Source organism: Pontibacter sp. 13R65, assembly GCF_047525655.1.
GTDB lineage: Bacteria > Bacteroidota > Bacteroidia > Cytophagales > Hymenobacteraceae > Pontibacter.
Window position 1 is genome coordinate 403701 of sequence record NZ_JBLIQL010000002.1, and the last position, 57671, is coordinate 461371.

The window sequence follows — 57671 nt, forward strand, 5'->3', positions numbered from 1 at the left end:
TAATTTTGCTGTGTCCAATAAAGGGTACTAACATTTTATGGCTAATGTCTTGCCATCGCTTTCGGTCATCAGCAGAAATATGTAGCTTTTCATACAGCTCCTCTAGCTGCTTTTTGTCCAGCACATTGCCTATACCTATAGCACAACGAATTACCCAGGCAGCCATAACATTGGTATAAGCATTGTTTCTTAACCCAGGTTCATTTGAGTTTGGGTATTCGGTATGGTACTCATCTGGGCCAACTACATGCAGAATTTCGTAGCGACCCAGGTCGTTGTTGAACGAGGCAATGGTAGCCCAGAACTGGGCCACATCAAAAATGATTTCCGCTCCATAAAAGCTTAAAAACTCAAGGTCGGAGGTGGCTTGGTAATACTGCCACACATTATAGGCAATGGCTGCGTTGATGTGCCGCTGCAGAAAGGTATTGTCGGGCAGCCAGTTACCTGAGTCAGGGTTCAGGTGAAGCACCTGGCTCTCTTCGCGGCCGTTGCTGCCACTCTGCCACGGAAACATAGCTCCCTTATACCCGGCTTTCCTGGCAGCATGGCGCGCTTCAGGCAAACGCCGATACCGGTACATGAGAAGTTCCCGGGTAAGCTCAGGGAGCCGCAGGTTCAGGTATGGAAATATAAAAAGCTCATCCCAGAAAATGTGGCCACGGTAAGCCTCACCATGCAACCCTCTTGCCGGCACCCCCACATCCAGATCTACTGTATTACCAGAGACAGTTTGCAGCAAGTGGAAAATATGTAGCCGCAGGATGCTCTGTGCATTGTGGTTGCTCGACACTTCCAGATCGCACCGCTCCCACATATGGCGCCAGGTCCGGCAATGATCATGCAGAAGTTGCGCAAAACTACCCTGCCTGCCTATGTTGGTGCAGGCATCCAGCTTTATCTCAGATACAGCAAAATCTCGGGAGGTATATAGCATTACCACTTTCTCTATTCGGAGCGGGTGTTGCTGTGTGCAGCTGACATGAAACAGCTGCTCTACGTAGGCCTGGCTTAAGACCCTAGTTTCGCGATTAAAATTAGTAGAAGGAGGCTCTATAAAAATTCTGGTGCGGGCGGCTTGCGCCATTCTTATTTTGGACTGGGTGGTTTGGGTTACCAGAAAAATGGTTTCTTCGTTGTGCTTACCAGCCTCTAGAGGTTCCAGATGCTGGCTTGCAAGCGCCCGGTATCGGGCTACTCCGCTATTTATTACAGTGCCATCCAGGGCCGACTTTATTTCTATTTCGCCAGACCAGTTCTGAGGCGTTACCTCCCACTCCAGGGCAGCAACATGAGGGTTAGCCATGCTCACAAAGCGCCTGCTGGTTATTACCGTTTCGCGGCGGCTGGAGTCGCGGATGTGCAACTGGCGTGTAAGTAACCCTTGTTGCATGTCGAGCTCCTGCCTGTAATAAAGCAGCTCCACCTCACTTAACTTAAACCACCTTTCCTCACCGCTGTGCCTGAATGTGAGCGGCAGCCAGTTAGGCCAGTTTACCAGGTCTTCGTTTTCTATGTCTCTACCACCCACTTCAGACACCAGCCGGTTAAATCCGCCTGCCAGGTAGGTGCCGGGGTAATTTACTTTATCGTCTGCGTTGCTTTCCTCGGCAGCACCCCTGGTGGCAAAATAGCCATTGCCAAGGGTGCAGAGTGCTTCGCGAAGAGGTTGTTCTTCAGGTTTCCAGGAATCATACGTAATTTTCCATTCGGCCATTCGTCACTTCTTAGAGGTTAGAAAGATCTGAGAGGAACTGCTTCACATCATCAACATCTTCTAACCCATATTCCGCAGCGGTTTTGTCATCGTGCTCCCCTACCAGCACACTTATGCCTATACCCTGTAAAGTAGCAAAGGCATCTTCGTCGGTTATATCGTCTCCAATATAAATAGGCACTGTGTTTTCCAGGTCAAGCCCCAGCTCCTTCATAAGCCACATTACAGCTTTGCCTTTGTGCCAGTCGATATTGGGTTTCAGCTCCAGCACTTTTTTGCCGAAGCCTTTCTTTAGCTCCTCATGCGAATTTACCACATTGTCTACTGCCTTCTGCACGATTTCCACCAGGGCATCTTCCACGTTACGGTAGTGCACAGCAATGGCATACCGCTTGCGTTCCACAAGGGCACCTTCCACATCTATCAGGCGCTCATTCAGCTCCTCCTCTGCTTTATCCAGCGCAATTAAGGCTTCATGGGCATCGCCTGGTTCAGCCTGCATGCCGTTGGGCCCGGTAATATCAAAGCCATGAGAGCCTGCAAAATAAAGTGAATCCAGCTGTACCAGGTTCTTTACATTCTGCCGATCGCGGCCACTTACTACAGCTACTTTGCATGTCTCGGCTAACTGCCGCAGCACAGCCCGCATATCGTCCGTTAATATTGCTTTGTCGGGGTCTTTTACAATCGGGCTGAGGCAGCCATCATAATCCAGGAATATGGCAGGCTTTTTTCCTTTCAGCTTTTCCCGCAGTTCCTCCATTCTTTCAAAGGCGGAAGGAAGCTCAGCGGCTTCCCTTTTTATAATATTCTTCTCTTCAGATGTATTCATAGGTAGGGTTTATTCTGGCTGGGGAAATTTACTTATTACGATGTCTGCACCGTTTTCTTCTAATAATTGCTTGTTGTTGCCTCTGTCTATGCCTACTACAAGCGCGAAATTACCTGCTTTACCTGCTGCCACACCTGCCCAGGCATCTTCAAAAATAGCGGCTTCCTCTGGTTTTACCCCAAGGCGTTTGGCAGCTTCTAAAAAGATGTCTGGCTCTGGTTTGCCTTTAAGCTTCAACTCAGCCGATACCAGCCCATCTACCCTTACTTCGAAAAGCCGCTCCAGCCCTGCCCGTCGAATAATGTCAAAGCAATTTTTACTTGCTGAGATAACAGCTGTTTTATAGCCATTGTTTTTATAGGCTTTCACCCAAGCCAGGGTATCTTCAAAAACAACTACTCCATTTTGTTTTAAGAGCTCCTGAAAATAGAGGTTTTTCAGGTTGCCAAGTCCAATAATAGTTTCTTTTCCGTCATCATCGTTCTGGCTGCCTTCCGGAATGCTGATTTCACGCGACTCCAGAAAATTCCGAACGCCATCGTAACGCGGCATGCCATCCACATAGGCACGATAATCTTCCACAACATCAAAAGGCTTATAAGTCTTGTTATCGCGCTCTCCTCTCTTTTTCAGAAAAGAATCGGTCATTTTTTTCCAGGCTTCGGCATGTACCACGGCTGTGTTGGTAATTACGCCATCCATGTCCAGAATAAGGGCTTTGATGTTTTTCTCCTTAACAAGAGTATTCAGATTGCTCATATGGTAGTCTTAATAATTTTACGATTAATCATTTATTCTGAAAAGATACGGTTTACGCTTGTACTGTACCCGCCAGCCGGTATTGGAAGGGAGCCTTAAGGCCCCGTATTTTATATAAATGCACACCAAGCGGGTATTGCCAAGTATTGTCTCACCGTATACGCAATGAAGGCTATATTAGCATTTTTATCTCAAAAAAGCTGCATTTAAAGCACATTAAGTTACAAGGCTGGTAGCCCATCCGGCACCAGATTTACACTCGATACTCGCTAAAGCCCTCCTCCTATTGAACGAGTACATTAAAACCATTTCTGCTGGTTTTTCAGGAGTTCGGATACCAAGCGATCTTTTGCAGTTGGTGCTGCACGATTCCCAAATTTCTTAAGCCTCTATCTTATATTATGGGACTCGTGCAGCACGTCTGCTCATTAAACATTAGAAACATCAGAAATCGAAGCACCGATACTGCCTGCTCATTTCCTGACCACCCATAGCAGTACTATGATTAGTTAGTACCATTTTATACTTTAGCAAACCTGTGCAGCACTCCTGTTACGCAGCTAGTGCCGAAATGATACTTTGCCCGAACCCATATTTTAAATATACTATATAACCACTAAGATTTCAATCCGTTTAGTTTATTTACATTTTACTTTTAACTTTATTTCGGAACCTAATCGATCTAAACACATACTCTTAATACAAAACCTGTATGATGAAAAATACAAACCCTACCACCACCAATGCCTGGAAAAAACTCCAGTTGCATTACGAAGCCTTAAAATCGAAACACCTTCGTGAGCTGTTCGAGGAAGATCCGCAGCGTTTCAGCAAGCTTTCTTTGTCGGTGGATGACACCTTGTACGACCTTTCCAAAAACCGTATTACCGAAGAAACCCTGGAGCTGCTAACGGAGCTGGCCGAAGAAATGGGCATGCAAGAGGCTATAGAAAGCATGTTTAAAGGTGAGAAAATAAATGCCACCGAAGGTCGTGCAGTGCTCCACACCGCATTACGCAACTTTACCGACGAAGAATTGCTGCTGGATGGCGAAAACATATTGACAGAGGTTCGGGATGTACAACAGCAAATGAAGGCCTTTTGCGAGAAACTACACAGCGGCCAGTGGCTCGGCTACACCGGCAAGCCCATTAACCACATTGTGAACATTGGAATTGGCGGCTCTGACCTGGGGCCTAAAATGGTATGCGAAGCGCTTAAATTTTATCAGCAACCGGGCATGTCTATAGACTTTGTGTCTAACGTAGATGGCACCGATGCTGCTGAAGTGCTGAAGAAACTCGATCCGGAGCAGACCCTCTTTATTATTGCCTCCAAAACATTTACGACCAAAGAAACTATTGCCAACGCGCATACTGCCCGCGATTGGTTTCTAAAAGAAGCCAAAGACAAAGAGCACATCAAGAAGCATTTTGTGGCCTTATCGACCAACACAGCTGCAGTTGAGGCGTTTGGCATTGCCCCCGAAAACACCTTCCGCTTCTGGGATTGGGTAGGTGGCCGCTTCTCGCTTTGGTCAGCTATTGGCCTCTCTATTGCCTGTGCCCTGGGCTACGACCGGTTCGAGGAACTGCTACGTGGTGCAGAGGCAATGGATAAGCACTTCCGCAAGGCTCCCCTGCGCCAGAACATACCGGTACTGATGGGCTTGCTGGGCCTTTGGTATACAAACTTCTTTGGAGCGCAGTCGCATGCGGTGCTCCCTTACGACCAGTACCTTCGCCTGTTACCGGAGTACCTGCAGCAAGGCCTCATGGAAAGCAACGGCAAGAGCGCCGACCGCAGTGGCCAATATGTAAATTACGAAACGCAGCCCGTGATTTGGGGAGCAGCCGGCACTAACAGCCAGCATTCTTTCTTCCAGCTCATACACCAGGGCACGGTTCTTATTCCGTCTGATTTTATTGCCCCAGCACAGAGTCTGAACCAGATTGGCAACCACCACACCATGCTGCTCTCTAACTTCTTTGCCCAAACAGAAGCCTTAATGAAAGGTAAAACTGAGGCAGAGGCGCGTGAGGAACTGCAGAAAAAAGGAGGTAAGTCGCCAGAAAAAATAGAGGAGCTGGTGCCGCATAAGGTATTTGAAGGCAACAAGCCTACTACCTCCATCATGTTCAAAAAACTTACTCCTTATACCCTAGGCAGCCTGATTGCCATGTACGAGCAAAAAGTATTTGTGCAGGGGGTGCTTTGGAATGTGTACAGCTTCGACCAATGGGGTGTGGAACTGGGCAAACAGTTGGCCGGTGCCATAGAAGAAGAACTCATGGGCAATTCTGAAGGCAAGCACGATAGCTCCACCAACGGGCTCATTGCGTTTTACAACCAGAACAAAGGTTAATTTAGCCATTTGACAAAGAGCCGGAAGCACATTATTTTTTTTATCCGGCTCTTTGTTAAAACCTTTCGCTGTGTCTGCGTACTGTAGAACCTAACACCTACCCTTGCAGATGACTTTTTCGCGTGTAGCACTTTATTTTATTTGTTTTCTTTTGCTGCCGGGCTGCGCCGACAATGACTTTTTTCAGAAAGATGCACTGGCGACAGCAGCAGATAAAACCGATATTGAACAACCTGCCGGAGACAGTGCCTGGGTTGTGGCGGGCCGCCACTACGACCGCAATTTTCTTTATAAAGCAATCTGGGGAGAACACAACCGCCATATCTGGACTACTCCCGTTAAAGTGCCTGTTTTTAACCTGCACCAGGTGGCTGGTGGCTTACAGGTTATAAAAAGAGGCGGTGGCTACCAAACCAGCAGTTTTCACCTGCAGGACAGCGCAGGGCGTTTTTACGCCTTCCGCTCTATAGACAAAGATCCGGTGCATGTACTCAGTAAGTTCTGGCAGTCTACCTTTGTCACGAATATTGTACGCGATCAGACCTCAGCCGCAAACCCCTATGGCATGCTCTTGGTGCCGCCGCTGGCAGAGGCAGTAGGTGTATGGCACACCAACCCCAAAGTATTCTATGTTTCGGCACAAGATACCAGCTTTGGCGACTTTTCACCGCAGGTGCAGGGCCGGCTCTTTATGCTGGAAGAAAAATTTAAAGGCCCAGCCGACATCTTACCAAACTTTACAGGCACCGTAGATTTTGTAGACTCCGATGAAGCGCTGCGCCTGCGCTTTACCTCCAACCGATATCATTTCGATCAGCGCGCCTTTGCCAAAGCCCGCCTCCTCGACCTGCTCTTAGGCGACTGGGACCGACACAAAGGCCAATGGGACTGGGCTGTAACCCGTCAGGGGAAAGACACCATATTCAAACCTATACCCAAAGATCGTGACCAGGTTCTGCTCAAAATGAACGATGGCCTCATTCCCTTTTTAGCCACCAGCAAAGTAGCGGTACGCAAGTTCTACACCTTCAGCGATAAATACCGCGATGTGAAAGCCCTCCTCCTGAACGCCAGCTTTTTGGACGAACGGCTCCTGCATGAATTGCCAAAGGAAGCATGGCTACAGATTGCCCGCCAGATGCAGCAAAACCTCACCGACCTGGTAATTGACCAGGCTGTCAGGCAAATGCCCGCACCAGTGCATGCCGCTATTGGACCTGAGCTTGCAGCGAGCCTGAAAAGCAGACGCGACCATTTGCATGAGGCAGCCGAAACAATGTATACCCTGCTGGCAAAGGAAGTTACCGTTACAGGAACCGATGAGCCGGAGCAGTTTGTAATTAACCGGCTGCAGGAAGGGCAAACGCAAGTACGTATTTTCCGGCCAACCTCAACCATGTCGCCGGAGCAATTGATTTACCAGCGCACCTTTAGCCCCAAAGAAACAAAGCTGATCAGGCTCTACGGACTGGCGGGCAACGATGAATTTGTGGTAGAAGGCTTTGCCAACAATGCCATTCCTCTGGAGATTTTTGGAGGATTGGGAGAAGACAAAATTACAGAAAGATCCAGTGTGAGGGGTTGGAAGAAGAGAACCAGTGTTTATGATACAGAACGCGGCAACAGCATAGTGCTTGGCACAGAAGGCAAAGACCGAACAACACGCGACGTACGGGTGCACGCCTACGACAGGGAAGGCAACTAAGGCAACTCAGCCTGAAGAAATAGAATACTGAAGGAGCGTGAGGTGTAGTAAAATTATTGAAATGAAAATGCCCTTCCAGAGGCTAATTAAGCAAATAAAGATCGAAATGCGCTAGGGCTAAGCTAAAGGGGCGGCTATTCAGATCTGAACAGCCGCCCTCTTAGCTTAGGAAATTAACGAACTAGCAACTTATTCATGACTCCTCATGCTGGAATTCTAAATATGGTTCCGGGAAAGGCTGCCACGCCTTTACTATCGAAAAGTCATACGTTTTAGAATCAGGCAAATGATCCATCATGATACGGTGGTCATCTACATACCAGCATGCCACTACAGTCGGACGCCCATGCTCCTCTATCGTAGCTAAAATCTTCTGCCGCATTGCAGGCAGATTTTCCGAACTTTTTATCCAATATCTATTCATTTTTATTAGGTTAGCTGTCTTACTACGTAATTAACGCAATCAATTCATTATTAAGCTTTTTACGCAAATTCATATACGTCTTTTACGCGCTTTGTCTAGAAAGTTACCCCTAATAATCAGAATATTTGCTAAAAAATGTGAGGCGAACGATCGTTGGGGCTAAGGCCTCATTTTCTTATGCTAAATTACTAAACGGCACAACTCTTATAAAGTCCAATCGGCACCTGTAGTCACCGCTTTCGCACAAATAAATTCTGCTAATAAAAAAGGCCTTCCGGAGCCAAAATAGTGCTGGAAGGCCTTAGGTGTTACTCAAAATTTATAATAGGTGCATGTTGGTGCGCAGCAGGATGAGATATCTGGATTACTTAACTTCTTCTTTTTTCTCTCGGGCTACGCGCTGCAGCATCTTAAGCACCAGTTCTTCGGTACCCGAAAGGTTATCGGTAGAGGGCTTGGTGGCGTCGTGATTCTTAAGGTACTTGAGCAGTTTGTCTTCTCGGAACAGGTTCACCACCTCCGGGTGTATGTAATACTTAGAACAAACTGTTGGAGTATTACCCAGGCTTTTGGCTACCATCTTCACCGATTCCTTTATGCTTTTCTCCTTGCCAAGTTCCGGGTTCTCTTCCAGCACCTGCTCCAGGCATTCTACCATGCGTACAGTGCCACCCCAGGTCCGGAAGTCTTTGGCAGAAAAGTCGTGCTCCGTCGCCTCCCGCAGGTAAGCATTCACATCGCCCGATTCTAGGGTTTGCCGCTGGCCGTCTTCGTCGAAGTACTGAAACAAGTCGTAGCCTGGAATATCCTTGCATTTTTTCACCAGCCTTGCCAGTCGCCTGTCCTTTAGGTCAATTTCGTGCTCTACTCCTTTTTTGCCCCTGAACGAAAACCTGATCTGGCTTCCGTCTATCTTCACATGCCGGTCGCGGAGCGTGGTAAGCCCATACGATTTGTTAGATTTGGCATACGCCCGGTTTCCGATCCGGATCAGGGCGCTATCGAGGAGCGAAAGTACGACGGCCGTTACACTTTGCTTCGTGAGGGTCTTGGAGCCAATGTCCTCCTCTATCTTTTGCCTGAGCTTAGGCAGCGACTTTCCGAAAAGTATCATACGGCCGAACTTGGTCACGCTCCTTACCTTTTGCCAATCGGGGTGGTACATGTACTGCTTGCGGCCCTTGTCGTCGCGGCCGGTTACCTGCAGGTGTCCTTTTGGGTTCGGACAAATCCAAACATCGGTCCAGGCGGGCGGAATAACCATTTTATTGATTCGCTCCAGCGTCTTTTCATCAGTTACAGGCTCACCTTTGGCATTTTCATAAATCCATGATTTACCTTTTTTGCGCCTTGTTAGGCCAGGTTTTTCATCAGTCGTGTATCGCAGGCCAGCCCACTCGGCAGATTTTGCCGGGTCGGCATATATTTCGTGCAATTCGTTCTTCTTCGCCATCTCCTGAGGCTTAATATGTTTACCTCCTGCACTACATACCCAGATTTAATACAAAAGTTGTAAGCAGGTGCCTATACCATAAAATTTAGCAAACATGCTTATCTTTGCCGAAGGCAAAAATCTATGTACTCTATGCACCCCCACCTCTCCTACTTATATGCGTTCTTTGGTCTTTTCCTGATTGGCTGTGGCATTATTTCGGTTCTGTTTCTTGGCTGGAAAGCCAAAACAGCCCTAGTATCAGGCGGCACCTTTGGCCTGCTCGCTCTTATAGCCGGCCACTTTCTGAATCAGGCGCAGAGTTGGGCCTTGTACCTGGGTGTAGCAGAAGCAGCTCTTCTGACAGGTATTTTTGCATGGAGAGCAAGTGCAGCCTTTTTAACTTTAACAAAGCTTCTCCAAAACAAAGACGCCGTTGCCATCAGGCAGAAAAGTATTGCCTTTATAATTATTGCCACCATGTTTCTAATGGCTTTGTTTGTACTTGCTTTATCAGCTATGTTTTTAAAAGGAGTACTTACTGAAATCGGGTAGCCTCAGTAGCAATAGCGGGTGCCCCTTGCAGACCCTTTCCCTAAAACACCAGAATTTACCTCCTGGAGGCCCTTTTCATTTAAATAATTTAGCCTTAGCAGTCCTGAAGAGGCATTAAATGCAGAAACTGATCTATCTTGTCTTTCGTAAAAGAATTTAGTTACTACACACGAAAAGCCCTTGAAATCCGTCAAGGGCTTTTTTATTTGTACCATTACGTGCCTTGCTTTCGTTTAAGCTTGGCCAGTTTGCCCCAGTTAACACAAAACTTGTTTGTGCGTAAAGGCAAATGAAGATAAATCTGGCTATTTTTACCCGCTGGCCTGCTGGAGCTGGTCAGGCAAAAGATACAAACCAACTTATTTTACCTAACTTTAAGCATACCTTAATGAACAAACCAACTTTTACTTTTTACAGCTTTTTTGCTTTTATAGCACTCGTACTATTCAGTAGTTGTTCCGATAACGAAGGCGTTATTTTCTCCATTAACGACGATATACAACTAGGCAAAGAGGTTTCTAACGAAGTAGACTCTACGTATCGTGCCAGTGGCCAGTTGCTGGAGCGCAACAGCGCCAATGCCACTGCATACACCCACCTCGACCACATTGTGAACCGGGTCCTCAACTCCGGGCAGGTAAAGTACCGCAACGAATTTGAATGGACTGTTAAAATTATCCGGGATGACGAGAATCTGAATGCCTTTGCTGCTCCCGGTGGCTATATTTATGTGTACACTGGCATTATTCGCTACCTCAACGACGAAGACCACCTGGCGGGTGTAATCGCCCACGAAATAGCACACGCCGATAAACGGCATAGCGTAAGGCAGTTGCAGCGTCAGTATGGTATTTCCTTACTGCTTTCGGTGGCCTTAGGAAACAACCCTGGCGCGCTTAAGCAGATTGCGGCACAGCTGGCTGGCTCCCTTACGGGTCTGCGCTTTAGCCGCGAGGCAGAAACCGAAGCCGACGACACCTCTGTGATTTACCTGGGCGGAACCAATTACTATGCCTGCGATGGCGCAGCCGGCTTTTTTGTGAAGCTGAACTCAGAGGCAGAGCAAGGCAACCCGCCAGAGTTCCTGAGCACACACCCTAACCCCGAAAACCGTGTGCAGAACATACAGGAGCGTGCCAGCCAAAACGGTTGCAGCACAGCCTCTGCCGCCGATACGGACCTAACAGCGCTTAAAAAAAGCCTGAAACTTTAACTGAACCCTGCGCCTGCTGCCCAACAGCAGGCGTTTTACTACCTATACTATGAAAAAGATGAAAGACATTGCCAAGAAAACGGTGTTAAAGGCCGAGGAAAAATTCGATGTACTCACGTTTGAACTGCGCCGCAAATTGAATCTTTTCGGTCCGGTTCAAATTGTGCCGTACCGCAGCTATGGTACCCCTAGCCGGTTGTATGTAAAAGGCCGGGTACTCGTAGACAAAGGCATTAAACAATCTGAAACAACAGACACTACCTGGCAGAACCTGCTGAACATGTACCGCCGCTTTCACAGCGACGAAATTCCGAATGCTCGCGTACAGCTACAGCTACAGGGGCAGCAATACGAGGTAACGACCGATGTGGAAGGTTATTTTGTGCTGAACCTGGAGCCAAAAACACCATTGCAGCTCGACGACATCTGGCACACCATCGATCTGAAGCTGGTAGATTCGCCGGTAAAGTTAGAAGGAGAAGTAACTGCCAAAGCCCATGTGCTGGTGCCTCCACCCGATGCCGAATATGGCATTATCAGCGACATAGACGATACCATTGTATACACAGGTGCTACCAGCCTACTGCAAACCGGTCGTAACGTGCTGCTTAACAATGCGCACCGGCGAATACCTTTTCATGGTGTATCGTCGTTTTACAAATCGTTGCAACTGGGGCGCAACGGTAAACTAAACAACCCATTCTTCTACGTATCCAGCAGCCCCTGGAACACCTATGATCTGCTGTACCAATTCCTGGAGCTAAACAAAATACCTACAGGCCCGCTCCTGCTCCGCGACTTCGGTATAGACGAAACCAAGTTCCTGAGCTCCGACCATATGAGCCACAAGTACAAAGAAATTGAGAACCTGCTCATTACTTACCCGGAACTGGAATTCATATTGATTGGCGACAGTGGCCAGAAAGATGCCGAAATCTACAGCGAAATAGTAAAGAACCACCCGGGCCGCATTTTAGCCATATACATTAGAGATGTAAACGTAGAGAAGCATACCAGAAAAGTAGTTTCTATTGCAGATGAGCTCAAGAAGGCCGGAAGCGTAGAAATGGTGATTGTAAAAGAAACCTTAGAAGCGGCGGAACACGCTGCTGCCAACGGTTTCATTTTTACAGAAGAACTCCCTGATATCAAAGAGAAGACAGAATTAGACGACTCTGGAGACGACGATTCTATTTTATAATTCAGTTATATAAAAGAGAAAACCTGCCTGCATAAACTCGTTGAGCTAAGCAGGCAGGTTTTTTATTATTCCCTTATCAGAAGATTAGATTCTTTCGCTATAAATAGTTTCACCTGGAATGGTCTGCCACAATTTTCCACCCCTCCGGAAAACGCTTGAAAATAACAGAGAAGTGGCCTTCCAAATCTCCTTCGGCCCGGGTCAGCATCCACTTTCCCACTACCAGCCTGGTGTCAGCTGATAGCTCCCTGTTTTCCAGAATATTAAAGGCCAGTTTTCCCATAGCGGCTTTGCTTGGGTAAGATTTTTCGTAATTCTCCAGTGTTTTCTGCCAGCCATAGGTAAGGCCCCGCTTCCCGATAAACACCAGCGAGTCTGATTTCCAGTAGCCTTGCATGTAGCAGTTTAAATCGCCCTGGCTCCAGCAGTTGGCTTGCTCATTTAGCACCTCCAGCACAGCCTGCTCCGGGTTTTGCAGCACAAGGCTCTTTGACTTATGCACCTGACAGCCTGCAAAACTCAACAGTGCCACTAAAAGATAGATCAATAAGAATTTACTTTGTTTCCTCATCTGGCAAAATGGATTTCACATAGTTAATGCCTCCAAGCCGGCCCATGGCACGGGCAATTCTGCTGCGCCGCTGCAATACAAAAGGTGTGGGGCGGCGGGCAGAGTAGCGAATAGGGTTAGGTAAAACGGCAGCAAGCATAGCAGCCTGCTGCCGGGTTACAGTGGCGGCTGGGCGCTTAAAATACTTCTGACAGGCCGCTTCCACGCCAAAAACACCGTCGCCCATTTCCGCAATGTTCAGGTAAACTTCCATAATGCGCTTCTTGCCCCACAGCACTTCTATCAGCACCGTGAAATAAGCTTCTACGCCTTTGCGGAGGTAACTTCTGCCGTGCCACAAAAACACGTTTTTGGCTACCTGCTGGCTAATGGTGCTACCGCCACGAATGTTTTTGCCGCTTTGGTTGCGCTTGAACGCTGCCTGTATGGCCTCGTAATCGAAACCGGAGTGCATCAGAAAACGCTGATCTTCGGAGGCTACCACGGCCAGTGGCAACTGCGGAGACATTTCGTCCAGCGTAACGAACTGATAGCTGATCCGAGGGTCTTCTTTTCCGGCCGTCCCGCCTTCGGCCCTGCGTTGCACCATGTGCAGTGTGACAGGAGGCGCTACCCAACGGTAGAGCAGCACCCAGGCCACACTAAGTAAAAACAGGCTCAGCACCAGCTTCAATACCAACCATTTCAGCTGATGTATTCCAAATCCTCTTTTTACGCCAGAACGCTTTTTCTTCATGTTGGTAGTTCGCATCAAAGGTCGCAAAGGTAAAGAATTGGTTCTATTTTCAGGTAATGTGTTCTAACCAAAAACTCAAACCAAACACAAGGCGCCATACCGCGTAATCAACAAAAAGCCTGTCCCTCGGTAGGTTAATCTATAGCAATTATTCAAATGAAAAAAGCCTTCCGGAGGCGTTTCGGTGCTGATTAACCATTGGGTTTACTAAATTTAATTAAACACTGGCAACCATTGCCTTGTTGTACTTATGCTTACACCTATACCAAAGAGAAAACACAATGATTAAATACCTCCCGCTTTTCCCCTTAGGCATTGTTGTTTTTCCGGGAGAGAAACTGAATCTGCACATTTTTGAGCCGCGGTACAAGCAACTGATCCTGGAGAGTGTGGCCAATAAGACTACATTTGGCATACCCTCCTACCTGCAAAACGGCATTGGCGAGTACGGTACCGAATTGAAAGTACTCCGCATCGAAAAGAAATACGATAACGGCGAAATGGACATTAAAACCCAGGCGCTTCGCGTGTTCCGGGTCATACGGCTGGACAAGCAGGCTCCCGGCAGGCTTTACCCCGGTGGTGAGGTGGAGATGCAGGAAACAGACCTGGAAGGTGATGTACTTTTTAGGGTGGAAATAGAAAAACTGCTCCGGCAGCTCTACGAGGCGCTGCACATTAACAGCCTGCTCCTCTCCCTGCCCCAGAACTTTAAATCGTTTGACATAGCCCACCACCTTGGGCTTTCGCTGGAGCAGGAATACCTGCTGCTACAGTGCCAGAGCGAGTCAACGCGCCAGGAAATGATTTTGCAGCACTTACAGGCTATTGTGCCCGTGGTGCACGAAACAGAACGGCTGAAGGAGCGGGTGAAAATGAACGGCCATTTTAAAAACCTGACACCGCCAGAACTGTAGTCACTGCCTCCAAACCCCAACGCTATGCTAACCTACTTTCTACTCATTCTTCCTACACTGGCTATGGTATATCTGGTTTTCAGCTATTGGCAGGAACGCCAGTATCGCAGAAAGCCATTTTTTAAATTAGCCGATATAGGCTGGCGGAAATCTACCCTCCCGCCTGCCGACGACTTGGTGCACTCTGTTGCCTTGATAGGAGATCCTGGTGCATTGGCTACGGATGGAACAGACCCGGTGATGCAGTTGGTAGAGCAGTGGAAGCAGGAAGCAGGCGCACAAGGCACAGCAGTGCTTCTTGGCGATATAGTGTATCCGGTAGGGCTTCCGCCGGAAGGCAGTGCAAATTACACCACTTCGCTCCTGCGCCTTAACACCCTGCTCGATACCTTTAAGAGCTACGAAGGCCGCAGTATTTTTCTGAGTGGCAACCACGACTGGAACAAAGGCCGGAAAGGTGGATACCAACAAATGCTGCGCCAGGAAGAGCACGTGGTAAACTACCTGCAAGACGAGCAGGCATACCTGCCGCGCAACGGCTGCCCCGGCCCCGTTACCATACAACTGGCCGAAGGACTCCTGCTACTGATTATAAACACGCAGTGGTGGGTGCAACGTGGTGAAAAACCCCTCGGCGGCGAATTTGGCTGTGGCTATAAACACATCGATGAGTTTTTTCATCAGCTGAAGACTGTTTTGCGCCAGAACCGGCACCAACGCATAATTGTAGCAGCACATCACCCACTGTTCAGCAATGCTTTACACGGTGGCAAGTTTACGCTCAAGCAACATATATTTCCGCTTACGGCCGCTCATAAACGGTTTTATATCCCGCTGCCTATTTTCGGATCGCTCTACCCTTTCTACCGCCAGTTGTTCGGTGCTTACGAAGACATGTCGCATGGCAAGTACAGGCGCATGCGCAAAAGGCTCCTCCGCATATTTCACCGGCACAGCAACCTCATTTATGCGGCCGGGCACGACCATAACCTGCAGCATTTTGAGGTGCGGCAAAACCATTACATTGTCAGCGGATCGGCTAGTAAAACGGCCTTTGTGAAGAAGGGAGGCAAAGCCACCTTTACGCTGGAAGAGTTGGGGATTGTGGTGCTAAACTATTACAAAAACGGTGAAATATGGATGGAGGTGCGGGCCGTTAATAATACCAATGCGCAGGAAAAAGGGCCAGTGGTTTTCCGGAAAGAACTCCGAAGTGTGCTGCAGCCAGAGCCTGTACAACAAACACGGTAGATTATTCCTCTTCCGGAACAGGTAAGATCATGAGCAGGCTTTCTTTGTTCATCTTTACATGAATCTTTGAATCGAGCTCCACCGGTTCTCCGTCTACATGCACCACCTCCCCGTGCGTATTGTAAATAGTGGCCTCTTTACAGCTAATCCTGCGACTAAACACGGAACTATCGATGCTATCGGTGTATAGTTTGTAAAGGATACCAACACCAGCCGCTTTCGGAAAGGGTTCTATTAGGCAAATCTCAAATCGTCCGTCATTCAGAATACCGTTTGGGTTGATGCTGGCGTTACTGCCAAAGGCATTGGCATTCGCGATGGTAACCATAAAAGCTGGCCCCTCAAAGTTCTCCACATCGGTTTCGATACGATAATGCTTTGGCTCATAAGAAAGGTACTCCTGCAAAGCAATCCAGGCATAAGAGCCAGGGCCACGCGTTTCGCCTTCGCAAAACCGTTTTACCACCAGGGCATTAAATCCCAGGTCGCTTAAGTGGATGGATGGGAAGCCGTTGATATCGAGCGTATCAATAGGGATAACCTGGTGGGTGTGAATCAGCTGCAGGGCAGTCTCCGTATCTTGCGGAATGCCTAAGTCTTTGGAGAGGCCGTTGCCGGAACCTAAAGGAATTATGCCTAACGGAATCTGCTTTTTTATGAGCAACGAGGCTACCAGATTAACGGTACCATCTCCTCCTACAGCAAAAACAGCATCTACTTTTCTCAAATTCATAAGTTCCTGCAGCTGTTCCTTGTCATTTTCACCCGTGGTTTTAAAGATTTCGAAATCAATCTCGTGTGTCTCGCAGAGGGCTGCAATATCTTCCTCCAGGTCCTCTTTATCAATATCTCCTGCAATAGGGTTGATTACAAATAAGTAGAACTTTCTTTCTTTTGATGATTCCATATTCAAAAGCCTTGCAGCTATTTTTCTGTTTTATGTAAGCTCCCAGCCAACGGTATGACTGAACATATTTCTACGATAGAGAAGCAAAGGAGAAGGTGAAAACTACTAAAAGATTTTATGCTATGGCCTAAGTATTTTTTCAGCTAAGTTACAGTTGGCGCGAGTATAATCATTGGTAAATATTTACTGCTAGACTCAACCTCGCATAGCGGCTTATGCTACCATAAGCCTGATTGGAAAAACTCATATTTAGCTCCGGAAGGCCTTTTTCATTGGCAGAATTTGCTTCGCGATTAATTGAAATACGTTGGGTAAGGGCTCGATCAAAATACTCTGTTTGTTAACATTGCTTTTCAACTTCAACAAGGCAGCAAATAAAAGTTGAGTGATTTAATTCATACTAATTCTGCTAATGAAAAGAGCCTTCCAGAGCTCCATTTATCATTCTCAGGTAAAGGGCTCTGGCAAGGTGGTTTATTGCTTTAGCCCCGGAGGAAGCCCGTTCGGGTACTCCTGCTGAATAGCTCTTTCGATTTCTGCAATGCGGTTACCCGGGTTCGGGTGGGTTTGTGTGAATTCAGGGCCTCGGGCACCTCCGCTCGCTTCCTCAAGTACCCGCATAACTTCCTTCATGGCATTGGGGTCGTAGCCAGCCTGACCTGTTAGTTTTACTGCCAGCCCGTCAGACTCCAGTTCGTCTTCGCGGCCGTAGCGCATGTTCATCAGTTTACCTACCATGGCAGCCGCTATAGCACCCGTTTGGCTGGCAGGGTTGTTGGGGTCGTAGGTGGCGATGGCCGCTGCACCTGTAAGTCCCTGCGTAAGTTTGGCTTTAGCCAACTGCTGTGCGGAGTGCCTTGCTACCACATGCCCTATCTCGTGGCCCAGCACCCCCGCCACCTGGGCCTCCGAAGAAAGCCTGCGGAGCAAACCTGCCGTAATAAAAACCTGCCCTCCCGGTAAGGCAAAGGCATTAATTGTTTGCTCATCAGCCAGCAAATGAAAATCAAATTTGTATGGAGACTCCCTTACCTTGGAGTTGTTTACCAGCTCCTGCCCAATTCGCTTTATTTCTGCAGCTGCCTCACTATCGGCATGCAAACCGCCGTATTGAGAGGCCATCTGTGGAGCAGCCTGCAAGCCGAGGGCTATCTCCTGCTCCACCGTCATGTCCACGTGCTGTGCTTCGCCGGTAAACTCGTTCTCCTGCCTGTTGCACCAGTACGTAACCAACGACGCGCCTGCAATCAGCAAGGCTATAATAAATTTGATTAATCCTCTCATGTGCTCAATGTTTTGCTAACGCTCATAAAATTGTTCAGGGAATGTGGTAACGCAGGTATGCTGTTCTTAAAAAATAAGGAATGGTAAATTAATCTCCCTCTTCTTGCCATGCCGGCTTGTGGCACTGAGAGAACGTGTGCTGAGCACCTCTTGTTGCAGTCATTTTACCCATACGCAGCAACAGAACGACCAGGATCAAAACTGGCCATCGACGCAGTAAAAAGGTAGATAGAATATATGCTGGAGAGAGGTTAAGATGCCAGACTTATTTACCTGAATTCCGTAATACAGCTATATTTTTAAATTGCATGAACCAAAAGAAAATAGAACATGAATATGAAAAGAGCATTCGGAGCCATTCTCACGTTGCTGGGAATTATCGGCATTATATGGGGCGCTTATGCCTTTGTAATGGGAGGAGACGGCGGAGCAATAGGTAAGTATACCGCGCTGGTACCTTTTCTGGTAGGTCTTATCTTTTTTTTCTCTGGTATTGGTCTGGTAAAAACCACCAAAGACCAGACTTAAATTACCTGAACTATTAAATAGGCAAAAGGCCTCTTCAATTTAATTTGAAGAGGCCTTTTGTGTAAGGTGCAAAGGCTATGGGTGCCTAAAGATTTTTAGTTGCTTGCGTGCAAATCAAGTAAGGGCATTTCGAGTGCGTACATTTCTACAGCAATGGTTGGATCCAGGTAAGAGGAAGCGTACTTGGCATCTGCTGCATGAATATACAGGCAGGTGTTGTCTTTAATCAGTTCTACCACCTCTTTGGTTATGGCTGTAGGTAAAGCGGGGCAGCCAAGGCTTCTGCCTAACCGGCCGTACTGTTTAATAAAAGCCTCGCTTACGTAATCGGCACCATGCATTACTATGGCGCGCTCCTTCGCGTTAGTATTGTAGTTTTTATCCATACCATTTAAGCGCAACGAGAGCCCGTGCTTGCCAAAGTAGGTCTGGTCAGTAATATAAAAACCCATGCTGCTCTGGTAAGAGTTAAACTCATTCGAGAACCTTACGGCTCTTTCTTCTCCTGAATTTCTGCCGTGTGCCACTAAGGTGTTAAACAGCACTTTTTTAGATTTGAGGTCTATTATCCAAAGTCGTTTGTTGCTACTGGATTTAGTAAAATCTATCACTGTTATGATCGATTTGGCTGGTGCCAGCATGTTGTGCTGCTTAAAGTTTTGGTATCCGATAATTGCTTTCCGAAATACCTCTAACGACAGCCCTGCTTTTTTCAGTTTGGCTTCCTCATAAACCTCTTGTACATAGTCATCGAAAAGCAATTGCTTTTCAGCAAAGCCCATGGTGGTTCCGTTACTGGCAAGTACAGCAGCATCGACCTCAATCTTTGGCATCAGGCTGGACGTATTGCTATTGGCAATAGGTGTGCTCACCGAGAATAAACACAATGCAATAGAAGTTAGGGCTGTTTTTAGCATAGGTATTGGGTCTGATGTTTACACAATCAAAAAAACAACAGGTTTAAAGGCCATTATTGTTCCCTTGAAATCTCAAATGTTCCATCATAGGAAAATAAAGCTACGCAAAGATCCTTACTTCTCCACACATATGACAATAAAATTATAGGAGTCGCGGTATCCTATATTTTGCCCCTAAAACGTGTTACATTCAGGCAGTTATTGTGTTCTATGTTACCTTTTATTTGAAGTTACTGATTCTTTTTCGGGCAAACAAGGAAACCGGGCATGGCAGCTATATATTAGTATGGCAGCCTTATTTTTTAACCCAGAACTTGTACAGCTCATCCTGTTGGTGCAACTTTAAGAAATTTTTAACGCATGCTTATTAAAAGGATTCTAATGCCACTTTGCTGTGGCATCTTACTCGCAGCTTGTTCGGAGCCTGATCGCATCGAAGGGTTTGACAGCGATAGCTGGAAATCTGATAAATACGGCTGCTCCAATGTCAGACAAGGTATGCAAACAGACTTTGAGCGTGTACGAAAGGAACTATACAAGAAAGAAGAAGCCCAGATTATAGATATACTAGGCAGGCCTGATGGGGAACAACTTATGGCCAGGGGACAAAGAATTTTTTACTACTATCTGGAGGAAGGAAGCCAATGTGATCAGAAAAACAATTTATCGGAGGCTAACCGTGCAGAAGTTAGATTTAATGCACTAAACCGGGTGAGCGAAGTGACCTACCTCAGACCGCTACCAAAATAAAAAAAGCCCGCTTCAGACGGGCTCTTTTTTACAATCTTTCAGCAAGCGCCTACTCCACTACATCAGTCATAAACTGTGTTTTTCTTCGGCCTTCCAGCTCAAAATAGGATTGCAGCTGATCTTCTGATAAAATAGTTGACAAGGCAGTGTCAGTCGTGTCATTTATCTTTTTCTGGATTTCCTCTGGCCGTTCTGCCAAATGTACTTCTTTCAGTTTTTCATATCTCTGCTTATTCAGCTGCTCCACCTGAGCATATTGTTCCTGTGTCAGGTTCAGTTCCTGTTTCATCTCAATAGAAGCCATCTCATAGCCTTCCAGATCTAAACTAAGAACTGCCATATCGAGTTTATCGTCAGTTTTTTTTAGCTGTTGCGAAAAGCCTGAATAAGAGATAAGTGCAAATACGCTTATTAGTATATATTTTTTCATGATTATCAAGTTGGGTACTTCTTTCTAAGTATGGCAGCCCTGCCACCATACTTAGAACGTAAAATCGTAACACAGGTTAGTGTCAAAATGAAATTAATATATATAAGATGTATAATCGACTGAGGCTCGGTTATATTTAAATATTTATATATTATAATATTAAATCCAAGTCTGCACTTCTTAGGTCTCCTGCTCAATGTTCTGCCCTTCTACTCCTTTTTTCCCCACTCCTATCTAAACTAGTTGGTAGCTAAATACGACTTATCTTAGCTATGGACCTTAATCACCTGAAGTAAACCATATTATATTTAGCAAAGAAAACAGAACGCTTTACCTTAATCTGAATGGCTTAGAAGGTTGTAAACCTGATATGGGTTATTTGTTATATAGTATTAGCCGAAGCGTACAAGGCTTGTCTCCCGGTACTTTGGACTATTGGCTCCGGCATAAAGTTAAAGCCCCGGCCACTGTTTGAACAACAGGAGCCGGGGCTTTAAATAGTAATAAGATTAAAGTACATATCAAGGCGAACCAGGTACCTTGTGGTCCTGACGTTTAAAGTACTGCATGGCAATAAAGGAAATCAGGAAACCTGAAATAAGACCTTCTACCATGAGCACCATAAATATAACGACGCCCGGTGTCACAGTCATGCGTTCTCCGAAATAACGTTCTGCCGAAAGAACTTCAAGCATTTTTGTATCAAAAAGCTTAATGTAAAGCAACATAAAAACGGCAAACAGTACAGTAGCTGTTATAGCAGTAATAGTGCCTACACCTAATCCTTTAAAATAGCGTATCATGCCATCTACACTCTGCTTATAATTTTTAATAGCCATTACTATGCCACCGGCAAGTATAAGGCCATTAAGAAAACGAAGTTCTATGATATGGGCTAGGCCCAGCAATTTCATTAAAAGGAAGTAAGCAACAAGGGCTAAGGCGGTAAATATGCCATATTTGAGGCCTGTTTTCTCCATAGTTTATTTTGATATAGGGTGTTGAAAGGGTTTAACTAGGTTTGATTAAATACGTTCCGGCATGGTATGGTCTGCTTTTTTGAACCATTGCATGGCAATAAATGCCAGCCAAAAGCCAGGCCATGAGCCATAGATAATAGTTAATACAAACAAGGCCAGAGTAGAAAGGCTTTCAGGAAAAAGAGAACTTGCCTGCAGGTTAGCCAGGTAGGCGGAGTCTATTGTACTTATAAAGACAACCAGAAATAGTCCCAGTACAGTAGACGACACTACACCGGTTGTGGCTCCTATAGCCAGACCTTGAAAATAATTGATGTCTCCTCCCCTGGCGTTTTTAAATTTTGCAATAGCCACGCAAATACCGATTATTAAAAATATACCACTCAGGAACGAAAGTTCCACTATGTGCAAGAGCCCGAAAATCCGCATTAGCAAGAAGTATACAATATGTGCTAAGCCAACTAAAATTCCATATTTAATCGAAACTTTCTGGTAGGAAATGTTATCAGATGCCATCATAACTTTGTTTATAAATTAATATTCAAACTTTTAAAAATGAACAGATTAGCCACAAATTTGGTTAGCTATACAGTCAGCATATACCCTACGCTTCTGCAAATGCCAGGTGTGGCTCTATATAATTAAAATTATATACTAGTTTCTGTAAGCAGGTGTTGTGCTTAAATTCATTTATTTTTCAGGCCCGTGCCTGAACAGCTTCATTAAAAAGGACTTACGAGTTTATTTGAGTGGCGTTACTCTTTTGGTTTAAACGGCCATTTCCTTAACTCAACCAATAATTTTTGTAGCTTTGCAACAGAGCCTTTTACTTAATTATCTATTCTCTATATGATCAGCACTAGCAATGTCAGCCTGTCTTACGGCAAGCGAACATTATTTGAAGATGTTACCATCAAGTTTCTTCCAGGCAACTGCTACGGCCTTATTGGCGCTAACGGTGCAGGAAAGTCTACTTTTCTTAAAATATTATCTGGCGAAATTGAGCCAAACACCGGCTCCGTAGAAATACCAGCTAACATGCGCCTGGCTGTACTGAAGCAGAACCACTTCGAGTTCGATGAGTATCCTGTTTTGCAAACGGTTATTATGGGCCACAAGCGCCTGTTCGACATTATGCAGGAAAAAGATGCCATTTATGCAAAACCCGATTTTTCTGATGCAGACGGTATACGTGCCGCTGAGCTGGAAGGCGAGTTTGCCGACCTCGAAGGCTGGAATGCCGAGTATGAGGCCGCTGAACTTTTAAGTGGCTTAGGCATAACCGAAGACCTGCACTACTCTCTCATGAAAGACCTGAGTGGTAGCGAAAAAGTGCGAGTACTCCTGTCGCAGGCTCTCTTTGGCAACCCTGGCATTCTGCTGCTCGACGAACCTACCAACCACTTAGATGCCGAATCGATCATGTGGCTGGAGAACTTCCTCGACAATTTTCAGAATACTGTGATTGTAGTATCCCACGACCGCCACTTCCTCGATGCAGTGTGTACGCACGTTGCCGACATTGACTATGGCAAAATTCAGTTATACGCCGGTAACTACTCCTTCTGGTACGAATCCAGCCAATTAGCTTCCAAGCAACGCTCCGATGCCAACAAAAAGGCCGAAGACAAACGAAAAGAGTTAGAGGAATTTATTCGCCGATTTAGCGCTAACGCCTCTAAATCAAAACAGGCTACGTCGCGCCAAAAGCTGCTCAACAAGCTGACCATTGAAGACATTAAGCCTTCTACCCGGAAGTACCCTTATATTGCCTTTAAGCCGGAGCGCGAAGCAGGTAACCAGTTGCTCAACGTAGAAAACCTGAGCAAAAGTATAGACGGTACTACCCTGTTCAGCAATGTAACATTTATGGTAGACAAAGGCGATAAAATTGCCGTGCTTGGCCGGAACGACTTGTCAGCTTCTACTTTCTTTGAGATTATTGCCGGTGAGGCCGCACCAGACTCTGGTGAGTACAAATGGGGCACGACCACGAATACCGCTTTCTTTCCAAAAGACAATACTTCCTTCTTTGAGACGGATTTAAACCTGGTAGACTGGCTGCGCCAATACTCTACAGAAAAAGACGAAAGCTTTATCCGTGGTTTCCTGGGTCGCATGCTTTTCTCAGGTGAGGAGTCACTGAAAAAGGCCAATGTACTTTCTGGTGGAGAAAAAGTGCGCTGCATGTTCTCTAAAATGATGCTCCAGGCTGGTAACGTACTTGTACTCGATGAGCCTACAAACCACCTGGACCTGGAATCTATTACAGCGCTGAACAATTCGCTCCGCGACTTCGATGGAACAGTGCTGTTTTCATCGCACGACTTGCAGTTTGTAGACACCATTGCCAACCGCATCATAGAATTAACTCCTGGCGGCATCATAGACAGACGCATGAGCTACGAGGCGTACCTTAACGACGAGTTTATTAAAGATCTGCGCAAAAAGATGTACAAATCGGCGCTAGTGTAGCGTTAGAGGAAAAACTGTTGTACCTATTTTAGATATATGTTCAAAAACCTGCCGGCTACTTGTATGGTAGCAGCCTTGCTGTGCATGTTTTCGGCCGCTCCGGCCCTTGCCCAGACTGAATCTGATACTTCTTATGTAAAACCAACGCTACCCAAAGGTCCTCCTCCTGGTCAGCAACCGATGCCGCGCCAGCCTATGCAACAGACAGAGGAGCGCCCTACTCTCATGGACAGGCTATACACCGGCGGCAGCTTTGGGCTGCAGTTCGGAACGGTAACGAATATTTCCGTTTCGCCGATATTGGGTTACATGGCTACTGAAAAGTTCTGGTTTGGCACCGGCTTCATATACCAGTACCAGCGCGTGCGGACATATGACCTTAGGACCGGCCATAGAGGAGCTGTAACTTTACAAAGCTACGGAACCAAGTTTTTTGCGCAGCAGGAGCTCCTGAACCTGGAGAATATCAACTTAGGCGGCAGAATACTGGCACACGGTGAGTACGAGGTGCTGCGAATGCAGTATGCCGAGACAAACCCAAATAGTGGCCAGGTATACCGGAATAACCGCATAGAGGCTACCCCTATGGTAGGTCTAGGCTACAGGCAAAGCATGGGTGGCCGCGCTACCGCCGATTTGTATGTGCTCTATAACCTGAGCAATAGCCTTTATACTCCCTACCGAAACCCCATCATCAGATTCGGACTAAATATTCCATTTAGAAGATAAGCGACTGATAACTTGTATAAAGTACAAACAAAAAAGGGCTGCCATATTGCTATGGCAGCCCTTTTTAACTTATATAAGCTTATCAGCCTCTTATCAGGCGCAGCAGCACCACAATAACAGCAATAACAAGCAAGATGTGAATCAATCCTCCAACAGCATCAGGAAATCCGAGGAATCCTATCAGCCAGAAAATCACGAGGACTACAGCTATTATATACAATAAATTTCCCATAGTTTTGTTAGTTTAATTTGACGAATTACGTTTCCTTCTCTTAACGTGAATTGCTTGTAGAAGTTAAACTCCCCGTATCAACCGCAATACAACAGCGATAACAGCAATAACAAGCAGAATATGAATAATACCACCTACGGCATCAGGGAAGCCAAGGAATCCAATTAACCAGAAAATAACTAAAACAACTGCTATTAAATACAATAAATTTCCCATAGTGTTAAGTTTTTAAATCTTTAGTTTGGTTTATGTACAACTAAATACTACTACTGTGCGCTGAAAGATTTCCTTCCGGAATCCTTGTCAACTTATTAGCCGCACCAGTTGTACTTTTTGGTTTTATGGTTTCTACGGATATATATTTCAAAAGATTTATATAGAACTATTTTTTTTGTAATTAAAGGCTAATTTTACTTCTCTAGAACCTGTTAAATGCTTTATTATTTTTATTTAAACACTGTAAATCAAATAAATAAAGCCCAATAATTTTTTTAAGTTAGCCAGCACAATTTTTAAATCTTTTCTTTAAGGCTACATTGCAAAGCAAGTACATGTTTTTCTTTTAGCACTCCCTCGTATTGCACTATATCCACAATAAACTTATATACTTAGTTATAAGGCTTAAAAATTTTAGTTTTGTAATAAGCAGCATAAATAAGTCTCCATCTCTAAACTACATGTATGAAAAAAGTCGCAGTTATTGGTTCCGGTACTATGGGTAATGGTATCGCGCATATTTTTGCCCAGCATGGCTTTGTTGTTTCGCTCATAGATATTTCAGAGGAAGCTTTGGGTAAAGGTCTCAGCGCCATTTCCCGCAACCTAGACCGAATGGTGACAAAAGGCACCTTATCCGAAATGCAAAAAGAAGAAACCTTGAAGAACATCACGACCCTGACCAGCATGGAAGAAGGTGTAAGAGAGGCTGACCTAGTGGTGGAGGCTGCCACCGAAAACGAAGCGCTTAAACTGAAAATCTTTTCGCAGCTTTCTGATCTTGCCAAACCATCGGCTATATTAGCAAGTAACACCTCCTCTATTTCCATTACCAAAATTGCTTCGGTTACCAATCGGCCAGACAAAGTAATAGGCATGCACTTTATGAACCCGGTGCCGGTCATGAAGCTGGTAGAGATCATCAGGGGCTACTCCACTTCCGATGCCGTTACCACAACTATCGAAGACCTCTCCCGCCTGCTAGGCAAAGTACCCACCTCTTGCCAGGATTACCCTGGCTTTGTTGCCAACCGCATTCTGATGCCCATGATTAATGAGGCCATCTACGCGCTCTACGAAGGCGTAGCAGGCGTAGAAGAGATAGACACTATCATGAAACTTGGTATGGCTCACCCAATGGGGCCGCTGCAGCTGGCAGACTTTATCGGGCTGGATGTTTGCCTTTCGATCCTGCGAGTGCTGCACGATGGTTTCGGCAACCCCAAATATGCCCCCTGCCCCCTGCTCGTGAACATGGTGCAGGCCGGGCACAAAGGTGCAAAATCAGGCCAAGGCTTCTATGCCTGGGGTCATGGCACCAAAGACCTGATAGTAGCTGATAGATTTAAAAAATAAAACAAGCCTTAAATTAAGTTACTCTAAGACTTAAAAGAGCTTAATAGCCTCCGGAAGGTCAAAATCATTAGAATAATTCACTAGCGAAGCTATTTACCTACAAAGTATCCATCTTCCGCACGGAAATTATCCTAATGAAAAATTCCTTCCAGAGGTTTTTTGGGCAAAAATTGCTGCGGACAGACACTTTCAATGAAACCGCCCAAAAACAAAACGCCGCTGCCCAATACAGGCAGCGGCGTTTTGTTTTAACTTCAAACTCTAAATAGCTCAATAGCTGCTACACATAATTAAGGTATTGCGGCAGTAAGCTACAGAGCGAATATGCTTGCCAGGTGCACCTATTGAGGCTCCACTGTCTGAGCGTTCAGCGAGTGGGGGTAGGGCCCCTCGATTTGGAGCATCTTGATTTTTTTGGTTCTTTTTGTATCAAGACAAAAAGAACCAAAAAGCCAGCTATGAAACAGCTTTACTCCAAAGTCACAGCAGGAGCAGTTGCTATGCGAACTTAGACTCCAATAGCACCACCAGTAGCCAAAGCTTTAGTATCTCGCTCACAAGATCCTTTCAGGATGACAAGGAAGTAATTAAAAAGTTATAAGGCCACTATAGCTCCCACTCAAGAAAGCTATAGAAATCCGACTACAACCTTAAACAGCTACCGCATGATCACGGAGCACATCATTCAGCGAAGTCTTCAGATCAGTGCTTTCTTTACGCTGACCGATAATCAGGGCGCAAGGCACCTGGAAATCGCCGGCCGGGAATTTTTTGGTATATGAACCCGGAATAACCACAGAGCGAGGAGGCACATACCCTCTGTACTCTTTCTGCTCCGTTCCAGTTACGTCGATAATGCGGGAGCTACCTGTTATCGTTACGCCAGCACCAATCACGGCTTCTTTGCCAATGCGGCAGCCTTCTACCAAAATACTACGAGAACCTACAAAAGCCCCGTCTTCTATTATAACAGGAGCAGCCTGCACAGGTTCCAGCACACCGCCTAATCCAACACCCCCACTCAGGTGCACATTTTTACCAACCTGCGCACAGCTACCTACCGTAGCCCAGGTGTCTACCATAGTTCCTTCGCCTACATAAGCGCCGATGTTTACATAAGAAGGCATCATCACCACACCTCTTGCCAGAAAAGCACCATAGCGTGCCACAGCATGAGGCACTACGCGCACACCAAGTCCGGCGTAATCCTGCTTCAGACCTATTTTATCATGAAACTCAAACGGACCAACCTCAATCGTGTTCATCGACTGTATCGGGAAGTAAAGGAGCACGGCTTTCTTCACCCACTCGTTTACCTGCCATTCATCACCGTTTGGCTCTGCTACCCTGATGCGCCCTTTGTCAAGCTCTTCGATAACAGCCCGGATAGCTTCCTTTGTTTCATTTTCCTTTAACAAAGACCGGTCTTCCCAAGCCTTTTCAATAATGTCTCTATGTTCCATTTTAATGTTGTTATTCTTACTGCGTAAAAGTATTAAATTTAGCCGATGTCTGAAAAGAGAATATTAATTGCTTCGCTGCTGAAGCCTGTAAACGACACGCGCTTATATGAAAAGATGGCGCTCTCACTTAGCCAACTGCCTGGCGCAATAGTTCACCTGGCCGGCTATAGAGCACCGCTTCCGGCAGATGCGCCAGTTAATATTACCTTTCATCCACTCTTTCGTTTCCGCAGATTAAGCCTTGGGAGGGTGGCGGCACAGCTAAGCTTCTACAAGCTTCTACTTCAAGTAAAGCCTCATGTACTTATATGCAGCACCCATGAATTACTGATGGTTAGCTGGACCTACTGCCAGCAACACCACTGCCAGCTGGTGTACGACATACAGGAGAACTATGCACTCAACCTAAAAGCGCAGCAGAATTATCCCCCCCTTCTCAAGCAGCTGATGGCCGGTGCGGTACGCGGCACAGAGCAGGTACTGGCACCCAATGTAGCGCACTTCCTGGTAGCAGAGCGGGCTTACTTGCGGGAGCTTCCCTTCCTGAAACACAAAGCAACTCTGATCGAAAATAAATACAAACCTTCTCCCACCTATGCCTTGCCAGCAACACCGCGACAGGTGCCTTCCCAGCATCCTCTCCGGCTGCTCTACTCCGGCACCATTGCCGACCTGTATGGCATTTTTGAAGCAGTGGCACTGGCAACGGCATTGCATGTAGTAGACGCAGGCACTACCCTGACGATAATAGGCTACTGTGCCCAGGCAGCCACACTTGCAAGGCTCAGGGAGCAGATCAGGAACAAACCCTTCATAACCCTGATGGGGGGAGACAGCCTGGTGCCGCACCAGCAGATTCTGGAGCAGGTACAGCGCAGCGATGTGGGTCTACTCCCTTACCTGCCCAACGCCAGCACTTTTTCCTGCATCCCAACCAAACTATATGAGTATATGGCGTATGCCTTGCCCGTAATCATACAAAAGAATCCTAACTGGGAACCCATAATAGCAGCAGCAGAAGCTGGCATTAGCATCGATTTCAGAATATTTAGTACCACCGACATTCAAAACAAGCTACAAGGGCAGCAATTTTATCGTAAAGGAATACCTCCTGGCATCTTCTGGCATTCCGAAGAGCAGAAGTTGCTGGCAGTCATTAAGAATCTATAAAAACTAATTGTCAGAAAATTATTTTTAGATTAGTCTAAATTAATTAAAAAATTTTGTATATTCGACACAATCAAAACTATGACTATGCGCAATTCTAAGATTTCAGGAGTAGGTCATTATGTACCGGAAAAGGTAGTTACGAACAAAGACCTGGAGAAACTGATGGATACTACCGATGAATGGATCAGGGAGCGGACTGGTATTCTGGAACGCCACTATTTTCAGGAGGGCGTGGACACTACAGCCAATATGGGTGCCAACGCTGCCAGAAAAGCCCTTAAAATGGCTGGAGTGGAAGCCTCGGATCTGGACATGATTGTGTTTGCCACCCTTAGTCCAGATTATGTTTTTCCGGGCTCTGGTGTACTGTTGCAGCGGGAACTGGGCATCAAAGAAATTCCGGCACTCGATGTTCGGAACCAGTGCTCTGGTTTTATTTATGCCTTGTCGGTGGCGGATCAGTTTATTAAAACGGGCATGTACAACAACGTATTGGTGGTAGGTTCTGAAATCCATTCCAGCGGGCTCGATTTCTCGACTCGTGGCCGCAATGTGTCGGTTATATTTGGCGATGGTGCCGGTGCTGCCGTGCTTACCCATGCCGAGAGCAACGACAAAGGCATTCTGTCAACGCACTTGCACGCCGATGGTGAGTTTGCGGAGGAGCTGGCCGTGCTGGACCCAGGCAGCAACAAAAAGGAGCGCCTGACCCACGAGATGCTCGACGAAGGAACCGTATTCCCGGTTATGAACGGCAACACCGTGTTTAAACATGCCGTTACCCGCTTTCCTGAGGTTATTGAAGAAGCTCTTCAGGCAAACAATTATCAACCATCTGATATTGATATGCTTATACCGCACCAGGCTAACCTACGCATCACGTCTTACATTCAGCAGAAGATGGGGCTGCCTGCAGAAAAGGTATTCAGCAACATCCATAAATACGGCAACACCACAGCCGCCTCCGTACCTATTGCCCTCAGCGAGGCAGTAGAACAAGGAAAAATAAAAGAGGGCGACCTCGTATGCCTGGCAGCCTTCGGCAGCGGCTTTACCTGGGCCTCCGCTTTAATCAGGTGGTAGATTTTAATGTGCTAATGTTTTAATGTGCTGATGTGCTAATTTTTAATATGTGGGTTGGACTTTGGTCAAGAAAAGCTTACCCATATATTCTTTACACCAAATATCAAGGTCATAAAAAACATTATTTAATTTTTACATCAGCACATTAAAACAATAAATCAACATACCTTACTTATTAGCACATCAGCACATTAAAACATTATCACATTACGAATGCATAGCTTTACAGAAGAAAATTATATTAAAGCCATTTACAAACTGTCGGAGAGCGGGTTAGCGGATGTAAACACAAATGCCATTGCGGATGTTCTGGATACCAAAGCAGCCTCTGTTACCGATATGCTCCGGAAGTTGAGCGCAAAAGGCGTAGTCAACTATATCAAGTACAAAGGTGTGTCGCTTACCGAATCCGGAAACCAGATTGCCCTGCAGATTATCCGCAAGCACCGGCTCTGGGAAGTGTTCCTGGTAGAGAAACTGAAATTTAACTGGGACGAGGTACACGAGGTGGCAGAGGAACTGGAGCACATTACCTCCGACCTGCTGGTGAAGCGCCTCGACGAATTTCTGGGCCACCCCAAGTTCGATCCGCACGGAGACCCTATTCCTTCTGAAACAGGCGAGATAAATCCAAAGGCGCAGAAGCTGCTGGCCGAGATGGACCTGAACGAAGCGGGCATTGTGGTAGGTGTGAATGCTTCGCAACCACTGTTCCTGCAATACCTCGACAAAATGGGCATTAGGCTCGGCGTTAAAATTAAAGTACTGGATCGGGTTCCTTACGACAATTCACTGGAAATCAATATAGATAACCAAAGAAACACCGTGGTATCTGGGGAGGTAACCAAAAACATATTTTTATCGGCCTGAGCTATTTTATGATGAAATTCTATCTCCTGCTGTGTATGCTGCTTTTTTGTGCTTCCTGGCTTCCAGGTTGCAAACAGGTAGATACCCGGGGCCAGATTCCTGCCGGAGAGCGGCTCAGGGTAGTAACCACCACAGGCATTTTAAAAGATGCTGTGCAGCATATTGTAGGCGACCACGCCGATGTGGAAGCTATTATGGGATCTGGTGTGGACCCGCACCTCTACAAGGCAACACAGGGTGACCTGGAGTCGGTGACCGAGGCGCACGTGATTATTTACAACGGGCTGCACCTGGAAGGAAAAATGGGCGAAGTGCTCGAAAGGCTGAGCCGGTTTAAAAGTGTAGTAGCTGCTGCCGATGGCCTCCAACCTGCCGACATGCGGTCTTCCTCCGACTTTCCGGGGAGCTATGACCCGCACATCTGGTTTGATGTGGCGCTCTGGCAAAAGGTGGTGCAGTACCTGAGCGAGCAGCTGCAGCAGAAGGACCCTGCTCATGCCGCGCAGTACCAGCAAAATACCGCTGCCTACCTGCAACAGCTCGCCAACCTGCACCAGTTTGCCCGTGCCACCATCAGTTCTATACCGGAGCAGCAGCGCATCCTTATTACGGCACACGATGCTTTTGGCTACTTTGGCGATGCCTATGGCATACAAGTTCGCGGCCTGCAAGGCATCTCCACCGTTTCGGAGTTTGGACTGCAGGATGTGTCGTCGCTGGTAAACTTTATAGCAGCTAATAAAATTAAAGCCGTGTTTGTAGAGTCTTCCGTTTCGCCAAAGGCCATAGAAGCAGTAATGGCAGGCGTGCGGCAAAAAGGGCACGAGGTAAAAATTGGCGGCACACTCTTCTCCGATGCCCTGGGTGCAGATGACACACCCGAAGGAACATACGAAGGCATGGTTCGCTACAACGTTACAACAATTACATCTGCTTTAAAATGAAATAAGTATAGTATGATACTTCAAGTAGAAAATCCGGTAGTAGAGGTGCACGACCTAACTGTAAGTTATGATCGGAAACCTGTTTTGTGGGGAGTAGACCTGACCTTGCCTGCCGGTGCCCTGGTGGGAGTTATCGGGCCGAATGGAGCTGGAAAGTCTACGCTTATTAAGGCCATTATGGGCTTGCTCCCAGCCAGCAGCGGTTACATCAGAATTTTTGACCAGCCGATAAAGGAGGTTCGCAAGCGCATCAGTTACGTGCCGCAACGCGAATCAGTAGATTGGGATTTTCCGGCCTCTGTGTTTGATGTAGTGCTGATGGGGCGCTATGGCAAACTTGGCTTTTTTAACAGGCCCCGCCGCGCCGACAAAGATGCAGCCATGGAAGCTTTGGAAAAAGTAGGCATGCAAGCCTTTACCAACCGCCAGATTTCGCAACTTTCGGGTGGGCAGCAGCAGCGTGTTTTCCTGGCCCGCGCGCTGGCCCAGAATGCCGACATCTATTTTATGGACGAGCCTTTTGCCGGCGTAGACATTGCCACTGAGACAGCCATTATTGAGCTGCTGCGCCACATGCGCGACGAAGGCAAAACGGTAGTGGTGGTGCACCACGACCTGCAGTCGGCTGCAGCATATTTTAACTGGGTTATTTTACTGAACATGCGCCTGGTGGCTTCCGGGCCCACCGAGCAGGTGCTGACCCAGGAGATGCTGGAAAAAACCTATGGCGGTAAACTAACGGTGCTGTCCAAAGTAGGCGACCTGCTGCGGAAACAGGAGTTCCCTTCCAGGGAAGCTTAGCTTCGCCAACTTCAAAATTCTAAAGTAAAAATTTTGATTAAAGACCCTTGAGCCTCTAAAGCCCAAAATCCTCAGGAAGGCTATTTTCATTAGAAAAATTGAGGTTCATATAGGGCTCGTGCCATTTCAGTAGTTTTTACTGACGCTGATAATAATAACAATTTAACCATCAGCAATTTAACAATTAAATACAAATGAGTGACTTTACAGAGTTCTTCTCGTTTACAGATGCCAATGTCCGGTACGTGACGATAGGGTCGGTGTTGCTGGCCAGCAGTTCGGCGGTGGTGGGTTGCTTTACTTTGCTCCGGAAGCGAGCGTTGGTGGGCGATGCGGTGGCGCATGCGGTGCTGCCCGGCGTATGCCTGGCCTTTATGCTATCCGGCACCAAAAACCCGCTCGTGCTCTTGCTGGGGGCTTTTATTACCGGTTGGCTGTCATTAATTGTGATCGACTTTATTACCTCCCGCTCCCGCATAAAAGAAGACACGGCTATTGGGCTGGTGCTTTCCGTGTTTTTTGGCATCGGCATTTTGCTTCTCACTTCTATTCAGCATTCCGGCAACGCTGCTCAGAGCGGCCTAGATAAGTTTCTGTTCGGGAATGCGGCAGCGCTCATCGGTGAAGACCTGATTGTGTTCAGCGTAGTGGCCCTGCTCCTGCTGGTCTGCACCATCGTATTTTACAAAGAACTGATGCTGCTTTGCTTCGATGAGGCTTATGCCCGCACCATCGGCTACCCCGTCAGGGCCCTGGAACTGCTGCTAACAACCCTAACGGTTTTTGCCGTGGTGGTGGGCATTCAGGCGGTGGGCGTGGTTCTAATGGCCGCCATGCTCATTACACCGGCCGCTGCCGCCCGCTTCTGGACAGAGAACCTGCGGCTCATGCTGGTGCTGGCTGCGCTTATGGGAGCCTTTTCGGGTTTAGCGGGTGCTTATATTTCATATACCGCACCCTCCATGCCCACAGGTCCCTGGATCGTGCTCATTATTTCCATGATCGCTATTTCTTCTTTTGCTTTTGCTCCGGGGAAAGGCTGGGTGTCGCGCATCTGGAAGCAACGCAGAAATAAGGCGCGGGTGCTCGAGGAGAACCTCCTCAAGCTCATGTACCAGCTTGGCGAGCCAAACCAGGACTACTACTCCTCCCGCAATGTGGCCGATATTATGGAGAGGCGACAAATTCCCAGAGCTGAAGTAAACAAAGGCCTTCGAAAGCTAAAAAGAGAAGGATATGTAGTAAAAAACAAAAACGCTTGGGTATTGACACGGCAAGGGCAAACGCGCGGCATGCGGGTGGTGCGGCTGCACAGGTTGTGGGAACTGTACCTCACACAGTTCCTGGAACTTGCCTCCGACCACGTGCACGAAGATGCTGAGACCATTGAACACATTATTACGCCGGAGTTGGAACAGAAGCTGATGCAGGAACTACAATACCCTGTGCTGGACCCGCACAACAACAAGATTCCTTAAGAACACGCTGGCCTAAATGGCTTATAAGACACTTAACATGAATCACAGAACACATTTTATACAAACTAATTCTTCTAATAAAAACCCCTTCCAGAGCTCTTCTTATGTTAAGTAAGCCTCGGGGTTAAAAGGGTATAACTATATATAACATACTCTCATTCACTAAATCACTCATAAAAAATTAAACCATGAACGCCTTCTGGATCATACTAACCGGCTCTTTGGTAGCCATGTGCTGTAGCCTCTTAGGGTGTTACCTGATACTGCGGCGCATGGCCATGGTAGGCGATGCTGTGTCGCATGCTGTACTGCCTGGCATTGTCATTGCCTTTTTGGTTACTGGCTCCCGCGATTCAGTACCCATGCTCATCGGGGCCGGACTTTTAGGTGTGCTCACCACTTTCCTGATCGAGTTTTTTCACAGGGTGGCGCGTGTGCAGACCGATGCCTCTATTGGCGTGACCTTTACCTGGCTTTTTGCGATCGGCATAATCCTGATTTCGGTGTTTGCCGGCCAGATTGACCTCGACCAGGATTGTGTGCTTTATGGCGAAATTGCCTATACCCCTATCGACCTTTGGATTAGCGAAGATGGCTGGATATTAGGCCCACGAGCTGTCTGGACGGTAGGCTCCGTAGCGTTGGTCATCCTTTTTTTTATCTACCTGGGGTATAAAGAACTATATCTCACCGCCTTTGATGCTGCGTATGCCGCCTCTATTGGCATCTCCACATCGCTGTGGTACTACCTACTTATGTCGGCTGTTTCGCTAACTACAGTAGCTTCGTTTGAGTCGGTTGGCGCTATCTTGGTAGTGGCTTTTTTGGTGGCCCCTCCTGCTACGGCTTACCTGCTCACCGACGATTTTAAAATGATGCTGGTGCTCTCGGTGCTGCTTGGTATCCTTGCCTCGGCGTTAGGATATTTTCTGGCGGTCTGGCTCGACGGATCTATTGCCGGGGCCATTGCCACCGTTACCGGGCTGGAGTTTTTGCTGGCCTTCTTGTTCTCACCTTCTCGCGGTATCTGGATGAACCGCAGCAAAATTGTACCGGCACCTATTAATTGATAGTTGTTTCTGCCTAGCAGCCAACAATCTATACACTAATTTTAAAGTTATTTTTCAAGAACCAAAATAGTTAATACAAATCAAATCATGGTGCGAGCGACCTCGCTTGTGGCTGCTATTCCACAGCCTCCGGCCGTTTAAGATAAGGCATTGGAATTTTTACCTCTTCCGCTTTTGTTAGATTGGCAAACGCACCTAAACACAGCATTTAATATTAAATTTCACCCCCTGATGAAAAACAGACCTTTTGCATTACTGACACTGCTCACGCTAGCAATCGGATTTACAGGACTCTCTGCTTTTGTAGTTGCACCGGCGGCTACCACTACCATTGCACCTGCTTCTCTGGCTGAAACCATTAAGTGGCTAACCATAGAAGAAGCAGTTGTACAGTTACAGAAAGAGCCTCGCAAAATAGTAATTGATGTATATACCGATTGGTGTGGCTGGTGCAAAAAGATGGACAAGGGCACCTTTGCCGATCCGGCTGTGGCGGCTTACATTAATAAAAATTACTATGCCGTAAAGCTAGATGCAGAAAGCAAAAAGCCCATCACCCTCAACGGCCACACTTACAAATATAACCCAGAGTACAAATCGCATGAGTTGGCGGTGGCCTTGTTGCAAGGCCAGATGAGCTACCCTACCACTGTGTACCTGAATGAGAAAATGGAAATGCTCTCGCCGGTACCTGGTTACCTCGATGCGGCTGCGTTTTCTAAAATTCTCCGTTTCTTCGGCGACAACCACTACAAAAAAACATCCTGGGCCGAGTATGAGAAAAAGAGAAAATAGGTGCTTAACCCTCCGCCCCTCTTGTTCCCTTAAGCGCCACACTTCTTCAGTGTTGATCTTCTGAAATAGAATGGTGGAGGAGATAATAGTACAAGACTGAATTTTTGTGAGGAAAAGCTGGAGGTAAGGTCAGCTATTATCTCTATGCTATTAGATTCAGCCACAATGAAGCGCATGTAAGCTGTCCACTCAACAAGAACTTGAGGTCAGGCTGAACCCAATGCCTTTATCTACTCAAAATACCTCCGGAAGGTCCTATTCATTACGATAATCCATAAGGTTCTGACTCACAACAGAGTAAACCATTCCTGCTAAATAAATTACCAAAGTGCGTATATTTGCACCTTCACTAGCAAAATAAACCTTGAGCCAATATTTCTCTTCTTCCGATACCATTGTAGCCGTTGCCACTGCTTCGGGTGTAGGCGCTATTGCTGTTATCCGATTGTCAGGGCCAGAAGCCATTGCTATTGTGCAGCGCGTGTTCCGGGGCAAAGACCTGCTGCTGCAGCCATCGCACACCATTCATTTCGGGACCATACGCGATGAAGAGAAGGTACTGGACGAGGTGCTGGTATCGCTGTTCAGGGCGCCTACTTCTTATACCAAAGAAGATGTGGTGGAAGTGAGTTGTCATGGTTCTGACTTTATTGTGCAGCAACTTATGCAGCTGTTTCTGAAACAGGGCGCAAGGCTGGCGCAGGCAGGAGAGTTTACCAAACGGGCTTTCCTGAACGGGCAGTTCGATCTGGCTCAGGCAGAGGCAGTAGCCGATCTTATCTCTTCCGACTCCGCCCTCTCGCATGAGGTGGCCATGAAGCAGATGCGGGGCGGCTTTTCTCAGGAGATCAAGCGCCTGCGGGCAGAGCTGGTGCACTTCGCCTCTATGATCGAACTGGAACTGGATTTTGGTGAGGAAGATGTAGAGTTTGCCGATCGGGAACAACTGCGCCTCCTCATTTCCAATATTCAGCGCATTATCCGTGAGCTGCTAAAGTCATTTGAATTGGGGAACGTGATTAAAAACGGGGTACCTACCGTAATTGTAGGCAAGCCCAACGCCGGAAAATCTACGTTGCTCAACAAACTGCTGAACGAGGAAAAAGCCATTGTATCGGATGTGCCCGGCACAACCCGCGACTTTATTGAAGACGAAATCAACATCGAAGGGATCAGCTTCCGGTTTATAGACACAGCCGGTCTCCGCGAAACTACCGACAAGGTAGAAGCCATCGGTGTAGAACGGACCCTGCAGAAACTCAGCCAATCGTCGCTGATCATTTACCTGTTCGACATTACCACCACCACGCCGGAAGAACTGCAGGCGGAACTGGAGCAACTCAATCCTAAAAAGCTTCCGATACTAGCCGTAGCTAATAAAATAGATGAGGCCTCCCCTGCCACGCTGGCTGCTTTTGCAGAGGTAGAAAACCTGGTGCAGATCTCAGCTGCAGAAGGTGCCAATATGGACGGACTAAAAGAGGCGCTGGTAGCAAAGGTGAACTTGGGCAAACTCAACACGCGCGAGCAAACTATCGTCACGAACCTCCGCCACGTCGACAGCCTGAATAAAACATACGAAGCCTTAGACGACACCCTCTCCGGCCTCGACCTCGGCATCAGCAACGACCTGGTAGCCGCAGAGATTCGGAGGGCTCTGCATCATCTGGGGCAGATTACTGGTGAAATTACCACAGATGATTTACTTGATAATATATTTACCAAGTTCTGCATCGGGAAGTAAGCTGGAAGATTATCTGGATGGGAACTTAGATCACCCATCGAACGGACAGATCGGGACCTTTCTGTAATGGAAAATTGAAAAGCCATCAATCCTCTACCTGCACCACTACCTTGCCAATAGTTTCACCTCGCTGAAAAAGGCGGATGGCCTGGTGCATGTCAGAAAAAGGAAATACATGGCCGACATGTTGTGGCTTTAGCTGCAGCTCCTGCAGGTCGCGGAGCAGTTGGTGCATGAGGTCAGTTTGCTCGTAGAGGTAAATTAGGTTAAAGCCCATCAGCGATTTGTTCAGCGTAGGCAGGCGCAAGGGATCAATTTTAGGCCGCTTTAGAAATTTCCAGAACAAGGAAGGGTAATTAGGACGGGAGCCGTGACTGGAGAAGCTGGCATTGCCGTACACCACCATTCTGCCCATCGGAGCCAAAGCATTCCACCCTATGTCTAAGATTTTACCGCCAATGCACTCCATCACCAGCTGTAACGGACGCTCCTGTAAGGCCTGTTGCAATTGCTGCTTAAAGTTTTTATCTCGCAGCAGCACCACATCATAGGCTTCTTCTGCTGTTAAATAAGCCACTTTATCTGGCCGTCCCACTGATCCAATTGTAAAGGCGTCATACTTTTTGCAGATGCGGTTTGCCAGAATACCCACACCACCGGCGGCGCTATGTATTAGCACCGTCATGCCTGGTTGCAGGTTGCCCAGTGTGGTAAGCGCATAAAAGGCAGTAAGCCCCTGCACCAGAAAAGCTGCCCCTTCCTCAAAATTCCAGTGCGGCGGGAGCGGCACCACGTAGCGGTAATGAATGTTAATATGAGAAGCATAGCCACCAAACTTCGTGGCTCCCATTACCTTGTCGCCAACTTTCCAATCCTGCACCTCCTCGCCTACCACTATCACCTCTCCCGAAAACTCGAGGCCCGGAACAAAAGAACCGGTGGGTGTGGCGCTGTAGAGCCCCTGCATGGCGAATACGTCGGCAAAGTTTAACCCGATAGCCCACACTTTTACACATACTTCCGTTGCTCCGGGTGCTTCAAGTTTTTCCTGCTGCAGCTTTAAGTTTTTAATAGAGCCTGCCTTGGGCATGCGGTAAGCCTGTCGTAGTAGCATCTGGTAACCATTGGTTTAAAACTACATACTTGTTACTCCTGCTTTTGTTTCCGCTGCATTCTTCCTTCATCCGTTGCCGCACGCCTCTCCCCCATTCCATCGGCTCGCGCACCGCTCCAGAGGTAGGTGCCTGTGGTGGTGCATGGCTGATTTGGTATTTATGTAAAATATTGGCAGTTATTTATTAGGTGAGGCGGGGAAACAGTAGCTGCGGGAAGGGTAAGTTGAAAGGATGCAGAGCTTGGGAAGTGATCTGGTTGCGAAGCCAGTCAGCTTTATTCAATTTTGCGGAATTTCCCTTTTCTTCTTTGGGAGATACATGTAAATATGCAAGAGCGGTTGGCACAGGTTGCGACTTATCCTTAACGCTCTTGCAGCCTATTGCACTTCACTATTCTACTTCACCCTCATAATTTGGAACAATTACCATCAACAAACCGCTCATCTGTACCTTTTCATTGCTAGTGCAACCACTACAGGAAGATAGTTCCGCCTTCATCCTAAACCACATCCGCAATTGGTTATCAACTAAGCGGGTACTTTGTCCTGGTGAATCAAACCGATAGGAAACATCCTCAAAAGCCTCGGTTTTTACAAGTTCAATCATGTTTGCTTGGTTGGCGCTATGGGTGTAGTAGCTTATGCCATCTATATCCATCGTTAACCGAAAACCATCAAATTGGTCACCAAGCTCCTTCTTTCCTACAGCATATACCTGCTTTAGCTCTTCTGCTGAAGAGAAGTTGTAATGAGGAAAATAAAAGGAGAAAGATCCTTTGTCTTGATGAGCAGTTATTAAAGATGAAGTCAAGTAATGAGTTCGCTGTCTGACGGGTCCTGCATCGTAGATCCCCATACCTCTGGAAAAACCAGTCTCTTGCATCCAGATAAACTGTTTCCCATTTATCTTACCGACAAACGATGCAGATTTTCTCTCTAAAAAAGCATTGTATTGTTTCTCTGTAAACAAACCAGCCATGCTGTCCGCCTCAGGCCTTACTTCGTTCTCTTTATCACAGCTTGTAAGCATTACAGCTATAATACAAATAAGAAGCATTGATAATGTTTCCTTTACTTGAACCATTGATAGGGAGCTTTATAATTTCTATAAAATATAATAGCTATTTTGAGTCGCTCATCTCAAATTGCACCTTGAGTCAAATTAGATGGAGCTGCACTACCTTGCTTCAGATCTTATTCACTCGAAGCCTGCTCAAAATGCTGGTAGTTATTCAAAAACAATTCTAAACCTGATAAAAAGAAGAATCAACATTAATATTAGGCCTTGGCAATATAAGAATAGCTATGAATTATTTAATTGTCTTGTAAATTTTATTTGTATGACACGAAGAAATAATTAAACCCTCACACGCTTACGGACAGGCTACGACCTGTCCGTAAGCGTTGCAACCCATTCGCATTTACTTCTCTATTATAATTAGCTTAGATACTGTAGCGCTTTCTTTTACTAATTGTAGAATGTATGGGCCACTGCTCAGGTTTTGGAGGTTGAGGGTAAAGCTGTTCATGCCAGTACTTGTTCCTTTTAACTGATGAGTTGACAGAACTTTACCTTGCATGTTTACCAGATTCACCCTTATAGCCTCTCCCTCATTTGCCATTACATCCAGGTTTACGATCTGTCGAGCGGGATTCGGACTGACGGTGAAAACATTTGCTGGTCCATCTATGCCTACTGGTTGTGCATTTGCTAGACTGGCTAGCTGACTATTCCATGACACAACAATATGGTCGATATTAGGACCGCTGCTGCCTGTGGCAGTGGCTCTGATCCTGTTTGTGCCAGCATTCAGATTGGCGGTAATAGCCACATTGGACCAGCTACTCCACGTGCTGGTGCGGGCAAAAGACAGACCTGCATTTAAAGTTGTTCCATTGGCACTGATGCGCAAGCTCCTGGGAGTACTGGCTAAGGCGTATCTGAAACTGATGGTGTAGCTTCCAGTGTGCGGCACCCGAACAGTCCATTCCACATAATCGCCTGAAGCATTTACGTAATCAGCATAACCACTGCCTGTATAACCAGAGTGAGATGTGGTAACTACCGCACCCGAACGTGCGGCATTTTCAGCTTCTAACCTAAGTGGGTTAAAAATCCTTTCCTGATAAACCGCAGTATAGGTGATATCATTAATGGGCGTCGTGATGGTTTGTGTGGCAGATCCTCCGTGTTGCCAACGGGCAAAATCATAGGTTTTACCATTTAAAACCTGCCCGTTTACAATGCCAATACTTCGCCTGATACCCTCCACCCCAACAACAGAAGTAGAAGTTCTTACCGGTTGCCCATCTAGCGTAACCTGAAGTCCTGCCGGCTGGGTAGCCAGGCTCATGGTGGTTTTGCGCGGAAATACATCGCGGTAGGTGGTGCTGGTTAAGCCTTTAGAATCCTTCACCACCAGTATGAACCGATACCAAACATTGTCTGATACTTCGCCGGTGCGGGGAATTACGTAATACCCGCTCCTCACGCCGGTGGCTATAGGTGGGCTATCGTGTTTATGCGTGTCATGATGAAAGTCCACCAACCAGGTAAAGGCGCTGGCGCTCAGAGTGCCGTCTTCTGGATCGGTGGCACTGCCGGAAAACCGGATGGTATCTCCCCCTCTGTAAAGCGTGTTTGCGAGAGGAGTTTGAATTTGCGCAACCGGCGGATTATTAAGAGCCGTTACAGTTAATTGAGCCGTATTACTGGTAACACTCCCAGCAGCATTAGAAACAACAACTCTGTAGGCGCCTGCATGCGAGCTGGTAGCGCTGGCAATGGTAAAGGTAGCGCCAGTAGCATTAGAAATGTTGATTCCATTCCTTTGCCACTGGTATCTCAAGGGTGCCGTTCCGGTGGCAGTTACCGAAAAGCTGGCTGACTGACCTGCCGGAACTGTTATATTAACCGGATGCCTTGCAATGGCCGGAACAGTGTTATTAGTATAAATGATTCGGTAGAGGGCGCTGGTGCTTCTCTCAAAGAAATAAAGATTACCATCTGTGCCAGTTTTAATATTAATCGCATTGCCGCCTAAGCCGGTCGCAAAAGGCATTCTAGTAACAGTAGAGCCGGAAATGGAAAGCATATTGATCCAGCCATTGCAGTAGTCCTGGTAAAAATAGCGGCCATAGTATTGCGACGGATAATTAGTGGTTGCAGGATTAAAAAAGGTGCCCCCTGTGATGGCACAGCCTACTCCATCGCTGGAACCTGGTTCATAGGGGTATGCGTAAACCGGGTTGGCGAACGCTACATTTGAGCTGTTGCCCTCTACGGTGGGCCAGCCAAAATTCTTACCCCGTGTGGTGGCATCATTTATTTCTTCCCAGGCTTTAGCTCCCACATCATTTACAAAAATTTTGCCGGTGCCAGGCTGGATATCGAAAGTAAAAGGGTTCCGGAGACCATAGGCCCAGATACGGCTTCGCTGGGCGGAACCGGTAAAAGGATTTCCGGTAGGTACAGAACCATCTGGGTTTATGCGCAACAGTTTGCCATGGTACGTGTCCAGGTTTTGAGCATGAGCCGGATTGGAATTTTCCCCTATGGCAACGTATAATTTACCATCTAGCCCAAATTGCATGGTCCCTCCGTTATGATAATTACCCCTTACAGGATCAAGGTTTAACAGTACCAACTCACTTCCTGCCACCACCACATCGCCATTGCCTTTAAAGCGGCTGATCCTGTTTCGGGTACCGTCGGGTAAGGAGTAATACAGGTAGACATACTGATTGCTCGAAAAATTAGGGTCTAATGCTATCCCCAATAAACCTTGTTCCCCCGCTGAATTTACATTTAGCCTGAGAAACGGAGTGGCTAACAGGTTTCCGTTCTTGATGATTCTTAAAGTGCCGTTCTGTTGCGTCACAAAAATTCGACCGTCAGGAGCAAAAGCCATGGACGTGGGGTTGGTAAGGCCGCTTGCTACCTGTACTCTGGTAAAACCAGGCGGAAACGATTGTGCTTGCACCTGGTGGCTCAGGGCTAAACCTGACAGGAGGTAAAGTAAGAGCAGAACAAGATAATTTGCTTTTCCGAAAGCGGCAGGCTTAACATCGGTCATCATGGCGGCTAGTTAGAAGTTCATCATTAAGTGTAATTTAATACCACTATACGTTTATAAATATATTAGATAGATTATAATGAGTATTACAATCTAAATATTTAGTAAAGCTCCTGATTCTTTATTTAACAACAGATTAACCTCTTTTAATGAATTTGATTACCACTGTTTTAGCCAGACCACTCCTTCCAATTTCAAAGGGAAAATTCGCTGAAAGTATCAGCATCCGAATTTAAGAGCCTCAATAAATGAATTATTTACTTCTCTCATAAAGAAGTAAATAACAAGGATTATATCAGGCCATTGGACACTGCAAACTGCACAAGCCCACCGGTATTATGAGTATGGGTCTTCTCCATAATCTTTTGGCGGTGCGTATTTACCGTATGGAAGCTGATGAAGAGTTTTTCAGCAATAAGCTTGCTGCTATATCCTTCTGCCATTAGCTTTACTATTTCCAGTTCTCGCTTGCTCAGGCAGGTTAAAGGTCTATAGGCATTGTCGCTCTGAAGGGTGAAGAAGTAACAGGTTTTTGAGAGGGTGGAGACAATAGAGGCGACCTGCTGGCCGCTCTTCTTCCAGTGAGAAATGTCTGAATAAATGCAGAGCACGTGGGATATATGGCCCTTGCTGTCTGATTGAAATATAGAATTCTGCGCCAACACTCTTACCACGTTGCCAGATGGTTTGATAATCCTGAAATCGTAGTTAAACTGGTAATGTACCTGATCAGCAGATGGTACAGCCATTATAAAATCCCATATGCTGGTAATCAGTCTCCAACTGTTTTGCAGATCATCCGGGTGAGCAATGCTATTCATAAAAGCTAAGCCCTGCTCCAAAAAATCTTGCTTCTCATACCCAAACAAGCCAGATACATTGCTGCTCACAAATTCAAACTGCTGAGTTCGGAGATTAAGAATTTTAGTTACACAGGGAGAAAGATTTAAAACAGCTAGCAGTGCCGCATTATTTGCAAAACTTTCTCCATAATCTAACAAGTTTGGCTCATAACTAAGGTTTTGCCACAGCTTTACGAGTTTATTATACTCCTGCGGGTTTGAAGGAGGGGGTAGTTTAACGCGTACCTTTTCTGATGTTAACGGCATAAATAGGGGTGTTCTGTTTTCATAAGAAATGTGGATAAGTCTGCAATAAAACCCTTTAAAAGAAGTACCAGGAGGTCGAACTAATAAAACTGGGAACGCACTAAATCAAATTATGGCTTTACAATCACGTGGTAAACAGGTGCCGGGGCAGATCGAAAGGTACAGAAAAGGAAGTATCTCTAGTTGATATAAATAAATATATAAAATTTATAACTAAATAAAAAAGAAGGTTATGTAAAAAAAGTAACATCCTTATTCTTATATAATTTTGTCATCTAATCTAGTAAAGCAGGTATATGACATATTTCCAAACACAAAGCAACCATTCCTTGTGACAGAAAAGATTAAAAGGTAACATAACTAAAATTTAAATTGTGAGGTTAATTTCAAGGCAGAACAGAGGCAAAAAGCTAGTAGTCATCGTTTTATACCGCGACTAAAGGACACCCTTTCATGAGAAGGAGCGTAAGATAAGTTTTTTTGATAGGTTAATTTGATATGCTAACTAGCCCAAAACTATTAAACATGAAAACCAAATCGCACCTGCTGCTCCGCTTTATGGCTTGTTATTCGCTCCTGCTGCTGCTTAGTTGTAAAAAAGATTATGCTGCTGAACAAACTTTTATTCAGAAATATAATGGGGAGCCTTACAAAGGCACGGCCGCCGTTACTATAAATACTGGTGCAAGTCCAGGCAATACCGTTAACGGCACATCAAGCGCTCAACTCATGGAAGTTCGCGGTGATTCTGCCACTGTAGTGATAACTACCAAGCTATCTAATATCAATTCACTAAATTTAAAGATCAAAGGAAAGCAGGATAAGGAGGTATGGAGCTCTGCAGAAGGTGAACTAAATTTACAAATTTCCCCTCAAGGTATTATCAGTGGCCAGACCACCACGCAACAGGAACAGTATGACTTTGAAGGCAGCATGACAGAAACTAATTTTATTCTTAAGATGCATGTGGTGCAGCTCAAGCAAATAGATAACCTTCCGGCGGGCACTCAGTTAACGGTGACTTACAATGCCCAGCGGGAAAAGCACGAAAATAGTAGCGGGGGGAAGGGGAACTGCAGAACAGTAGTGAGACCAATTTCAACTCCTACTGGCGTTGTAATGGGCATGGTACCAGAGTGTGATTAAGCTTTTACCAGGCCCAAGAAACCAAAAAAGGTGCAGGCACTTTTTTGCTCCTGCACCCATATATAAGGTATCTGGTTAAATAATAACCAATAGCGGGCCAACCGGCTCCTGACTTACTTATTTTGCCTTTGCTGCCGCTTTTCGGCTTTTATTCTTTTCCTTACGCCATCCTCTACTCCCCTGCCAGACTCCATAGGTGCGTGCACAGCTCCTGAGGTAGGAGGTGCGGGAGGTGCATTTTCTATCTGGTACTTGTGTATTATGTTGGCCGAAAACCATTCGGTAAAGCGCGGAAACACCCGGTGCGACATCCAGGTGCCTTTAGCTTTCCAACCTACGGGCAATTCGTTTCTGCGTCGAAGAGAAGCTCGAATGGTGGCGTTCACCACTTTACGGGGAGGGTCCATAGCAGCCATGCGTGCTGTGCCTCCGCTGTAATTAGCGGCATGCTGCCAGAAAGGTGTATCTACCGCCCAGGGCTCCACATTTACTACACGAATGTTTTTATGCCCGTCCAGGCGCAGTTCCTGATTGAGGGCCTGCGTCAGGTTTAGCACACCTCCTTTGGTAGCTGCATAAGAAGCATGGTAGGCCAGAGGATTCACACTCTCAATAGAGCCCATGTATATTAGGGCACCGTACCCCTGAGACCTGAACTGTTTGATGGCCACCTGGCTCCCATAAATAAATCCTTTCAGGTTAATATCTACAATCCTGGCCTGGTCTTCCAGCGGAATTTCCCAGAAACGCCCAATGGCGCCCACACCAGCCATATTAATCCAGACATCTATCTTACCGTACTGCTGGAGCGTTGCTGCTGCCAACCGTTCCACTTCATCTGGCTTGGTAATATCGGTAGTCACCACCAAGGCTGTGCCGCCTGCGGCTCTTACCTGGCTAGCCACTTCTTCCAGTAAGTCAGTCCGGCGGGCCGCCAGCACTACATTAGCGCCATAGGCTCCTAACTGCTCTGCCACTCCCCTGCCAAACCCGCTCGAAGCTCCCAGAATAACAAATGTCTTCCCCTTCACTTTTCGCTGGCCGGAAGCTCCCAGATTCCAGGTGGCACAACTACTCATGACAAAGCTTAGCAGAAGCAGCAAAAAGATATTGCAACACAAACGATTCAATAACCACGTACCTGGCAAGGTGAAAACCTTAGTTCCTGAATATACATTTTTCAGCGGGCGGAAAAAAGAAGTCTTCATCAGTAAAAAAATAAATACTACCATAAGAACTGTTGCCAGTTTCATCCTGCTCAGGCAACTTCAGCTCTTTCATTCACGGAAAAGCAATAGTTATGTTATAATTTTCAGTATTTTTCCTCGATAAAGTTACCTTAGGTATAAATTACTAAGGGTTTGTATCCTACTTTAACCTCCTGCCTTGTTCTAGGCTGTTGTAGCAAAAAGCTGTAGTACGGGACCTAGTGCAGGTGTAAAACTATATCGGATGGCACCTTTTCATGCGCCCGTTTGCATCAGAGTCGATGAAAGCCTTTTCTGAGTTTTGCGTATACCGTAATGTTTCGTTACGGATATTTAAAACCTACAGATAGCAGTTAATACTGAATAGGATGAATTTTAAAGATAAAGTAGCCATTGTAACAGGTGCCGGACAAGGAATTGGCCTGCAGATAAGTAAGCAATTAGCTCATGCCGGTGCAAAAGTTATCTTAAACGACCTGAACTCGGCACTGGCAGAAACCGCTGCTGAACAAATTAGACGAGAGCAGGGCATTTGCCTGGACATGGCAGGAGATGCCGGCGACCCGGCATTTATCAGGAGTTTAGTGGGTAAAGCCGCTTCAGAGTTCGGCGGATTACATGCGGTGGTGGCAAATGCTGGTATCACCCATTTTGGCGACTTTTTTACTTACTCGCCTGAGGCTTTCCAGCAGGTGATGCAGTTGAACCTGGGCGGAACGTTTTTTCTGGCGCAGGAAGCCGCCAAACAAATGCGGCGGCAAATAGACGGGGGTTCTTTGCTGTTTATGTCATCGGTTACCGGGCACCAGGCACACAAAAACCTCGCGGCTTATGCTATGAGCAAAGCAGCCATCGAAATGCTGGCAAGAAACCTGGTGATAGAACTTTCACCTTACCGAATTAATGTAAACGCCCTGGCCCCTGGCGCTACCTTAACGGAGCGAACAACTGAGGAAGAAGATTACGAAAGCACCTGGTCTTCTATTACGCCCATGGGCCGACCGGCCACCGTATCCGATATTGCCAACGCAGCTCTCTTTCTACTCTCAGAAGAAGCTCGCCACATAACAGGGCAGAGCCTGGTTATAGATGGTGGCTGGACTTGCATTAGTCCCTCGCCTTTTCAGCCATAATACTTCCGGTAGCCATTTAAATTCTTCTAATGAAAACATACTTCCAGAGGCTTTTTTGAGGTGCTGAATGCTAGGCTCCAGATGTTGGTAAATAGAATTATCCGCTTCTTCTCCCAGACACGTGCAGGAGCAGCGAAGGCTTACTAACTCATTTTCAACTTATTGAAGCTTACATTAGCCCATCAAACTCCTTCCACAGTAACCAAATTATTCTAATGAAAAAGGCCTTCCGGAGGCAATTTTAGCCATAACTACACTTTGGCTTTACATATTTGAGAGATCTGGTACCGATAGCCTTGCAAGGCAGCTGCTATATGAAAAAAGGCTGAGGAGCTACACCTTCTCAGCCTTTTTAATCTACCGCTTTGCCAATTTATTGGCCGGTAAGGAATTTTTAAAATACTGGCCGGCAATTACAGTGTTAGAACTAATATGCTCCAAAGACTTATCCAGCAGCTTTTTGGTTTTAGGCTTGGTTACATCCAGGTAAACTCCCTGTATTTTTTCTTCATAAATCAGGTTGCCATGCCGGTTGTAGAACCTTACAATAGAAAAGTTTTTCTGATTCAGGTTCGTTTCTACTACCCAGGTTCCTTTGTCGGGTTGAGGCGCTTGTGCAGTGGCCGATAAGCCTGCACCCCATAGCAGGCACACTGCCACTACGGATTTAATTAATGCATTTTTCATAGTTTTACAGATTTGTGGTTCAATCAAAAAAGCCTACTAATTAATGAATAATTAATATTAAATTTTTGGATTTTAGACAAACACTACTAAAACTGATCTATACAGGTAAAAACAAACGACAAATGGATCAGCCTCTCACCTATTTCCACTCAATTTATTTCTTCGACTGCTCGAACGACAGGTTCTTCGAGTAGAAATCAAGCAGTTTGGTACCGATGCGTTCTGCCACTTTATTAATGTGGTCGCCTTCGTATTCTTCGTATGTATGAGGCACACTGTAGCTGGTAAGCACTTTATTTAATTCTTTAATACTGACAGCAATTCCCCTGTCTTGTGAACCTGCATCAAAAGCCAGAGCACGCAACTTCCTGATCTGGAAAATATTACGATCGATGGTAGCAAGCGGCCGGTTAGCTGTCCATTTGGCCAGTACCAGGGGTTGTACCTGACTGTTTTCTAGCGGCAGGTCTACGAAAAAAGGAGGTTTTTGAGGGTTAGGCGACCAGGCAGCAGCAGATGCAAACATGGCTTTGGTAAAAAAATCTGCCTTTTCGAGATCGGCTGGAGTTTGAATAGCCTGCAGTTTGGCCTGCAACGCAGTGTCCTGCGGCACATTGTTGGTAGCCTCCAGGCAGCACGGACTTAACAGGTATAAACTCGAAAAAACATCCGGGTACTGCTGCCCAATGCGCATGGCACCAAATCCACCCATAGAATGCCCCGCCAAACCGCGACTTTCGGCCTTTGGTATGGTACGGTAATGCTGATCAATATAACTTACCAGTTCCTTCGCCACGTATTCTTCCCAGTTGCCGTTTGTAACGGAGCTGGAGTACATGCTACCCTGAAAACGCGTAAAAGCATTGGGCGTTACAAAGATTATCTCTTGTTTCCGGCCCTTGGTAAATGCCTCATCCAGTACATCTGGCAGACTCATCCAATGCTTTTCGATTCCGTACAGCTTCGCATCGTTGTCGGTAAAACCATGTAGGAGGTAAACAACCGGGTAGCGTCGCTTTGAGTTGGCCTTGTAACTGGGCGGCAGGTAAACTGAAACTTCCCGGTCAGGGGAGTCGCCAGATAGGTTTCCTTCCAGACCTTTGCCATGCACCTTAATACGCTCCACTGTTCCTTTTAAAGTAGGGCTGCCCTGACTAAATGCTGCATGTATATTAAAAAGCATAAAAGTCGCTGCCAGAGCGAGAATACTGCTGAACGATATGTTTTTTTTCATACTTGTTAGGGATTTACCGTGAGATAAGAAATGTATGCATTTTCAGCTGTATTTGTCCTTCAAGCAGATTAAATTTTAAGATAAGCTACAGCCAGGGCTAACAGGGTCGCGCCATATTATTCTAATAAAATAGCCCTTCCGGAGGCAAAATTTGCTTTTAGAGCTCATGGCAGATTATTATTAAACCAGCCCTTGCGGCAATAACAAGCATTGATGGATAGGTAAAAAGAGAGGCTGTTCAGCTAAAAAAGTCTGAAAATTTTTCCTACTACAAACATGGCGATAGTTAAACCCAGGAAAACATTAAACCAGATCCATGCTATCCTGATTTCCCGTTCCTTCTCCAGTTCAGCTCTTACAAACCGGTGGGCGGCTTGTTCCTTGGTTAGGCTCTGTTGCACTGCTTTATAACGTTGGGTAGCGGTTTCAAGGGCAGCATTTCTTTCTTCGGTCTTTTGTTTTAGAGCGGCAATAGTTTCGTTGTAAAAAGCCACCTTCGGGCACCTCACCACAGCCTTTGCTTTGTTTACAGGAGCAGGCCGCACCGGGCTTTGTGCTACCTGCCGTTCCTCCGGAACAGGTACCATTACTTCTATAGTGTGGGTTACCCGGACCGTATCTCTGACAATGGTTTCTGTTTCTTTTGTTGGATACCAGGCTTCAAACTTCTCCGCCACCATATCCTCGTACTTCTCTTTTAAAACGTCCTGCGTTTTTTCTGCCCGCTCCCGGTTTTTTGTCGCACGGTGTATCGACTTATCACCGGAACAGTTTATAAGCAGCAGAAAGAGCAACAGGTAATAAAGCGGTTTCATAGAACAGGTGAGATTAATTAGGCATGACCGGCACTTGAAGTTCCTCTAACAGCTTTTTGCATAGGAAATGGGCTTCTACTTATGTTTGTAAAACCACGCCATGTGGCTATATAACGATACGATTTCTGGTAGTTAAGTTTAAAAAGACCAATAAAAAGCATTACCCTCAAAAAATTCACGCTACTGCCCAATACCTTAGCTTTACAAAATCGCTATATTTAGCTTATACGCTATTTATTACCGATTAGGTATAAGTGCTGATTGGAGTATAGTGTCACTAAAATATTTTGTGCCACTGCCACAGGCAAAATAATCACCTTGCCGCCATCGGTATAGCAGGAAAAAGTCGGCTTCCCTCCTTTTCACTCGCTTATACCAGGACATAAACTTAGAAAGGTAGAAACAATGGTCTGATACCTAGGAATAATTAAAAAAAGGATTTTTCTGTTGGACCACCAGCCTTTGCGTGTACCGTATTGCGAGTGCAACATCCTTCAAAGAAAAGGCACTTCAGTAAACTGAAATGCCTTACAATTACTTTATTTCGAAGGTACTTTCGTTTATCCCGAGTTTATTCTTGGAATGAAGCTCTACCGGAAAGCCCCACAGATACCGGATATGTTTTAGCGTTGACCTGGCGCTTTCAGCCTCTAATCGCCTGTCGCTTTGGATGGTGTGCGTGAGGTAAAGTTTGCTCGTTTGGTGAAGGTCTACTTTGGTGGCCTGTATGTTGGGCACGTAAGAAGAGCGGTCGTATTGGTTGCTCAGCTGTTCCCGCACCTTTTTGTAGCCGCGCTCATTATGGATGGCTCCAATCTCGTAAGTTGTATCCAGCTCGTTATCTACAATGGTAAAGAGCTTCATGTCGCGGATGACCTTAGGCGACAAGTACTGCAGAATAAAGCTGTCGTCGCGGAAATTTTCCATCACGTAGTTTACCTGATCCAACCAGTTCTTACCGATCAGGTTGGGGAACCAGTATTTATCTTCGGCGGTAGGCTCCTGGCATATGCGCTTAATATCCATAAAAATATTAAAGCCGAGAGTATACGGGTTGAGGCCAGAATAGTACTTGCTGTTGTACTCCGGCTGGTACAGCACACCACTATGGCTTTTGATAAACTCCAGCATAAAGCCATCGTTCACGTAGCCTTCTTCAAACATCTTGTTAATGATGTGGTAATGGGTAAAGGTGGCAAAGCCTTCGTTCATTACTTTGGTGGCACCCTGCGGGTAAAAATACTGCGCCACCTTCCGCACAATTCTTATAATCTCACGTTTCCAGGCCGGTAAGGCCGGGGCATATTTTTCGATAAAGTACAATATGTTTTCTTCCGGTTCTTTCGGGAACCGGTGCTCCTCGCGCGAGCCGGGTTCAGGTATGTCCGGAGCGGTAGGCAGTGTCCGCCAGAGCTCGTTGTAGTTTTCGCGCTTTATGTTACTCAACTTCTTCAGCCTTTCATTTTCTGCTTTCGCAGATAACTTGGTAGGCTTTTTATACTTGTCCACGCCGTGGTTCATCAAGGCATGGCAGGCATCCAGCACTTTTTCTACTTCTTCCTCGCCAAATTCTTCCTCGCATTTCATAATGTAGTCTCTGGCGAACACCATGTAATCTACAATAGAGTCGGCAGAGGTCCAGTCGAGAAACATGTAGTTATTGGCGAAAAAGGCATTGTGGCCCTGGCAGGCATGGGCAATCACGAGCAGCATCATACAGGTGGAGTTGTTCTCCATGTTGTAGCTGATGCAGGGGTTAGAGTTAATTACCAGTTCATAAGAAAGGCCCATACGCCCTTTGGTGTAGTTATTCTGGTTCAGCACAAAGTCTTTCCCGAACTTCCAGTGCGGGTACGAGGTGGGCAAACCGGTAAGGGCATAGGCATCGAGCATCTGCTCAGAGGTTACAATCTCGATCTGGTTCGGATATGTTTTCAGCTTCAGGTACTCCCGCCCTATTCTGCTAATCACTTCGTCTGCGGCCTCCAGGGTAGTATAGTCCCAGTTCGGATTGCTGAACATAACCCGGTATTTATCTTTCTCCTTCATATATTTTTGCATGTCAAGTATCCAGACAGATGTATCACAACACATAGATCATGTAATACAACTTCTCGTAGCAATAAGAAAAAATAACAAAAAGTAAACTGCTGCTTCAGATTTGAGATCTATCTGCCAATAGCCACTGTCCTTTCTCGCGGAATTACGATTTTACGAAAGTGTAACAATTTGTCACACCTTTGGATAAAGATTCCCTATCCACATCTTCCCTTAAGGCACCGCATTATGAGATACGAGTGTCGTGCTACTTGCTCTGTGCTTCACTTCTTTTCCGGAAAAGCCCCTGAAATACGGGCCAGATCTCATACACTTCGTTAATGTGCCTAATTGAGAATTCTTCGTCATCGCTGATGCGGTTGTAGGCCTGCCACAGGTCGCTCTCTCGGTTCCTGTTATTGATTTCGATGTAGGCCATATATTGCACAGCTGGCAAAATGGTTTCCAGCACCAGGTTTTTACACTCCCGGGCATCTTCCTTCGACCATACATCTCCATCCGATGCCTGGCAGCAGTACACATTCCAGTTTTCGTCATACCGCTCGCGCCTGATTTTATCCATGAGTTTGAGTGAAGGCGCTACTACCGTACCGCCACTCTCCCGGGAGTTAAAGAATTCATCCTCGTTTACTTCTTTGGCCTCGGTGTGGTGCCGGATAAAGACTAGCTCCACGTTTTTGTAGATCCGGGTCAGAAACAGGTACAGGAGCGTAAAAAAGCGCTTGGCAATGTCTTTTTCGTGGTAGCCCATGGAAGCCGACACGTCCATAATGCAGAACATCACAGCAGAGGTAACCGGCACCGGCACTTTTTCGAAGTTGTTGTAGCGTAGGTCTATGTCTTCAAAAAAAGGAATAGTGTTGCCTTGCCGCCTTACCTTCTCTATCTCCAGTTCAAGCGCCGCTTTTGCCTGCTGGTCGGTTAATCCCGCCAATTGCTCCTCCATGGTCTGCAGCTTTTTATCGAACACGGCTTTTAGTGCCAGCCGCCTGCCCAGCGACTGCTGCAGGCTGTTTTTGATGTTTAGCCTGGAGGGTACACTGTCGCGCGTAAAGCCAGCCCTACGCATTTCGAAGGTTTCGGTGCTGTCCATTAGCTTCTTAACCATGTGCGGCAGGGCCAGGTCATCAAAAAAGTATTGCAAAAACTCTTCCCTCGACAGTACTACGGTAAATTCATCTTCTGTTACCTCAGGGCTGTTCGATCCTTTGCCGCCGCCACCTCCTGCTCCGCCTCCTTTGGGTTTAGGAATACGGTCGCCCTCGTTGTAACGGTCGTTGCCGGGTTTCACGATTTGCTTTTTCCCGGTTTTGGAGTCGTGCCGGAAAACAGGCTCATCAAGCCCGCGCACCGGCACCTTTACGCTACCGCCAGTCTGGCTATCCTTTATCCGCTCCTGGCTCATGATGTCAGGAATGGCCTTCTTGATCTGGTTCTCGACCCGCTTCAGGAATTTTTGCCTGTTCCCCGTAGATTTTCCCCTGTCATTTTTTCTTCTATCAACGATGTGGCTCATACTTTCTTTTGAATGAGTGATTGACTGAATGAGAGAACTTTTATTATGGAATAAGTGGATGAGTGAATAAGTGAATCATTTCACTGTTTGATGTTCGCTTACTCACTCAATTAAAATGCACTCATCCGCCTTACGCCATGGTTTTTCTTACACGCATAAACCAATCTACCAGAATTCGGATTTGCTTTTCGGTATAGCCTCTGTCCTTCATTCTTCTGGTAAAGTCCTTATGCTTCTTCTCATCCTCCTCGTTGGTTTTCACTGTAAAGGTGACAACCGGCAGCAGGTCTTCGGTGTTTGTAAAAATCTTCTTCTCGATTACGTTCTTGATCTTCTCATAAGAATCCCAGCGTGGGCTCTTGCCGCCATGGTTGGCTTTGTGGCGCAGGAAAAAGTTGGTAACCTCAGCCCTGAAATCTTTTGGATTGGCAATGCCGGCAGGTTTTTCTATTTTCTCCAGTTCATCGTTAAGGATGCTACGATCAAAAATTTCTCCTGAATCCGGATCGCGGTAATCGTTGTTTTGCATCCAGTGGTCGGCATAAACCACGTACTTTTCAAAAATATTCTGGCCGTAGGAGCTGTAAGACTCAATGTAAGCTTTCTGAATTTCGTCAGATATAAATTCCGCATACTTGCTCACCAACACCGATTTAATCAGATGGAGGTATTTGCTTTCTGTTTCAGGCGGAAGCATCATTTTGATAACCTCCTGCTCCAGCACATAAAGCAAGTGCACAGGGTTGGCAGCTATTTCTTCGCTGTCGAAGTTAAATACCTTGGAGAGTATCTTAAACGCAAAGCGGGTAGAAATGCCTTGCATGCCTTCGTTTATACCAGCATCATCACGATATTCCTGAATCGATTTGGCATTAGGGTCAGTTTCGCGAAGTGTTTCGCCATTGTAGACGCGCATTTTAGAGTAAATGCTGGAATTTTCAGGCTCTTTTAACCGCGACATAACCGAAAACTCGGCCAATAACTCAATGGTTTTAGGAGCACAAGGAGCATTTTTAAGGGAACTCTCCCGAATCAGCTTCTCATAGATTTTGATTTCCTCACTCACCCGCAGACAGTAAGGCACCTGCACTTTGTAAATACGGTCCAGGAAGGCTTCGTTCTTTTTGTCATTTAAAAATTTAGCCCATTCCGACTCGTTGGAGTGCGCCAGAATAATGCCATCAAAAGGAATAGCGCCTATAGGCTCGGTGCCTTTATAGTTCTTTTCCTGTGTGGCCGTAAGCAGTGGGTTCAGCACCTTTATTGGGGCTTTAAACATCTCCACAAACTCCAGTAAGCCCTGGTTTGCCAGGCAGAGGCCACCGGTATAAGAGTAGGCATCTGGGTCGCTTTGCTGGTACTCTGCCAGCTTTCTGATATCGACTTTACCTACCAGCGTAGAAATATCTTGGTTGTTCTCATCGCCCGGCTCCGTTTTGGAAATCGCAATCTGCTCCTGAATAGAAGGATAAAGTTTAATAACTTTAAACCTGTTAATATCGCCATCAAACTCGCGCAGCCTTTTAGAAGCCCAGGGGCTCATGCAGCCCGGCACGTAGCGAGACGGAATGTTGTACTCCGCCTCCAGTTCCTCAGTATAATCGGCAAACAAACCTAGCGGGCTCTCAAACACCGGACTCACCTGATCTCCTGCTTTAAGCGCATAAATCGGGTGCTGTTGCATCAGGTGCTTCAGCTTTTCGGCGAGCGAGCTTTTACCTCCCCCTACCGGACCCATCAGGTACAAAATCTGCTTTTTCTCTTCCAGCCCCTGCGCAGAATGCCTGAAATAAGACACAATCTGTTCAATGGTGCTTTCCATACCATAAAAATCTCTAAAAGCAGGGTAGATTTTAATTCTCTTGTTAGAGAAAATTCTACTCAGGACCGGATCTTGCCGCGTATCCAGAATTTCCGGCTCCCCAATGGCATCGAGAATCCGTTCTGCTGGTTTGGCATATACTTTCGGGTCCTTTTTACACTCCTCAAGATAGGCAGCTACTGTCATCTCGTTCATGGAGGCACTGTAATTTGTCTTGATCTTTTCTAAAATGTTCATAGGGTGCAATTGTATAGCAAAGTCAGAATCATTTTATTCAGAGAGCAGTGGCGGAATCTCAACATTGGCCGTGAGCTAAGGCAACTGCTACGGAACGTATATTGTACAAAGGAATTGAAGCGGGTGCAAAAGCTAACCCTACTTATACAACAGAAAAAGAGAGACTTTCTTGTGTCGCGCCTGTCTTAAAGGATAATTTCCTGAGGTCCCTACTTTTCTGTCCGTCGGCGTCTTTCTTATAAATATTTGTATACGAGGCTGTTTTTAACAGCTCCTATAACCATCTTTCCTGAAGGCAGGCTGCTGCGCAAGCAACAACTTTTCTTCTTTTAACCTGCTATAGTGTAAACTGTAGTCAGAATAATTCCTCATACGTTTACCACTATACCCTATGTTACTGTATACGGCTGTTTTAGTTGTTCGCTATCACAACTAAATATTTTGAGTGCAAGAATTTTAAGAGCTTTGGTGTTGGCTATAGCAGGTGGCTACCTCTGAAACACCACTTAAATATTTTAAATTCAAAATGGGTAATATTTTATTCTAAATAATTTAAACACATTTTTTTGATTTTGGTGCAGGAGCTGTCAGATGCTCGCTTCTTACACCCATATAAGATAGCAAAAATATGGCATTACCTAAACAGGATGTTATAAAAAAATAATTGGAATATTAAGTACCTTCACAACCTAAGATGGAGCCCCAGAAGAATTTAAATCGCTTATTATCGCAGGAAGCCTCCTTGCACTTACTCCAAAAGCTGCAGGCGGAGAGCTATCCGTTGGCTTACCAGCACGAAAAGCACCGTGTTACGCTGCTGGACCAGGCGGGCAACGAGTTGTTATATTTCAGACTCCCCCTTCTGCTGCCGCCTCCGCAAGCTCTTGGGCAGGTAAAGCGCTGGGATATGCATTATGTAATCCTGCTCATTCAGTCAGGTAACTGCGCCATGGGCTATTTTGAGAATGGCTTAAACCTCGACCATAAGGTATTCCGATCGTACATGGTACGCAAAAAGCAGGGAAAAAGCCAGGTGAAGTACTTAAAAACCAAAGGCAAATCGCGGGCAGGCTCCAGGGTACGGCTGGGCGAGACGGTGGAGTTCTTTGAGAACATAAATGAGCGGTTGCAGGAGTATTTCGAGGAGCACGAGGTTCACCGCATTGCCATGAGCTGCTCCAAAATTCTGATCCCGTACCTGTTCGACTCCAAAGTGACAACACCCTTCGATAAGAGAGACGAGCGCATCTTTAAAATTCCCCGGCACGTGCACACGCCAATCTACGAGGTGATGATGAGCACCAACAATTACCTGTTGAAAGGAGAGCTGATATACGATGAAAGTCAGCAACAACTCCTCGACAGCCTAATACCCATAGCAGCAGCTACAGAACCAGATACTGAATGGGAATTTTAAGATGAGGAAGTATAAATGCCAGATGCTGCAACGCAATTATTCTAATGAAAATGGCCTTCTGGAGGAGTTTTCATTGAAAGCAGGTAAAGGGTAATGGCTTTCTTCTCCTTTTAAAATTGCTGTACACGTAAAAGGAGGCCGCAGAGGTAGGGCTCATTTCATAGATTAGATACCCAGATAACCTGCCTCCTGTTACCAC

The 57671-nt window shown here is 46.3% G+C and carries 51 protein-coding genes (1 of these 51 only partly in view); 24 read left to right on the top strand and 27 right to left on the bottom strand.

Going from position 1 to position 57671, the window contains the following annotated elements; translation table 11 throughout:
* The 3 genes in view from ACMA1I_RS04150 to ACMA1I_RS04160 are tightly spaced (at most 10 nt apart) and all read right to left on the bottom strand, a layout consistent with a single transcriptional unit that may run on beyond the window.
* A protein-coding gene (locus ACMA1I_RS04150) for a glycoside hydrolase family 65 protein (protein WP_337067024.1) crosses the window boundary here: on the bottom strand, positions 1 to 1717 show its 5' portion. Its footprint begins 689 nt before the window's first position; only the first 1717 of its 2406 coding nucleotides appear in the window; its start codon is at positions 1715 to 1717; the stop codon falls past the left edge of the window.
* 10 nt (positions 1718 to 1727) lie between these two features.
* The gene (gene otsB, locus ACMA1I_RS04155) at positions 1728 to 2549 is read right to left on the bottom strand and encodes a trehalose-phosphatase (protein ID WP_337067025.1); all 822 of its coding nucleotides are present in this window, start codon (positions 2547 to 2549) and stop codon (positions 1728 to 1730) included.
* A 9-nt stretch (positions 2550 to 2558) separates the two neighbouring features.
* Positions 2559 to 3308 (bottom strand): beta-phosphoglucomutase family hydrolase, encoded by a 750-nt coding sequence (locus ACMA1I_RS04160; RefSeq protein WP_337067026.1) that lies wholly within the window; start codon positions 3306 to 3308, stop codon positions 2559 to 2561.
* Between the two features lie 712 nt (positions 3309 to 4020).
* Here ACMA1I_RS04160 and pgi point away from each other — a divergent pair.
* Positions 4021 to 5673 carry a glucose-6-phosphate isomerase gene (gene pgi / locus ACMA1I_RS04165; RefSeq protein WP_337067027.1) on the top strand — a complete coding sequence of 551 codons (1653 nt, stop codon included), beginning with the start codon at positions 4021 to 4023 and terminating at the stop codon, positions 5671 to 5673.
* Between the two features lie 109 nt (positions 5674 to 5782).
* Complete coding sequence (locus ACMA1I_RS04170) at positions 5783 to 7378, top strand: hypothetical protein (protein ID WP_337067028.1); 1596 nt, start codon at positions 5783 to 5785, stop codon at positions 7376 to 7378.
* 193 nt (positions 7379 to 7571) lie between these two features.
* Here ACMA1I_RS04170 and ACMA1I_RS04175 read toward each other — a convergent pair whose 3' ends face one another.
* Positions 7572 to 7802, bottom strand: a complete 231-nt coding sequence (locus tag ACMA1I_RS04175) for a DUF551 domain-containing protein (protein WP_337067029.1) — start codon at positions 7800 to 7802, stop codon at positions 7572 to 7574.
* 364 nt (positions 7803 to 8166) lie between these two features.
* On the bottom strand, positions 8167 to 9255 hold the full coding sequence (locus ACMA1I_RS04180) for a DNA topoisomerase IB (protein WP_337067030.1): 1089 nt from the start codon (positions 9253 to 9255) through the stop codon (positions 8167 to 8169).
* 132 nt (positions 9256 to 9387) lie between these two features.
* Here ACMA1I_RS04180 and ACMA1I_RS04185 point away from each other — a divergent pair, with 132 nt between their 5' ends.
* From ACMA1I_RS04185 to ACMA1I_RS04195, 3 genes are all read left to right on the top strand, one after another.
* Complete coding sequence (locus ACMA1I_RS04185; protein WP_414703864.1) at positions 9388 to 9789, top strand: hypothetical protein; 402 nt, start codon at positions 9388 to 9390, stop codon at positions 9787 to 9789.
* 289 nt (positions 9790 to 10078) lie between these two features.
* On the top strand, positions 10079 to 11002 hold the full coding sequence (locus ACMA1I_RS04190; RefSeq protein WP_337067032.1) for a M48 family metalloprotease: 924 nt from the start codon (positions 10079 to 10081) through the stop codon (positions 11000 to 11002).
* Between the two features lie 49 nt (positions 11003 to 11051).
* Entirely contained in the window at positions 11052 to 12203 is a 1152-nt protein-coding gene (locus ACMA1I_RS04195) for an App1 family protein (RefSeq protein WP_337067033.1), read from the top strand.
* 109 nt (positions 12204 to 12312) lie between these two features.
* On the opposite strand, the gene ACMA1I_RS04200 is transcribed toward ACMA1I_RS04195, so the two are convergent.
* Both ACMA1I_RS04200 and mtgA read right to left on the bottom strand, forming a co-directional pair.
* The gene (locus ACMA1I_RS04200) at positions 12313 to 12705 is read right to left on the bottom strand and encodes a YybH family protein (protein WP_414703865.1); all 393 of its coding nucleotides are present in this window, start codon (positions 12703 to 12705) and stop codon (positions 12313 to 12315) included.
* A gap of 52 nt (positions 12706 to 12757) precedes the next feature.
* Positions 12758 to 13510: a monofunctional biosynthetic peptidoglycan transglycosylase gene (mtgA, locus tag ACMA1I_RS04205; RefSeq protein ID WP_337067035.1), complete on the bottom strand. Its 753-nt coding sequence runs from the start codon at positions 13508 to 13510 to the stop codon at positions 12758 to 12760.
* Positions 13511 to 13791: 281 nt separating this feature from the next.
* On the opposite strand from mtgA, the gene ACMA1I_RS04210 reads away from it, so the two are divergent.
* Together ACMA1I_RS04210 and ACMA1I_RS04215 are read left to right on the top strand one after the other, a co-directional pair.
* Positions 13792 to 14427 (top strand): LON peptidase substrate-binding domain-containing protein, encoded by a 636-nt coding sequence (locus tag ACMA1I_RS04210; RefSeq protein WP_337067036.1) that lies wholly within the window; start codon positions 13792 to 13794, stop codon positions 14425 to 14427.
* Between the two features lie 24 nt (positions 14428 to 14451).
* A complete protein-coding gene (locus tag ACMA1I_RS04215) occupies positions 14452 to 15678 on the top strand; it encodes a metallophosphoesterase (protein ID WP_337067037.1) in 1227 nt (408 codons plus the stop codon).
* A 1-nt stretch (position 15679) separates the two neighbouring features.
* On the opposite strand, the gene ACMA1I_RS04220 is transcribed toward ACMA1I_RS04215, so the two are convergent.
* Positions 15680 to 16585 (bottom strand): diacylglycerol/lipid kinase family protein, encoded by a 906-nt coding sequence (locus tag ACMA1I_RS04220; RefSeq protein ID WP_337067038.1) that lies wholly within the window; start codon positions 16583 to 16585, stop codon positions 15680 to 15682.
* 474 nt (positions 16586 to 17059) lie between these two features.
* Positions 17060 to 17869, bottom strand: a complete 810-nt coding sequence (locus tag ACMA1I_RS04225) for a M48 family metalloprotease (RefSeq protein ID WP_337067039.1) — start codon at positions 17867 to 17869, stop codon at positions 17060 to 17062.
* A gap of 336 nt (positions 17870 to 18205) precedes the next feature.
* Between ACMA1I_RS04225 and ACMA1I_RS04230 the strand changes: the two genes are divergently transcribed.
* Complete coding sequence (locus ACMA1I_RS04230; protein WP_337067040.1) at positions 18206 to 18397, top strand: hypothetical protein; 192 nt, start codon at positions 18206 to 18208, stop codon at positions 18395 to 18397.
* A 95-nt stretch (positions 18398 to 18492) separates the two neighbouring features.
* Here the strand turns inward: ACMA1I_RS04230 and ACMA1I_RS04235 are convergent, their stop codons facing one another.
* The gene (locus ACMA1I_RS04235; RefSeq protein WP_337067041.1) at positions 18493 to 19314 is read right to left on the bottom strand and encodes a murein L,D-transpeptidase catalytic domain family protein; all 822 of its coding nucleotides are present in this window, start codon (positions 19312 to 19314) and stop codon (positions 18493 to 18495) included.
* Positions 19315 to 19674: 360 nt separating this feature from the next.
* On the opposite strand from ACMA1I_RS04235, the gene ACMA1I_RS04240 reads away from it, so the two are divergent.
* Positions 19675 to 20064, top strand: a complete 390-nt coding sequence (locus ACMA1I_RS04240) for a hypothetical protein (RefSeq protein ID WP_337067042.1) — start codon at positions 19675 to 19677, stop codon at positions 20062 to 20064.
* Positions 20065 to 20113: 49 nt separating this feature from the next.
* Here ACMA1I_RS04240 and ACMA1I_RS04245 read toward each other — a convergent pair whose 3' ends face one another.
* The 3 genes from ACMA1I_RS04245 to ACMA1I_RS04255 all read right to left on the bottom strand — a co-directional run bounded on the left by ACMA1I_RS04245 (position 20114) and on the right by ACMA1I_RS04255 (position 21993).
* Positions 20114 to 20494 (bottom strand): hypothetical protein, encoded by a 381-nt coding sequence (locus tag ACMA1I_RS04245; protein ID WP_337067043.1) that lies wholly within the window; start codon positions 20492 to 20494, stop codon positions 20114 to 20116.
* 521 nt (positions 20495 to 21015) lie between these two features.
* Positions 21016 to 21474 carry a DUF4199 domain-containing protein gene (locus tag ACMA1I_RS04250; RefSeq protein ID WP_337067044.1) on the bottom strand — a complete coding sequence of 153 codons (459 nt, stop codon included), beginning with the start codon at positions 21472 to 21474 and terminating at the stop codon, positions 21016 to 21018.
* A gap of 45 nt (positions 21475 to 21519) precedes the next feature.
* The gene (locus tag ACMA1I_RS04255; RefSeq protein WP_337067045.1) at positions 21520 to 21993 is read right to left on the bottom strand and encodes a DUF4199 domain-containing protein; all 474 of its coding nucleotides are present in this window, start codon (positions 21991 to 21993) and stop codon (positions 21520 to 21522) included.
* Between the two features lie 330 nt (positions 21994 to 22323).
* Here ACMA1I_RS04255 and ACMA1I_RS04260 point away from each other — a divergent pair, with 330 nt between their 5' ends.
* Positions 22324 to 23949 (top strand): ABC-F family ATP-binding cassette domain-containing protein, encoded by a 1626-nt coding sequence (locus tag ACMA1I_RS04260; RefSeq protein ID WP_337067046.1) that lies wholly within the window; start codon positions 22324 to 22326, stop codon positions 23947 to 23949.
* 36 nt (positions 23950 to 23985) lie between these two features.
* Positions 23986 to 24678 carry a hypothetical protein gene (locus ACMA1I_RS04265; protein ID WP_337067047.1) on the top strand — a complete coding sequence of 231 codons (693 nt, stop codon included), beginning with the start codon at positions 23986 to 23988 and terminating at the stop codon, positions 24676 to 24678.
* Between the two features lie 82 nt (positions 24679 to 24760).
* Here the strand turns inward: ACMA1I_RS04265 and ACMA1I_RS04270 are convergent, their stop codons facing one another.
* Positions 24761 to 24910, bottom strand: coding sequence for a lmo0937 family membrane protein (locus ACMA1I_RS04270; protein ID WP_007660460.1), 150 nt, complete (start codon positions 24908 to 24910; stop codon positions 24761 to 24763).
* 63 nt (positions 24911 to 24973) lie between these two features.
* Positions 24974 to 25126 (bottom strand): lmo0937 family membrane protein, encoded by a 153-nt coding sequence (locus ACMA1I_RS04275; RefSeq protein WP_147923694.1) that lies wholly within the window; start codon positions 25124 to 25126, stop codon positions 24974 to 24976.
* 465 nt (positions 25127 to 25591) lie between these two features.
* On the opposite strand from ACMA1I_RS04275, the gene ACMA1I_RS04280 reads away from it, so the two are divergent.
* Positions 25592 to 26482 carry a 3-hydroxybutyryl-CoA dehydrogenase gene (locus tag ACMA1I_RS04280; protein ID WP_337067048.1) on the top strand — a complete coding sequence of 297 codons (891 nt, stop codon included), beginning with the start codon at positions 25592 to 25594 and terminating at the stop codon, positions 26480 to 26482.
* A 650-nt stretch (positions 26483 to 27132) separates the two neighbouring features.
* On the opposite strand, the gene ACMA1I_RS04285 is transcribed toward ACMA1I_RS04280, so the two are convergent.
* Entirely contained in the window at positions 27133 to 27945 is an 813-nt protein-coding gene (locus tag ACMA1I_RS04285) for a 2,3,4,5-tetrahydropyridine-2,6-dicarboxylate N-succinyltransferase (RefSeq protein WP_337067049.1), read from the bottom strand.
* Positions 27946 to 27990: 45 nt separating this feature from the next.
* Between ACMA1I_RS04285 and ACMA1I_RS04290 the strand changes: the two genes are divergently transcribed.
* From ACMA1I_RS04290 to mnmE, 9 genes are all read left to right on the top strand, one after another.
* Entirely contained in the window at positions 27991 to 29115 is a 1125-nt protein-coding gene (locus ACMA1I_RS04290) for a glycosyltransferase (protein WP_337067050.1), read from the top strand.
* Between the two features lie 84 nt (positions 29116 to 29199).
* A complete protein-coding gene (locus tag ACMA1I_RS04295; protein WP_337067051.1) occupies positions 29200 to 30198 on the top strand; it encodes a beta-ketoacyl-ACP synthase III in 999 nt (332 codons plus the stop codon).
* 213 nt (positions 30199 to 30411) lie between these two features.
* Positions 30412 to 31068: a metal-dependent transcriptional regulator gene (locus ACMA1I_RS04300; protein ID WP_337067052.1), complete on the top strand. Its 657-nt coding sequence runs from the start codon at positions 30412 to 30414 to the stop codon at positions 31066 to 31068.
* A gap of 8 nt (positions 31069 to 31076) precedes the next feature.
* Complete coding sequence (locus ACMA1I_RS04305; protein ID WP_337067053.1) at positions 31077 to 32012, top strand: metal ABC transporter solute-binding protein, Zn/Mn family; 936 nt, start codon at positions 31077 to 31079, stop codon at positions 32010 to 32012.
* Between the two features lie 12 nt (positions 32013 to 32024).
* Positions 32025 to 32813 (top strand): metal ABC transporter ATP-binding protein, encoded by a 789-nt coding sequence (locus tag ACMA1I_RS04310; RefSeq protein ID WP_337067054.1) that lies wholly within the window; start codon positions 32025 to 32027, stop codon positions 32811 to 32813.
* A gap of 194 nt (positions 32814 to 33007) precedes the next feature.
* On the top strand, positions 33008 to 34291 hold the full coding sequence (locus ACMA1I_RS04315; RefSeq protein ID WP_337067055.1) for an iron chelate uptake ABC transporter family permease subunit: 1284 nt from the start codon (positions 33008 to 33010) through the stop codon (positions 34289 to 34291).
* Positions 34292 to 34479: 188 nt separating this feature from the next.
* A complete protein-coding gene (locus ACMA1I_RS04320; protein ID WP_337067056.1) occupies positions 34480 to 35361 on the top strand; it encodes a metal ABC transporter permease in 882 nt (293 codons plus the stop codon).
* A 231-nt stretch (positions 35362 to 35592) separates the two neighbouring features.
* Positions 35593 to 36156 (top strand): thioredoxin family protein, encoded by a 564-nt coding sequence (locus tag ACMA1I_RS04325; protein ID WP_337067057.1) that lies wholly within the window; start codon positions 35593 to 35595, stop codon positions 36154 to 36156.
* Between the two features lie 364 nt (positions 36157 to 36520).
* Positions 36521 to 37900, top strand: a complete 1380-nt coding sequence (mnmE, locus tag ACMA1I_RS04330; RefSeq protein ID WP_337067058.1) for a tRNA uridine-5-carboxymethylaminomethyl(34) synthesis GTPase MnmE — start codon at positions 36521 to 36523, stop codon at positions 37898 to 37900.
* A gap of 85 nt (positions 37901 to 37985) precedes the next feature.
* Here mnmE and ACMA1I_RS04335 read toward each other — a convergent pair whose 3' ends face one another.
* The 4 genes from ACMA1I_RS04335 to ACMA1I_RS04350 all read right to left on the bottom strand — a co-directional run bounded on the left by ACMA1I_RS04335 (position 37986) and on the right by ACMA1I_RS04350 (position 44199).
* On the bottom strand, positions 37986 to 39014 hold the full coding sequence (locus ACMA1I_RS04335; RefSeq protein WP_337067059.1) for an alcohol dehydrogenase catalytic domain-containing protein: 1029 nt from the start codon (positions 39012 to 39014) through the stop codon (positions 37986 to 37988).
* A gap of 391 nt (positions 39015 to 39405) precedes the next feature.
* Positions 39406 to 40098: a hypothetical protein gene (locus ACMA1I_RS04340; protein ID WP_337067060.1), complete on the bottom strand. Its 693-nt coding sequence runs from the start codon at positions 40096 to 40098 to the stop codon at positions 39406 to 39408.
* Between the two features lie 337 nt (positions 40099 to 40435).
* Entirely contained in the window at positions 40436 to 43093 is a 2658-nt protein-coding gene (locus ACMA1I_RS04345; RefSeq protein WP_337067061.1) for a PQQ-dependent sugar dehydrogenase, read from the bottom strand.
* Between the two features lie 287 nt (positions 43094 to 43380).
* Positions 43381 to 44199: a LuxR C-terminal-related transcriptional regulator gene (locus ACMA1I_RS04350; protein WP_337067062.1), complete on the bottom strand. Its 819-nt coding sequence runs from the start codon at positions 44197 to 44199 to the stop codon at positions 43381 to 43383.
* Positions 44200 to 44724: 525 nt separating this feature from the next.
* Between ACMA1I_RS04350 and ACMA1I_RS04355 the strand changes: the two genes are divergently transcribed.
* Positions 44725 to 45345 carry a hypothetical protein gene (locus ACMA1I_RS04355; protein ID WP_337067063.1) on the top strand — a complete coding sequence of 207 codons (621 nt, stop codon included), beginning with the start codon at positions 44725 to 44727 and terminating at the stop codon, positions 45343 to 45345.
* 113 nt (positions 45346 to 45458) lie between these two features.
* Here ACMA1I_RS04355 and ACMA1I_RS04360 read toward each other — a convergent pair whose 3' ends face one another.
* The gene (locus ACMA1I_RS04360) at positions 45459 to 46424 is read right to left on the bottom strand and encodes an SDR family NAD(P)-dependent oxidoreductase (protein ID WP_337067064.1); all 966 of its coding nucleotides are present in this window, start codon (positions 46422 to 46424) and stop codon (positions 45459 to 45461) included.
* A gap of 497 nt (positions 46425 to 46921) precedes the next feature.
* On the opposite strand from ACMA1I_RS04360, the gene ACMA1I_RS04365 reads away from it, so the two are divergent.
* Positions 46922 to 47686, top strand: a complete 765-nt coding sequence (locus ACMA1I_RS04365) for an SDR family oxidoreductase (RefSeq protein ID WP_337067065.1) — start codon at positions 46922 to 46924, stop codon at positions 47684 to 47686.
* Positions 47687 to 48043: 357 nt separating this feature from the next.
* On the opposite strand, the gene ACMA1I_RS04370 is transcribed toward ACMA1I_RS04365, so the two are convergent.
* The 6 genes from ACMA1I_RS04370 to ACMA1I_RS04395 all read right to left on the bottom strand — a co-directional run bounded on the left by ACMA1I_RS04370 (position 48044) and on the right by ACMA1I_RS04395 (position 56055).
* Positions 48044 to 48373 (bottom strand): hypothetical protein, encoded by a 330-nt coding sequence (locus ACMA1I_RS04370; protein ID WP_337067066.1) that lies wholly within the window; start codon positions 48371 to 48373, stop codon positions 48044 to 48046.
* A gap of 154 nt (positions 48374 to 48527) precedes the next feature.
* Positions 48528 to 49607 carry an alpha/beta hydrolase gene (locus ACMA1I_RS04375; RefSeq protein WP_337067067.1) on the bottom strand — a complete coding sequence of 360 codons (1080 nt, stop codon included), beginning with the start codon at positions 49605 to 49607 and terminating at the stop codon, positions 48528 to 48530.
* A 242-nt stretch (positions 49608 to 49849) separates the two neighbouring features.
* Positions 49850 to 50422, bottom strand: a complete 573-nt coding sequence (locus ACMA1I_RS04380; RefSeq protein ID WP_337067068.1) for a hypothetical protein — start codon at positions 50420 to 50422, stop codon at positions 49850 to 49852.
* 534 nt (positions 50423 to 50956) lie between these two features.
* On the bottom strand, positions 50957 to 52471 hold the full coding sequence (locus tag ACMA1I_RS04385; protein ID WP_337067069.1) for a SpoVR family protein: 1515 nt from the start codon (positions 52469 to 52471) through the stop codon (positions 50957 to 50959).
* 256 nt (positions 52472 to 52727) lie between these two features.
* Positions 52728 to 53996 (bottom strand): YeaH/YhbH family protein, encoded by a 1269-nt coding sequence (locus tag ACMA1I_RS04390; RefSeq protein ID WP_337067070.1) that lies wholly within the window; start codon positions 53994 to 53996, stop codon positions 52728 to 52730.
* 130 nt (positions 53997 to 54126) lie between these two features.
* Positions 54127 to 56055, bottom strand: coding sequence for a PrkA family serine protein kinase (locus ACMA1I_RS04395; protein ID WP_337067071.1), 1929 nt, complete (start codon positions 56053 to 56055; stop codon positions 54127 to 54129).
* A 694-nt stretch (positions 56056 to 56749) separates the two neighbouring features.
* Here ACMA1I_RS04395 and ACMA1I_RS04400 point away from each other — a divergent pair.
* Positions 56750 to 57472: a hypothetical protein gene (locus ACMA1I_RS04400; protein WP_337067072.1), complete on the top strand. Its 723-nt coding sequence runs from the start codon at positions 56750 to 56752 to the stop codon at positions 57470 to 57472.
* Positions 57473 to 57671 lie beyond the last annotated feature (199 nt).

Coding starts and splice junctions, on each gene's coding strand:
- otsB (WP_337067025.1), bottom strand. CDS start 2,549: ATGAATACATCTGAAGAGAAGAATATTATAAAAAGGGAAGCCGCTGAG.
- ACMA1I_RS04160 (WP_337067026.1), bottom strand. CDS start 3,308: ATGAGCAATCTGAATACTCTTGTTAAGGAGAAAAACATCAAAGCCCTT.
- pgi (WP_337067027.1), top strand. CDS start 4,021: ATGATGAAAAATACAAACCCTACCACCACCAATGCCTGGAAAAAACTC.
- ACMA1I_RS04170 (WP_337067028.1), top strand. CDS start 5,783: ATGACTTTTTCGCGTGTAGCACTTTATTTTATTTGTTTTCTTTTGCTG.
- ACMA1I_RS04175 (WP_337067029.1), bottom strand. CDS start 7,802: ATGAATAGATATTGGATAAAAAGTTCGGAAAATCTGCCTGCAATGCGG.
- ACMA1I_RS04180 (WP_337067030.1), bottom strand. CDS start 9,255: ATGGCGAAGAAGAACGAATTGCACGAAATATATGCCGACCCGGCAAAA.
- ACMA1I_RS04185 (WP_414703864.1), top strand. CDS start 9,388: ATGCACCCCCACCTCTCCTACTTATATGCGTTCTTTGGTCTTTTCCTG.
- ACMA1I_RS04190 (WP_337067032.1), top strand. CDS start 10,079: ATGAAGATAAATCTGGCTATTTTTACCCGCTGGCCTGCTGGAGCTGGT.
- ACMA1I_RS04195 (WP_337067033.1), top strand. CDS start 11,052: ATGAAAAAGATGAAAGACATTGCCAAGAAAACGGTGTTAAAGGCCGAG.
- mtgA (WP_337067035.1), bottom strand. CDS start 13,510: ATGAAGAAAAAGCGTTCTGGCGTAAAAAGAGGATTTGGAATACATCAG.
- ACMA1I_RS04210 (WP_337067036.1), top strand. CDS start 13,792: ATGATTAAATACCTCCCGCTTTTCCCCTTAGGCATTGTTGTTTTTCCG.
- ACMA1I_RS04215 (WP_337067037.1), top strand. CDS start 14,452: ATGCTAACCTACTTTCTACTCATTCTTCCTACACTGGCTATGGTATAT.
- ACMA1I_RS04220 (WP_337067038.1), bottom strand. CDS start 16,585: ATGGAATCATCAAAAGAAAGAAAGTTCTACTTATTTGTAATCAACCCT.
- ACMA1I_RS04225 (WP_337067039.1), bottom strand. CDS start 17,869: ATGAGAGGATTAATCAAATTTATTATAGCCTTGCTGATTGCAGGCGCG.
- ACMA1I_RS04230 (WP_337067040.1), top strand. CDS start 18,206: ATGAAAAGAGCATTCGGAGCCATTCTCACGTTGCTGGGAATTATCGGC.
- ACMA1I_RS04235 (WP_337067041.1), bottom strand. CDS start 19,314: ATGCTAAAAACAGCCCTAACTTCTATTGCATTGTGTTTATTCTCGGTG.
- ACMA1I_RS04240 (WP_337067042.1), top strand. CDS start 19,675: ATGCTTATTAAAAGGATTCTAATGCCACTTTGCTGTGGCATCTTACTC.
- ACMA1I_RS04245 (WP_337067043.1), bottom strand. CDS start 20,494: ATGAAAAAATATATACTAATAAGCGTATTTGCACTTATCTCTTATTCA.
- ACMA1I_RS04250 (WP_337067044.1), bottom strand. CDS start 21,474: ATGGAGAAAACAGGCCTCAAATATGGCATATTTACCGCCTTAGCCCTT.
- ACMA1I_RS04255 (WP_337067045.1), bottom strand. CDS start 21,993: ATGATGGCATCTGATAACATTTCCTACCAGAAAGTTTCGATTAAATAT.
- ACMA1I_RS04260 (WP_337067046.1), top strand. CDS start 22,324: ATGATCAGCACTAGCAATGTCAGCCTGTCTTACGGCAAGCGAACATTA.
- ACMA1I_RS04265 (WP_337067047.1), top strand. CDS start 23,986: ATGTTCAAAAACCTGCCGGCTACTTGTATGGTAGCAGCCTTGCTGTGC.
- ACMA1I_RS04270 (WP_007660460.1), bottom strand. CDS start 24,910: ATGGGAAATTTATTGTATATAATAGCTGTAGTCCTCGTGATTTTCTGG.
- ACMA1I_RS04275 (WP_147923694.1), bottom strand. CDS start 25,126: ATGGGAAATTTATTGTATTTAATAGCAGTTGTTTTAGTTATTTTCTGG.
- ACMA1I_RS04280 (WP_337067048.1), top strand. CDS start 25,592: ATGAAAAAAGTCGCAGTTATTGGTTCCGGTACTATGGGTAATGGTATC.
- ACMA1I_RS04285 (WP_337067049.1), bottom strand. CDS start 27,945: ATGGAACATAGAGACATTATTGAAAAGGCTTGGGAAGACCGGTCTTTG.
- ACMA1I_RS04290 (WP_337067050.1), top strand. CDS start 27,991: ATGTCTGAAAAGAGAATATTAATTGCTTCGCTGCTGAAGCCTGTAAAC.
- ACMA1I_RS04295 (WP_337067051.1), top strand. CDS start 29,200: ATGCGCAATTCTAAGATTTCAGGAGTAGGTCATTATGTACCGGAAAAG.
- ACMA1I_RS04300 (WP_337067052.1), top strand. CDS start 30,412: ATGCATAGCTTTACAGAAGAAAATTATATTAAAGCCATTTACAAACTG.
- ACMA1I_RS04305 (WP_337067053.1), top strand. CDS start 31,077: ATGATGAAATTCTATCTCCTGCTGTGTATGCTGCTTTTTTGTGCTTCC.
- ACMA1I_RS04310 (WP_337067054.1), top strand. CDS start 32,025: ATGATACTTCAAGTAGAAAATCCGGTAGTAGAGGTGCACGACCTAACT.
- ACMA1I_RS04315 (WP_337067055.1), top strand. CDS start 33,008: ATGAGTGACTTTACAGAGTTCTTCTCGTTTACAGATGCCAATGTCCGG.
- ACMA1I_RS04320 (WP_337067056.1), top strand. CDS start 34,480: ATGAACGCCTTCTGGATCATACTAACCGGCTCTTTGGTAGCCATGTGC.
- ACMA1I_RS04325 (WP_337067057.1), top strand. CDS start 35,593: ATGAAAAACAGACCTTTTGCATTACTGACACTGCTCACGCTAGCAATC.
- ACMA1I_RS04335 (WP_337067059.1), bottom strand. CDS start 39,014: ATGCTACTACGACAGGCTTACCGCATGCCCAAGGCAGGCTCTATTAAA.
- ACMA1I_RS04340 (WP_337067060.1), bottom strand. CDS start 40,098: ATGGTTCAAGTAAAGGAAACATTATCAATGCTTCTTATTTGTATTATA.
- ACMA1I_RS04345 (WP_337067061.1), bottom strand. CDS start 43,093: ATGATGACCGATGTTAAGCCTGCCGCTTTCGGAAAAGCAAATTATCTT.
- ACMA1I_RS04350 (WP_337067062.1), bottom strand. CDS start 44,199: ATGCCGTTAACATCAGAAAAGGTACGCGTTAAACTACCCCCTCCTTCA.
- ACMA1I_RS04355 (WP_337067063.1), top strand. CDS start 44,725: ATGAAAACCAAATCGCACCTGCTGCTCCGCTTTATGGCTTGTTATTCG.
- ACMA1I_RS04360 (WP_337067064.1), bottom strand. CDS start 46,424: ATGAGTAGTTGTGCCACCTGGAATCTGGGAGCTTCCGGCCAGCGAAAA.
- ACMA1I_RS04365 (WP_337067065.1), top strand. CDS start 46,922: ATGAATTTTAAAGATAAAGTAGCCATTGTAACAGGTGCCGGACAAGGA.
- ACMA1I_RS04370 (WP_337067066.1), bottom strand. CDS start 48,373: ATGAAAAATGCATTAATTAAATCCGTAGTGGCAGTGTGCCTGCTATGG.
- ACMA1I_RS04375 (WP_337067067.1), bottom strand. CDS start 49,607: ATGAAAAAAAACATATCGTTCAGCAGTATTCTCGCTCTGGCAGCGACT.
- ACMA1I_RS04380 (WP_337067068.1), bottom strand. CDS start 50,422: ATGAAACCGCTTTATTACCTGTTGCTCTTTCTGCTGCTTATAAACTGT.
- ACMA1I_RS04385 (WP_337067069.1), bottom strand. CDS start 52,471: ATGAAGGAGAAAGATAAATACCGGGTTATGTTCAGCAATCCGAACTGG.
- ACMA1I_RS04390 (WP_337067070.1), bottom strand. CDS start 53,996: ATGAGCCACATCGTTGATAGAAGAAAAAATGACAGGGGAAAATCTACG.
- ACMA1I_RS04395 (WP_337067071.1), bottom strand. CDS start 56,055: ATGAACATTTTAGAAAAGATCAAGACAAATTACAGTGCCTCCATGAAC.
- ACMA1I_RS04400 (WP_337067072.1), top strand. CDS start 56,750: ATGGAGCCCCAGAAGAATTTAAATCGCTTATTATCGCAGGAAGCCTCC.